This is a genomic window from Serratia sp. LTN-2 (assembly GCF_059740205.1).
The window spans coordinates 514,448-558,066 of record NZ_JCAXDO010000003.1 but is presented as its reverse complement, the minus strand read 5'-3'; the positions used below and the strand labels follow the sequence as shown (position 1 = coordinate 558,066).

Annotated in this window: 44 protein-coding genes and 4 tRNA genes (1 of these 48 cut by a window edge); 28 read left to right on the top strand and 20 right to left on the bottom strand. The window is 59.0% G+C overall.

What is annotated here, in order from left to right:
• Nucleotide 1: 1 nt before the first annotated feature.
• Nucleotides 2–77 (bottom strand) — tRNA-Val (locus tag AC6BYQ_RS09820).
• A 294-nt stretch (nt 78–371) separates the two neighbouring features.
• Here AC6BYQ_RS09820 and gltX point away from each other — a divergent pair.
• On the top strand, nt 372–1,787 hold the full coding sequence (gene gltX / locus AC6BYQ_RS09815) for a glutamate--tRNA ligase (RefSeq protein WP_015378659.1): 1,416 nt from the start codon (nt 372–374) through the stop codon (nt 1,785–1,787).
• 70 nt (nt 1,788–1,857) lie between these two features.
• On the opposite strand, the gene AC6BYQ_RS09810 is transcribed toward gltX, so the two are convergent.
• On the bottom strand, nt 1,858–2,643 hold the full coding sequence (locus AC6BYQ_RS09810; RefSeq protein WP_174135606.1) for a formate/nitrite transporter family protein: 786 nt from the start codon (nt 2,641–2,643) through the stop codon (nt 1,858–1,860).
• Nucleotides 2,644–2,951: 308 nt separating this feature from the next.
• Here AC6BYQ_RS09810 and AC6BYQ_RS09805 point away from each other — a divergent pair.
• Nucleotides 2,952–3,027, top strand: a tRNA-Ala gene (locus AC6BYQ_RS09805).
• Nucleotides 3,028–3,086: 59 nt separating this feature from the next.
• Nucleotides 3,087–3,162 (top strand) — tRNA-Ala (locus tag AC6BYQ_RS09800).
• A gap of 120 nt (nt 3,163–3,282) precedes the next feature.
• Here AC6BYQ_RS09800 and AC6BYQ_RS09795 read toward each other — a convergent pair.
• A complete protein-coding gene (locus tag AC6BYQ_RS09795) occupies nt 3,283–4,470 on the bottom strand; it encodes a NupC/NupG family nucleoside CNT transporter (RefSeq protein WP_004936373.1) in 1,188 nt (395 codons plus the stop codon).
• A gap of 377 nt (nt 4,471–4,847) precedes the next feature.
• Here AC6BYQ_RS09795 and AC6BYQ_RS09790 point away from each other — a divergent pair, with 377 nt between their 5' ends.
• Nucleotides 4,848–6,083: an Nramp family divalent metal transporter gene (locus tag AC6BYQ_RS09790; protein WP_498056793.1), complete on the top strand. Its 1,236-nt coding sequence runs from the start codon at nt 4,848–4,850 to the stop codon at nt 6,081–6,083.
• 40 nt (nt 6,084–6,123) lie between these two features.
• Here AC6BYQ_RS09790 and AC6BYQ_RS09785 read toward each other — a convergent pair whose 3' ends face one another.
• Together AC6BYQ_RS09785 and mgrA are read right to left on the bottom strand one after the other, a co-directional pair.
• Nucleotides 6,124–6,534, bottom strand: coding sequence for a DUF2502 domain-containing protein (locus tag AC6BYQ_RS09785; RefSeq protein ID WP_498056792.1), 411 nt, complete (start codon nt 6,532–6,534; stop codon nt 6,124–6,126).
• Between the two features lie 224 nt (nt 6,535–6,758).
• The gene (gene mgrA, locus AC6BYQ_RS09780) at nt 6,759–7,748 is read right to left on the bottom strand and encodes an L-glyceraldehyde 3-phosphate reductase (RefSeq protein ID WP_498056791.1); all 990 of its coding nucleotides are present in this window, start codon (nt 7,746–7,748) and stop codon (nt 6,759–6,761) included.
• 189 nt (nt 7,749–7,937) lie between these two features.
• On the opposite strand from mgrA, the gene AC6BYQ_RS09775 reads away from it, so the two are divergent.
• The gene (locus tag AC6BYQ_RS09775; RefSeq protein ID WP_498056790.1) at nt 7,938–9,599 is read left to right on the top strand and encodes an alpha-keto acid decarboxylase family protein; all 1,662 of its coding nucleotides are present in this window, start codon (nt 7,938–7,940) and stop codon (nt 9,597–9,599) included.
• Here AC6BYQ_RS09775 and AC6BYQ_RS09770 read toward each other — a convergent pair.
• Nucleotides 9,575–10,465, bottom strand: coding sequence for a LysR family transcriptional regulator (locus tag AC6BYQ_RS09770; protein ID WP_025160151.1), 891 nt, complete (start codon nt 10,463–10,465; stop codon nt 9,575–9,577). The genes AC6BYQ_RS09775 and AC6BYQ_RS09770 overlap by 25 nt on opposite strands.
• A gap of 98 nt (nt 10,466–10,563) precedes the next feature.
• On the opposite strand from AC6BYQ_RS09770, the gene AC6BYQ_RS09765 reads away from it, so the two are divergent.
• Together AC6BYQ_RS09765 and AC6BYQ_RS09760 are read left to right on the top strand one after the other, a co-directional pair.
• Complete coding sequence (locus AC6BYQ_RS09765) at nt 10,564–11,016, top strand: multidrug/biocide efflux PACE transporter (protein ID WP_019453822.1); 453 nt, start codon at nt 10,564–10,566, stop codon at nt 11,014–11,016.
• A gap of 67 nt (nt 11,017–11,083) precedes the next feature.
• Complete coding sequence (locus AC6BYQ_RS09760; protein WP_498056798.1) at nt 11,084–11,776, top strand: aspartate/glutamate racemase family protein; 693 nt, start codon at nt 11,084–11,086, stop codon at nt 11,774–11,776.
• Here the strand turns inward: AC6BYQ_RS09760 and AC6BYQ_RS09755 are convergent.
• Nucleotides 11,773–13,020 carry an ion channel protein gene (locus AC6BYQ_RS09755; RefSeq protein ID WP_154746588.1) on the bottom strand — a complete coding sequence of 416 codons (1,248 nt, stop codon included), beginning with the start codon at nt 13,018–13,020 and terminating at the stop codon, nt 11,773–11,775. The two genes, AC6BYQ_RS09760 and AC6BYQ_RS09755, sit on opposite strands and share 4 nt — an antisense overlap.
• Before the next feature lie 310 nt (nt 13,021–13,330).
• Here AC6BYQ_RS09755 and glk point away from each other — a divergent pair, with 310 nt between their 5' ends.
• Entirely contained in the window at nt 13,331–14,293 is a 963-nt protein-coding gene (glk, locus tag AC6BYQ_RS09750; protein ID WP_019453819.1) for a glucokinase, read from the top strand.
• Nucleotides 14,294–14,360: 67 nt separating this feature from the next.
• On the opposite strand, the gene AC6BYQ_RS09745 is transcribed toward glk, so the two are convergent.
• The gene (locus AC6BYQ_RS09745; protein ID WP_019453818.1) at nt 14,361–15,590 is read right to left on the bottom strand and encodes an L-lactate MFS transporter; all 1,230 of its coding nucleotides are present in this window, start codon (nt 15,588–15,590) and stop codon (nt 14,361–14,363) included.
• Nucleotides 15,591–15,987: 397 nt separating this feature from the next.
• Here AC6BYQ_RS09745 and AC6BYQ_RS09740 point away from each other — a divergent pair, with 397 nt between their 5' ends.
• A complete protein-coding gene (locus tag AC6BYQ_RS09740; RefSeq protein ID WP_019453817.1) occupies nt 15,988–16,320 on the top strand; it encodes a DUF2502 domain-containing protein in 333 nt (110 codons plus the stop codon).
• Between the two features lie 4 nt (nt 16,321–16,324).
• Here the strand turns inward: AC6BYQ_RS09740 and AC6BYQ_RS09735 are convergent, their stop codons facing one another.
• The 3 genes from AC6BYQ_RS09735 to AC6BYQ_RS09725 form a co-directional block, all read right to left on the bottom strand.
• Nucleotides 16,325–17,059 (bottom strand): LytR/AlgR family response regulator transcription factor, encoded by a 735-nt coding sequence (locus AC6BYQ_RS09735; RefSeq protein WP_019453816.1) that lies wholly within the window; start codon nt 17,057–17,059, stop codon nt 16,325–16,327.
• Nucleotides 17,056–18,747 (bottom strand): sensor histidine kinase, encoded by a 1,692-nt coding sequence (locus AC6BYQ_RS09730; RefSeq protein WP_063919813.1) that lies wholly within the window; start codon nt 18,745–18,747, stop codon nt 17,056–17,058. The genes AC6BYQ_RS09735 and AC6BYQ_RS09730 overlap by 4 nt, the downstream gene beginning before the upstream one ends.
• A gap of 92 nt (nt 18,748–18,839) precedes the next feature.
• Nucleotides 18,840–20,084 carry a DUF1479 domain-containing protein gene (locus AC6BYQ_RS09725; protein WP_197668096.1) on the bottom strand — a complete coding sequence of 415 codons (1,245 nt, stop codon included), beginning with the start codon at nt 20,082–20,084 and terminating at the stop codon, nt 18,840–18,842.
• Between the two features lie 168 nt (nt 20,085–20,252).
• On the opposite strand from AC6BYQ_RS09725, the gene AC6BYQ_RS09720 reads away from it, so the two are divergent.
• The 3 genes from AC6BYQ_RS09720 (at nt 20,253) to AC6BYQ_RS09710 (ending at nt 22,777) form a co-directional block, all read left to right on the top strand.
• Nucleotides 20,253–20,792 (top strand): GNAT family N-acetyltransferase, encoded by a 540-nt coding sequence (locus tag AC6BYQ_RS09720; protein ID WP_498056789.1) that lies wholly within the window; start codon nt 20,253–20,255, stop codon nt 20,790–20,792.
• 119 nt (nt 20,793–20,911) lie between these two features.
• Entirely contained in the window at nt 20,912–22,141 is a 1,230-nt protein-coding gene (alaC, locus tag AC6BYQ_RS09715) for an alanine transaminase (RefSeq protein ID WP_019453812.1), read from the top strand.
• A 111-nt stretch (nt 22,142–22,252) separates the two neighbouring features.
• A complete protein-coding gene (locus AC6BYQ_RS09710; RefSeq protein WP_019453811.1) occupies nt 22,253–22,777 on the top strand; it encodes a cytochrome b in 525 nt (174 codons plus the stop codon).
• A 55-nt stretch (nt 22,778–22,832) separates the two neighbouring features.
• Here AC6BYQ_RS09710 and ypdK read toward each other — a convergent pair whose 3' ends face one another.
• From ypdK to AC6BYQ_RS09695, 3 genes are all read right to left on the bottom strand, one after another.
• On the bottom strand, nt 22,833–22,907 hold the full coding sequence (gene ypdK / locus AC6BYQ_RS09705) for a membrane protein YpdK (RefSeq protein ID WP_099782600.1): 75 nt from the start codon (nt 22,905–22,907) through the stop codon (nt 22,833–22,835).
• Between the two features lie 557 nt (nt 22,908–23,464).
• The gene (locus AC6BYQ_RS09700; RefSeq protein ID WP_498056788.1) at nt 23,465–23,902 is read right to left on the bottom strand and encodes a type II toxin-antitoxin system HicB family antitoxin; all 438 of its coding nucleotides are present in this window, start codon (nt 23,900–23,902) and stop codon (nt 23,465–23,467) included.
• 75 nt (nt 23,903–23,977) lie between these two features.
• Nucleotides 23,978–24,430: a DUF805 domain-containing protein gene (locus tag AC6BYQ_RS09695; RefSeq protein WP_498056787.1), complete on the bottom strand. Its 453-nt coding sequence runs from the start codon at nt 24,428–24,430 to the stop codon at nt 23,978–23,980.
• A 292-nt stretch (nt 24,431–24,722) separates the two neighbouring features.
• Between AC6BYQ_RS09695 and mltB the strand changes: the two genes are divergently transcribed.
• A complete protein-coding gene (gene mltB, locus AC6BYQ_RS09690) occupies nt 24,723–25,811 on the top strand; it encodes a lytic murein transglycosylase B (protein ID WP_019453804.1) in 1,089 nt (362 codons plus the stop codon).
• A 57-nt stretch (nt 25,812–25,868) separates the two neighbouring features.
• Here the strand turns inward: mltB and AC6BYQ_RS09685 are convergent, their stop codons facing one another.
• Nucleotides 25,869–27,014, bottom strand: a complete 1,146-nt coding sequence (locus AC6BYQ_RS09685; protein WP_019453803.1) for a porin — start codon at nt 27,012–27,014, stop codon at nt 25,869–25,871.
• 404 nt (nt 27,015–27,418) lie between these two features.
• On the opposite strand from AC6BYQ_RS09685, the gene AC6BYQ_RS09680 reads away from it, so the two are divergent.
• From AC6BYQ_RS09680 to AC6BYQ_RS09670, 3 genes are read left to right on the top strand one after another with little or no spacing between them, the layout of a single operon-like run.
• Nucleotides 27,419–27,709 carry a hypothetical protein gene (locus AC6BYQ_RS09680; protein WP_074055769.1) on the top strand — a complete coding sequence of 97 codons (291 nt, stop codon included), beginning with the start codon at nt 27,419–27,421 and terminating at the stop codon, nt 27,707–27,709.
• A gap of 45 nt (nt 27,710–27,754) precedes the next feature.
• Nucleotides 27,755–28,678 carry a DMT family transporter gene (locus AC6BYQ_RS09675; protein WP_498056786.1) on the top strand — a complete coding sequence of 308 codons (924 nt, stop codon included), beginning with the start codon at nt 27,755–27,757 and terminating at the stop codon, nt 28,676–28,678.
• A 3-nt stretch (nt 28,679–28,681) separates the two neighbouring features.
• Nucleotides 28,682–28,984 carry a hypothetical protein gene (locus AC6BYQ_RS09670; protein ID WP_198636268.1) on the top strand — a complete coding sequence of 101 codons (303 nt, stop codon included), beginning with the start codon at nt 28,682–28,684 and terminating at the stop codon, nt 28,982–28,984.
• A gap of 11 nt (nt 28,985–28,995) precedes the next feature.
• Here AC6BYQ_RS09670 and dsdC read toward each other — a convergent pair whose 3' ends face one another.
• From dsdC to AC6BYQ_RS09655, 3 genes are all read right to left on the bottom strand, one after another.
• Nucleotides 28,996–29,925: a DNA-binding transcriptional regulator DsdC gene (gene dsdC, locus AC6BYQ_RS09665; protein WP_498056785.1), complete on the bottom strand. Its 930-nt coding sequence runs from the start codon at nt 29,923–29,925 to the stop codon at nt 28,996–28,998.
• Between the two features lie 377 nt (nt 29,926–30,302).
• Nucleotides 30,303–30,557 (bottom strand): CsbD family protein, encoded by a 255-nt coding sequence (locus AC6BYQ_RS09660; protein WP_498056784.1) that lies wholly within the window; start codon nt 30,555–30,557, stop codon nt 30,303–30,305.
• Nucleotides 30,558–30,688: 131 nt separating this feature from the next.
• Nucleotides 30,689–32,185, bottom strand: coding sequence for a helix-turn-helix transcriptional regulator (locus tag AC6BYQ_RS09655; protein WP_498056783.1), 1,497 nt, complete (start codon nt 32,183–32,185; stop codon nt 30,689–30,691).
• A gap of 227 nt (nt 32,186–32,412) precedes the next feature.
• Here AC6BYQ_RS09655 and AC6BYQ_RS09650 point away from each other — a divergent pair, with 227 nt between their 5' ends.
• The 4 genes from AC6BYQ_RS09650 (at nt 32,413) to AC6BYQ_RS09635 (ending at nt 36,409) form a co-directional block, all read left to right on the top strand.
• Entirely contained in the window at nt 32,413–33,384 is a 972-nt protein-coding gene (locus AC6BYQ_RS09650) for a hypothetical protein (RefSeq protein WP_498056782.1), read from the top strand.
• A gap of 1 nt (nt 33,385) precedes the next feature.
• Entirely contained in the window at nt 33,386–33,607 is a 222-nt protein-coding gene (locus tag AC6BYQ_RS09645; protein ID WP_019453795.1) for a hypothetical protein, read from the top strand.
• A gap of 706 nt (nt 33,608–34,313) precedes the next feature.
• The gene (locus AC6BYQ_RS09640) at nt 34,314–35,114 is read left to right on the top strand and encodes a helix-turn-helix domain-containing protein (protein WP_432524593.1); all 801 of its coding nucleotides are present in this window, start codon (nt 34,314–34,316) and stop codon (nt 35,112–35,114) included.
• Nucleotides 35,115–35,134: 20 nt separating this feature from the next.
• Nucleotides 35,135–36,409, top strand: coding sequence for a lactonase family protein (locus tag AC6BYQ_RS09635; RefSeq protein WP_498056781.1), 1,275 nt, complete (start codon nt 35,135–35,137; stop codon nt 36,407–36,409).
• A 93-nt stretch (nt 36,410–36,502) separates the two neighbouring features.
• Here AC6BYQ_RS09635 and AC6BYQ_RS09630 read toward each other — a convergent pair.
• A tRNA-Arg gene (locus AC6BYQ_RS09630) sits at nt 36,503–36,577 on the bottom strand.
• A 129-nt stretch (nt 36,578–36,706) separates the two neighbouring features.
• Nucleotides 36,707–37,633: a formate/nitrite transporter family protein gene (locus AC6BYQ_RS09625; RefSeq protein WP_019453792.1), complete on the bottom strand. Its 927-nt coding sequence runs from the start codon at nt 37,631–37,633 to the stop codon at nt 36,707–36,709.
• 229 nt (nt 37,634–37,862) lie between these two features.
• Here AC6BYQ_RS09625 and ccmA point away from each other — a divergent pair, with 229 nt between their 5' ends.
• The 8 genes from ccmA to AC6BYQ_RS09585 form a co-directional block, all read left to right on the top strand.
• Nucleotides 37,863–38,495: a cytochrome c biogenesis heme-transporting ATPase CcmA gene (gene ccmA, locus AC6BYQ_RS09620; protein WP_019453791.1), complete on the top strand. Its 633-nt coding sequence runs from the start codon at nt 37,863–37,865 to the stop codon at nt 38,493–38,495.
• A complete protein-coding gene (gene ccmB, locus AC6BYQ_RS09615) occupies nt 38,495–39,154 on the top strand; it encodes a heme exporter protein CcmB (RefSeq protein WP_019453790.1) in 660 nt (219 codons plus the stop codon). The genes ccmA and ccmB overlap by 1 nt, the downstream gene beginning before the upstream one ends.
• A 120-nt stretch (nt 39,155–39,274) precedes the next feature.
• Nucleotides 39,275–40,012, top strand: a complete 738-nt coding sequence (locus AC6BYQ_RS09610) for a heme ABC transporter permease (RefSeq protein ID WP_063919801.1) — start codon at nt 39,275–39,277, stop codon at nt 40,010–40,012.
• Nucleotides 40,009–40,245 (top strand): heme exporter protein CcmD, encoded by a 237-nt coding sequence (gene ccmD / locus AC6BYQ_RS09605; RefSeq protein ID WP_004936267.1) that lies wholly within the window; start codon nt 40,009–40,011, stop codon nt 40,243–40,245. Before AC6BYQ_RS09610 ends, ccmD begins: the two co-directional genes overlap by 4 nt.
• Nucleotides 40,242–40,736 carry a cytochrome c maturation protein CcmE gene (gene ccmE, locus AC6BYQ_RS09600; protein WP_211129962.1) on the top strand — a complete coding sequence of 165 codons (495 nt, stop codon included), beginning with the start codon at nt 40,242–40,244 and terminating at the stop codon, nt 40,734–40,736. Before ccmD ends, ccmE begins: the two co-directional genes overlap by 4 nt.
• The gene (locus AC6BYQ_RS09595; RefSeq protein WP_498056780.1) at nt 40,733–42,703 is read left to right on the top strand and encodes a heme lyase CcmF/NrfE family subunit; all 1,971 of its coding nucleotides are present in this window, start codon (nt 40,733–40,735) and stop codon (nt 42,701–42,703) included. Before ccmE ends, AC6BYQ_RS09595 begins: the two co-directional genes overlap by 4 nt.
• Complete coding sequence (locus tag AC6BYQ_RS09590; RefSeq protein ID WP_015378623.1) at nt 42,700–43,251, top strand: DsbE family thiol:disulfide interchange protein; 552 nt, start codon at nt 42,700–42,702, stop codon at nt 43,249–43,251. The genes AC6BYQ_RS09595 and AC6BYQ_RS09590 overlap by 4 nt, the downstream gene beginning before the upstream one ends.
• On the top strand, nt 43,248–43,619 hold the 5' portion of the coding sequence (locus AC6BYQ_RS09585) for a cytochrome c-type biogenesis protein (protein ID WP_019453785.1). It continues 96 nt past the right edge of the window; 372 of the gene's 468 nt are visible here — the first part of the coding sequence; its start codon is at nt 43,248–43,250; the stop codon falls past the right edge of the window. The genes AC6BYQ_RS09590 and AC6BYQ_RS09585 overlap by 4 nt, the downstream gene beginning before the upstream one ends.

Below are 43,619 nucleotides of genomic sequence, written 5' to 3'. Positions count from 1 at the left end.
ATGGTGGGCGATGACGGGCTCGAACCGCCGACCCCCTCCGTGTAAAGGAGATGCTCTACCAACTGAGCTAATCGCCCCGTCTTGTTGGAGTCGCATTATAGGGATAGTTCAAAGTGAGTCAACGGTTTTTAAAATGATTTCAATCGTTCGCCGCAAATTTAGGCAGGGCGCGATAATTATCGCCAGAGACGCCGATTCTTTGCGCAATGTTATGCGGAACTGGCCGCAAATCGCGTGAAATCGACCGGTGCAATATCGTGTCGGCGTTGAGGAATTAGCGCGTGGTGATACAATGTCGTCCACTCTTTTTTCAATTCCGAGCAATCGTCGGCAACCGCCGACACGCGTTGCGTAATAAGGCAGTGAACCCAATGAAAATCAAAACCCGTTTTGCACCGAGCCCGACCGGCTATCTTCACGTCGGCGGCGCGCGTACCGCACTTTATTCCTGGTTGTTCAGCCGCCATGCGGGCGGTGAGTTCGTTCTGCGTATCGAAGATACCGATCTGGAACGCTCCACCCAGGACGCGATCGACGCAATTATGGATGGCATGAACTGGTTGAACCTGGATTGGGATGAAGGCCCGTATTTCCAGACCAAGCGTTTCGATCGCTATAACGCGGTCATCGACGAGATGCTGGAGCAGGGCACCGCCTATAAATGCTATTGCTCCAAGGAACGCCTGGAAGCGCTGCGCGAGAAGCAGATGGAAAACGGCGAGAAGCCGCGTTATGACGGCCACTGCCGCGACAGCCAGTGCAGCCACACCGACGACGAGCCGCACGTGGTGCGTTTCCGCAACCCGCAGGAAGGTTCGGTGATTTTCGACGACAAAATTCGCGGCCCGATCGAATTCAGCAACCAGGAGCTGGACGATCTGATCATCCGCCGCACCGACGGTTCGCCAACCTATAACTTCTGCGTCGTCGTCGATGACTGGGACATGGAAATCACCCATGTGATCCGCGGTGAAGACCACATCAACAACACCCCGCGTCAGATTAACATTCTCAAAGCGCTGGGCGCGCCGGTGCCGGAATACGCGCACGTGTCGATGATCCTCGGCGACGACGGTAAAAAGCTGTCCAAGCGCCACGGCGCGGTGGGCGTGATGCAGTATCGCGATGACGGCTACCTGCCGCAGGCGCTGCTGAATTACCTGGTGCGTCTGGGCTGGTCCCACGGCGATCAGGAGATCTTCTCCATCGATGAGATGAAAGAGTTCTTCACGCTGGAAGCGATCAACAAATCTGCCAGTGCGTTCAACACCGAGAAGCTGCAATGGCTGAACCACCACTACATCAACCATATGCCGGCGGAAGAAGTGGCGGTGCATCTGGCGTGGCACGTTGAGCAACTGGGTCTTGAAACCCGCAACGGCCCGGAACTGAAGGACATCGTCAAGCTTCTGGGCGAGCGTTGCAAGACGCTGAAGGAAATGGCGGAGTCTTGCCGTTACTTCTACGAAGACTTCAGCGAGTTCGACGCCGACGCCGCCAAGAAACACCTGCGCCCGGTTGCACGTCAGCCGCTGGAAGCGGTGCGCGCCAAGCTGGCCGCCATCACCGTCTGGACGCCGGAAAACGTGCATGATGCCATTCAGGGTACGGCGGACGAGCTGGGCGTCGGCATGGGCAAGGTTGGCATGCCGCTGCGCGTGGCGGTGACCGGCGCCGGTCAGTCGCCGGGCATGGACGTGACCGTGCATGCGATCGGCCAGAAGCGTTCGCTGCAGCGCATCGATATGGCGCTGGCTTACATCGCCGAGCGTGAAGCGCAGGCCTGATTAGGCTGATACGCCATCCATAAAGAAAAAGCCCCGAGGAGCGATCCCGGGGCTTTTTTATTGTCGTTTATCAGGCTTGTTCGCCGGCCGGCAATCCCGGGCGATAGGCGAGGAAATACATCAACCCGACAAAGCCGGCCCCGCCCAGCGCGTTGCCGAGGAATACCGCAGCAAAGTTAGGCAGGTATTGCTCCCAACCCATGCCGCCGGCAAAGATGGCCGCCGGTATGATGAACATATTCGCCACCACGTGCTGGAAGCCGATGGCGACAAAAGCCATGACCGGGAACCACATGCCGATGACTTTACCCGGTACATCCCTGCTGGCGAAGGCTAACCATACCGCCAGGCACACCAGCCAGTTGCAGCCGACGCCGGAAATAAAGGCGTGCAGGAAGTCCGCATCCACTTTGGCCTGCGCGATGGCCAGCGTTTTATGCAAAAACGCGCCCTCGGTCAGGCCCAGCAGATGGCCGAAGAAGTAGGCGACGGCCACGCTGCCGGCGAAGTTGGCCAGGGTGACCCAAAACCAGTTGCGCAGCACGGCGATAGCGGGGATTTCGCGGGCGAACCAGGCCATCGGCAAGGTCATCATGTTGCCGGTCAGCAGTTCGCCGCCGGCCAGAATGGTCAGGATCAGGCCGATAGGGAACACCGCCGCACCTAATAGGGCGCCGAAAGAGCCCCATTCGGCCGGCAGGGTGCCGATGACGTGAATATCCAGCAGAAAGCCGGTAGCGATAAAGGCGCCGGCGAGAAAGCCCAGAATCAACAGATTAGCGAGAGGGGCGCGGCTTTTGTTCACCCCGGCCTGAACGGCGAGGGCGGCGATTTCTTTTGGTGAATGCAAAGACATGACGGACTCGGTTTATAGTAATGAAGTTTAAGGCGCGGGCAGTCTATGCCGCGCAGGAGTCCGACTCAAGCGCATTTCGCTAACATTCCGTTAATTAAAAATCAACGTGATATGCAGGGTCTTTCGCCATTTTGAGATGTAACGCTCAAAATGGCTGAACTCTGCGCAAAGTGATGATTTTTTGGTGCCAAACATGCTGATTTGGCGGCTTTTTCAACGCTTGATTCAGTAATTCAATTTAGCCGTTGACAGCTTTGAGCGGGTTTCATATTATGCGCCCCGTTCACAGCACAAAGTGATTGTGGAACGGGGCTATAGCTCAGCTGGGAGAGCGCTTGCATGGCATGCAAGAGGTCGACGGTTCGATCCCGTCTAGCTCCACCAACCTTCTTCTCAGCAAGGTTGGGGATACCGTAACGCCGGTCAATGCGTACCACTTTTGTGGGGCTATAGCTCAGCTGGGAGAGCGCTTGCATGGCATGCAAGAGGTCGACGGTTCGATCCCGTCTAGCTCCACCACAATTTAAAAAGCCGACCTCAGGGTCGGCTTTTTGCTTTGCGTCATTTCACCTTCGCCGAATGCAGGTCAACAAAAAAGGCGCCCGCAGGCGCCTTGTTATCGCAGTAGGTTCGAGAGGCTTAGCCCAGCACCAGGCCCGCGATGGAAGCGGACAGGATGCTGACCAGCGTAGAGCCGTACACCAGCTTCAGGCCAAAGCGCGACACCACGTTGCCCTGGTGTTCGTTCAGGCCCTTGATCGCACCGGCCACGATACCGATGGAAGAGAAGTTGGCGAAGGACACCAGGAACACCGACAGGATCCCCAGGCTGCGCGGCGACAGTTCGGCAGACACTTTCTGCAGCTCCATCATGGCCACGAACTCGTTGGAAACCAGCTTGGTGGCCATGATGCTGCCAACCTGCAGGGCTTCGTGCTTAGGAATGCCCATGATCCAGGCGAACGGGTAGAAGAAGTAGCCGAGGATTTCCTGGAAGCTCAGGCCGAAGATGGCGCTGAACACACCGTTAAGCGCGGCGATCAGGGCGATGAAGCCGATCAGCATCGCGGCCACGATAATCGCTACTTTAAAGCCGGCCAGGATGTACTCGCCCAACATTTCGAAGAAGCTCTGGCCTTCGTGCAGGTTGCCGAGGTGCAGCTCTTCTTCTTTATTGGTGTCGTACGGGTTGACCAGCGACAGCACGATAAAGGTGCTGAACATGTTCAATACCAGCGCCGCCACCACGAACTTGGCGTCCAGCATGGTCATGTAGGCGCCGACGATGGACATGGATACCGTAGACATCGCGGTCGCCGCCATGGTGTACATGCGCTTTTCCGACATCTTGCCCAGGATATCCTTGTAGGCGATGAAGTTTTCGGACTGCCCCAGGATCAGCGAGCTGACGGCGTTGAACGACTCCAGCTTGCCCATGCCGTTCACTTTCGACAGCACGGTGCCGATAATGCGGATGATGAACGGCAGCACTTTGATGTACTGCAGAATACCGATCAGCGCAGAAATGAACACGATCGGGCACAGCACCTTCAGGAAGAAGAACGCCAGGCCTTTGTCGCCCATGCCGCCGAATACGAAATCAGTCCCTTGTCCCGCAAACCCGAGCAGTTTGTCAAACAGCGCGGCGAATCCTTTTACGAAGCCCAAACCCGCTTCCGAATGCAGGAAAAAGTAGGCCAGCAGTACTTCGATAACCAGTAATTGAATAACATAACGAATGCGGATGCTCTTGCGATCGCGGCACACCAACAGGGCCAGGATCGCCACCACCACTATCGCCAACGCAAAGTGCGCAATATGGGACATGTTTGCTCCAAATTTGAGGCAGGCTGAATTTCGGCTGTCATTTTATGTAACGCTACGTTTAAAAACGAGACTTCTATTGCAAATATGGAAAATCATAGTGGGGGTTCTCCTAAAGTGTTGCGTAAAAGCATAAAAAATCAAGATGTTAAAGCAGGAATAGGAAATTCGTATTCTTGTGCTAACCTGTCTTTCAGGGGTATTGCAGCCAAAATCCCATCAGAAAAGCACGGAAATCGGCCAGCTCCGCACTGAACCCTACGATAAAACCGTTAATGTTGGCTATTACAGAGATAAGTTTTACCGCTATAAATGCGCTTGATAATTATTATCATTTATATAGAGTGGAGATAAACGTAATTTCAGTAAGGGTTCAACATATGCTGAACAGTCGCGTGGTTGAAACCACCTCCGGTCGCTCCGCCAGAAAAATCAAACTCTCGCTCATGGGGCCCGCCTTTATCGCCGCTATCGGCTATATCGATCCCGGCAACTTCGCCACCAACATTCAGGCCGGCGCTTCGTTCGGCTACAGCCTGCTGTGGGTAGTGGTCTGGGCCAACGTGATGGCGATGCTGATCCAGCTGTTGTCCGCCAAGCTGGGGATCGCCACCGGAAAAAACCTGGCCGAGCATATTCGCGATCGCTTTCCGCGGCCGGCGGTATGGGCTTATTGGGTACAGGCGGAGATCATCGCCATGGCGACCGATCTGGCTGAGTTTATCGGCGCGGCGATCGGCTTCAAGCTTCTGCTTGGCGTCTCCCTGCTGCAGGGGGCGGTACTGACCGGCATCGCCACCTTTTTAATTCTGATGCTGCAAAAGCGTGGGCAAAAGCCGCTGGAACTGGTGATTGGTGGCCTGTTGCTGTTCGTCGCTGCTGCCTACATCGTCGAACTGGCGTTCTCACAACCGCAGCTGGCGCCGCTGTTGCAGGGCATGGCGCTGCCCGATTTGCCTAACGGCGATGCGGTATTCCTGGCCGCCGGGGTATTGGGCGCCACGATTATGCCGCACGTGATCTATCTGCATTCATCGCTCACCCAAATCGGCGGCGAGCACGACAAGGCGGAGCGCTATGCCGCCACCAAAGTCGACGTCGCCGTGGCCATGACCATCGCCGGTTTCGTTAATCTGGCGATGATGGCCACCGCCGCCGCCGCGTTTCATTTCAGCGGCCACAGCGGCATCGCCGATCTCGACGTGGCCTACCTGATGCTGCAACCGCTGCTCGGGCACGCCGCCGCGACCGTGTTCGGCCTGAGCCTGGTGGCTGCCGGCCTCTCTTCTACCGTGGTGGGCACGTTGGCGGGGCAGGTGGTGATGCAGGGGTTCGTGCATTTTCATATCCCGCTGTGGCTGCGCCGTGCGGTGACCATGCTGCCGTCGTTTATCGTCATCATGCTGGGGATGGACGCGACGCGCATTCTGGTGCTGAGCCAGGTGTTGCTGAGCTTCGGCATTGCGCTGGCGTTGGTGCCGCTGCTGGCTTTCACCGGCAATCGGGCGCTGATGGGCGAGATGGTCAACGGTCCGGTGGTGCAAAACCTGGGTAAACTGATCGTAGTGGTGGTGGTTGGGTTGAACGGCTATCTGCTGATCGGCAGCGTGCTGTAAGCGAAACAGCGCGGGCCGGCGTTGCGCCGGCTCGTCGTGGTTAATCGCGGTCGTCGTCGCCGTGACGGCGCCAGCGATCGCGGTCATGATCGTGGTGGTGTTTTTTCTCTTTCTTCCAGTAATGCTTGTCGCAATGATGGTCGCATTTGTAATAGCGCCCGTCGCGAGAGTAGTAATATTTGCGCCAGTAGTCGCGGTCGCGCCAGCGATAGCCATCCCAGTAATAGCCGCGCGGGCTGCGGTCACCGAGATAACGCCCCTGATGTGAGCGCCACCAATCGCGATCGCGCCAGTCGTAACCGTCCCAGTAACGGCCGCGATTGTCCTGATCGCCGATGCGTAATGAAACGCCCGGCATCAGATCGATGCTGAGGCCTTCGGCATGCGCCTGCTGTGCGGCGGGCAGCACCGTCGCCGCCAGGATGGCGGCCAAGAGCAGAGGTTTAAACATGACTTCTCCTTCCCGCTTGCGCGGCTTGGCCGTTGATCACTTTATGAAGCGCGTTCATCAGTTTAAAAAGCGGCCTTATCGTTATTTTTACTGCAATATCGGCATCATAGCGCCGGCAATATAGGGTTGAATCTGAGAACAACTCTGAAAAGGACGCCGCAGGCCGAGATTTGAGATTTTTCTGGAGTATGGCCGCTCGATTGAGCGGCGTTATTTGTAAGCGATTACAATAAGATTTGCTCGATCTGCGCGAGCTCTTCTTCACTGAAGCGACGGTTGGCCAGCATGCCCACCGCGTCTTCTATCTGCGCATTCTTGCTGGCGCCGATCAGCACCGAGGTGACGCGATCGCCGCGCAGCACCCAGGCCAGGGCCATCTGCGACAGCTTCTGCCCGCGTTGCCGCGCCAGCGCATCGAGGCGGCGCACCTTGTCCAGTCGGTCGGCGGTCAGCTGTTCCGGCTGCAGGAAGCGGCTGCCGCTGGCAGCGCGGGAATCTTGCGGAACGCCGTGCAGGTAGCGGTCGGTCAGCAGGCCGCCCGCCAGCGGCGAGAAGGCGATGGCACCGACGCCATGTTCCGCCAATGTATCCAGCAATCCCGCCTCCGGTCCGCGTTCCAACATCGAATACTTGGGCTGGTGGATCACGCACGGCGTGCCGAGGCGCTGCAGAATGTCGAACGCCTGCCGCGCGCGCTCGGCCGGGTAGTTGGACAGGCCGACATACAGCGCTTTGCCCTGACGCACCAGCAGATCCAGCGCCGCCATGGTTTCTTCCAGCGGCGTTTCCGGGTCCGGACGATGGTGATAAAAGATATCCACATATTCCAACCCCATGCGCTTGAGGCTCTGATCGAGACTGGCGACCAGGTACTTTTTCGAGCCCCAGTCGCCATAGGGGCCGGGCCACATGGTGTAACCGGCTTTGGATGAAACGATCAGCTCGTCGCGCCAGGCCCGCAGATCGGCGTTGAGAATGCGGCCAAAATTCTCCTCGGCGGCGCCGGGCGGCGGGCCGTAGTTGTTAGCCAGATCGAAATGGGTAATGCCGCGATCGAAGGCGCAGCGGATCAGGCCGCGGGCGTTGTCATACAGCGTGGCGTCACCAAAGTTGTGCCACAGCCCGAGCGAGACCGCGGGCAGCTTCAGCCCGCTGCGGCCGCAGCGCCGGTATTCCATCTCTTGATAACGGGAGGGAGAGGCTTGGTAGGACATGGGTATCCTTGTCGACGAGAGGTGAAGTGCTTTAAGTGTATGCGTTTTCACTCCGCGCTGCCGGGGGAAGGATCACAAGGCCGGCATGTAACGCCAGGTTGCCGATTGAGGCGAGAGCCATCGTTCGAAATTTGAACAACATCTTCGATACTTAAAGATAATCGCTCCAGCTGCAGACAGGTGATGATCATGACTCAGATCTATACGGTGGCCGATTATCTGCTCGATCGTCTGGCTCAGATTGGCATCCGCCACGTCTTTGGCGTGCCGGGGGATTACAACCTGCAATTCCTTGATCACGTCATTGCGCATCCGCAGGTCAGCTGGGTAGGTTGCGCCAACGAGTTGAACGCCGCCTATGCGGCTGACGGCTATGCGCGCTGCAAACCGGCGGCGGCGCTGCTGACCACGTTTGGCGTCGGTGAGTTGAGCGCGCTGAACGGCGTAGCCGGCAGCTATGCCGAATATCTGCCGGTGATCCACGTCGTCGGCACCCCGGCGCTGCGCGCCCAGCGCGCCGGCGATTTGCTGCACCATTCGCTGGGGGATGGCGACTTCACCCACTTCGCCCGGATCGCCAAAGAGGTCAGCGTTGCCCAGGCTAATCTGACCGCCGACAACGCCGCCGTGGAGATCGATCGCCTGATCGGTGCTGCCTTGCTGGAACATCGCCCGGTTTACCTGATGTTGCCCAGCGACGTCGCGCAAGCGCTGCTGCCGGCCAAACCGGCGCCGCTGATGCTGCGTCAGGCCGGGTTGTCGCAAAACGCATTGCGGGCGTTTATCGCGGCGGCGCGTGAAAAGCTGCTGGGGGCGCGGCGGGTGTCGCTGCTGGCGGATTTTTTGGCCGATCGCTTCGGCGTTGAAACGGCGCTGGATAGCTGGATGCAGGAAGTGGCGATCCCACACGCCAGCCTGCTGCTCGGCAAGGGCGTGCTGGATGAGAACCGCGCCGGTTTTGTCGGCACCTACTGCGGCGGCGCCAGCGATCCGGCGGTGCAACAGTCGATCGAAAACGCCGACGTGGTGATCAACGTTGGCGTGCGCTTCACCGACACCATCACCGGGGGATTCACTCATCATCTGCCGATGGAAAAGTGCATCGATATCCAGCCGTTCGAAGCCTGGGTAGGGCGGCGGCGGTTCAACCGCATTCCGATGCGAGATGCCGTGCTGGCGCTGCATCGCCTGAGCCTGTCGCTGGCGGCGCGCTGGCCGTTGCCGACGATCGCCCGCCCTGCGTTGCCGGAAGCGGCGGGCGAAGGGCTGGATCAACACGCTTTCTGGCGACAGATGCAGGATTTTCTGCGGCCGGACGATATCGTGCTGGCCGATCAAGGCACGGCCTGTTTTGGTGCGGCCACGTTAACGCTGCCGCGCGGCAGCCGGATGATCGTGCAGGCGCTGTGGGGATCGATCGGCTATACCTTACCGGCGGCGTTCGGCGTGCAGACCGCCGAACCGCAGCGACGGGTCGTGCTGCTGGTCGGCGACGGTGCCGCGCAGCTCACCGTGCAGGAACTGGGATCGATGCTGCGCGACGGGCTTAAACCGGTGATCTTCGTGCTGAATAATCAGGGGTACGCCATCGAGCGCGCCATCCACGGGCCGGAGCAGAGTTACAATGACATTGCGCCTTGGAATTGGACACAGCTGCCGGCGGCGCTGGCAGGCGATCGGCCGGTGAAGGCGTTGCGCGTCAGCGATGCTGAGGGGTTGAGCCAGGCGCTGCGTGAGGTAGCGGACGGCGATCGGCTGGCTTTCATCGAAGTGATGCTGCCGAAGAGGGACATCCCCGAACTGCTCGATACCCTCTCGCGCGTGATTCATTCGCGCAACGCCGCCGCTTGAGCCGCGTCGTCTTCCAACAGCCGCTCCAGCATCCAGTACCCCGCCGGGCCCGGCGGGGTCAGTTTCGACCACACCGCATCCACCGAAATCAGTTTGGGCCAGCCGCGCGGGCGCAGCTGGGTGAGCCTGCCGTGGCCGTATTGCTGCACCAGCCAGTGCGGCAACACCGCCCAACCGAATCCCTGTTCCGCCATCTCCAGCAGCAGCAGATAGCTGGGCGCCGACCACACCAATCCTCCTTGCCTGGCCGCCTCGGCGCCGGTGTAGGTGTTCAGGATCAGCTGACGGGTGCTGGATAACTGTTCCGGCGTCGGCGCAGCGACCTGCGCCAGCGGGTGCTGATGGGCGACGAACAGCCCCATTTCGGTCTGTTCAGGCAGCCGGGAAAAGGCAATATCCGGCGGATAGGTTTTTTGCACTTCCACCATGCCCAGGTGCGCGCGGCCGCTCTGCAGCAGATCGATGACGTCGCCTTCTTCGGCGATCATCCATTCCAGTTCAATCTCCGGATAACGCTGTTCGAACCGCTGCATCAGGCTGTCGTGGTGCTTGGGCTGGTAAGTGTCGGAAAACACCATGCTCAGGCGCGGTTCGACGTTGCCCGCCAGCTGAATGCTCAATGCATCGAGCCGCTCGCTGGCGGCCAGGATCTCCTGTACGTGCCCCAACACTTTGCGGCCGGCGGCGGTGAGCACCGGCTGGCGCGCGCTGCGATCGAACAGCGTCAAGGCCAGGTCTGCTTCCAGATTGGCGATGGCGGTGCTGACGGTGGATTGGCTTTTACGCAGCTTGCGCGCGGCGGCGGAAAATGAGCCCAGGGCGGCGGCTTCCACAAAGGCTTGTAACGCTTCCGGTGAGTAGTGCATATGTATCTACTTTATCGATGGAACCTATTTTTAATCTACCCAAAAAAGCGATGATAATCACCTGGCTTTCGCAACAACTGTCGAATAAAAGGTGATGTATGCAACTGCAAAACAAGTCTCTCATTGAACGTATCGTCCACGCCGTCGGTTTCGAGGCCATCGCCGTGATGGTTTGCGCCCCGCTGGGCGCGTGGCTGCTCAACCGCTCAATGGTGCAGGTCGGTGCGTTGGCGGTGATGCTCTCCACCGTCGCGATGCTGTGGAACATGGTTTACAACACGGTGTTCGACCGTCTGTGGCCGGTCAGCCGGGTGGTGCGTAACCTGAAAGTGCGTGCGCTGCACGCCGTCGGCTTTGAGGCCGGTTTTATCCTGATCGGGGTGCCGATCGCCGCCTGGATGCTGAGCATTTCCTGGGGGCAGGCGTTTATGCTGGAAATCGGTTTCTTCCTGTTCTTCCTGCCGTACACCATGGCCTACAACTGGCTGTACGACACGCTGCGCCAGCGCTGGTTTGAAGCGCGCCAGCCGATCAATTCCGGCGCCAAATAAGGCGTCGTCAGCCCGGCGATTCTCAGGTAAGGTCAGAGGATCGTCGGAAAATGCTGAGGAACGAATGATGAAAGTGTTGGGCTTGCTGGGCGGCATGAGCTGGGAATCCACCATTCCTTATTACCGCACTATCAACGAGCAGGTAAAGGCGCGCCTCGGCGGGCTGCATTCGGCCAAAATCGTGCTCTACAGCGTCGATTTTCAGGAGGTTGAACGCTTGCAGCACCAGGGCGATTGGGACGGTGCCGGCCGGCTGCTGGCCGCCGCTGCAGTGGCTTTGCGCGCCGCCGGTGCCGAAGCGATCGTGATCTGCACCAACACCATGCACAAGGTGGCGGAGGCGGTCGAGCAGGCCAGCGGCCTGCCGCTGATTCATATCGCCGATGCCACGGCGCTGCAGGTGCGGGAAAAAAATATTCGCCGCGTCGGGCTGCTGGGCACGCGCTTTACCATGGAGCAGACCTTCTACCGCGGCCGCCTGCAGGAGTTGCACGGCATCGACGTGGTGACGCCGGTCAGAGCCGATCGCGACATCGTACACCGCATCATCTATGACGAACTGTGCCTGGGTAAAATTCGCGACGCCTCGCGCGACGAGTATCGCCGGATCATCAGCGATCTGGAGCAGCAGGGCGCACAGGGGATTATTTTCGGCTGCACCGAAATAGGCTTGCTGGTGAGCGAGCGGGATGCGTCGGTGCCGGTGTTCGACACCACCGCGATCCACGCCCGTGCCGCCGCGGCGTTCGCGCTGGCCTAATCGTCGTGCGGCGGCTGCCGGCGATTCACCAGCATCAGCGGTTTGCCCGCCAGCGCCAGCCAGGCGGGCAGCATCACGATGCACAGCACCGGCAGCAGATGCAGGTCCGGCACCACCGCCACCGCCATGAACAGGCTGAGCCAGCCGTCGCGCGTCACCACCAGCACCAGCCCCATGATGGCGCAGGAGACGGTGATCGCCGCCGGCACTGCGGGAACGTGTTGATGCAGCATCAGCCCCAGCGCCACGCCGACGAACACCGCCGGGAAGATGCGCCCGCCGCGAAAGCCACAGGCGGCGGCGATCACCAGCGCCGCCAGCTTGGTCAGGGTAATGGTCAACAGCGCCGGCACCGAATAGCCATCGTCTTGCGCGAGGCGCTTCATTTCATCCAGCCCTTTGAACAGGGTAATCTCTCCGCCCACCAGCGCCAGCAGGCCCAGCACAAAGCCCCCCAGCCCTAACATCAACACCGGGTTCTTCATCGAATGGAACAGGCGGTGAACGTGCGGGAAGCACCACAGCGCCACCATGCCGAGCGCGATGGCGATCAGCGCCACGATGGCGCCGCTGAAGATGTCCGGCAGCCGCGTCACGTCGTAGGCGTCGAGCTGCAGGGCGAAGTTGGGCACGAAGAACATCTGGGTGGTCACCGCGCCGGCGGCGGCGGCGACCAGCGGGGCAAACAGCCGATCCCACAGCGGCGTTTCGTTATTGCCCGCCAGGGTTTGCGAGAAGATCAGCGCGGCGGCGACCGGTGTGCCGAACATCGCGCCGATGGTGCCCGCAGCCGCCAGGATGATCCAGTCCATGCGCGGCACCTTCGGCAGCAGGCGCGCCCCAGCCGCCGCGACCAGCGCGATATTGATGGCGGTGATCGGGTTCTCCGGCCCCAGGCTGACGCCGCCGGCCAGGCCGACGATCAGCGCCAACCCCAGCCCCGGCAGGGCGGAAAGCGGCAGCGGCATGCCGATCAGTGATTCCGTCGCCGGATCCGGCCCGGCGTGGCCCGGCATATAGCGCACGATCAGGCCCACCGCCACGCCGGTCAGCGTCAGCATCGCGACCGGCCACCAGGGCGACTGGGCGTCCAGGCTCAGCATATCGGGCAGCGTCACCCACAGCCATTGCTGCAGTGTGGCGGCGACGTTCATCACCAACAGCAGCACCAGACTGGATGCGGAACCGATAATCAGCGCAGGCAAAGCAAAGGCCAACATGGCATTGGCGCGCGGATGCAGCATGGGTATTCCCTTGTCGATGCCTCCATGCCGGGCAAGGAGAGCGGGTGATTGGACAGTGGCCACAGCTTGCCAGACTATCGGCGTGCAGGCACGCACTGATATTGCCCGGCGTCGATGACGGTTAACAGTCGCCGGGGGGCGTTTTTTGCCGCAATTTGTTTCAAAACGCGGCGTGGCGGGCAAGCTGAAACGTTTTTTGTGATCCGGATCGCTATTGGGGCGCAGATCCGAGGCGGGTGATTGTTGTTTTTGCGGCAGGATTTTACAGTGTGGGCAGCTGTTTATTTTTCATTTTACGGAGACGAAATCAATGACCTATGCCCTCGTAGGTGATGTTGGCGGCACCAATGCCCGCCTGGCGTTGTGCACTGTTGCGACGGGTGAGATTACCCAGGCGAAAACCTATTCCGGCCTGGAGTTCGACAGCCTGGAGGCGGTGATCCGCCACTACCTGAAAGAGTGCGATATCGAGGTGCAGGACGCCTGTATCGCCATCGCCTGCCCGGTGACCGAAGACTGGGTGGCGATGACCAACCACAGCTGGGCGTTCTCGATCAAAGCGATGAAGGCCAGCCTGGGGCTGAGTCATCTGGAGGTGATCAATGATTTCACCGCCGTCTCGATGGCGATCCCGATGCTCTCGCCGGACGACGTGCTGCAGTTTGGCGGCGGCGAGGCTCAGCCGGGCAAACCGATCGCAGTGTACGGCGCCGGCACCGGGCTGGGCGTTGCCCATTTGGTGCATGTCGATCGCCGCTGGGTCAGCTTGCCGGGCGAGGGCGGCCATGTCGATTTCGCGCCGAACAGTGAAGAAGAGGACATCATTCTGGAGGTGCTGCGCGCGGAAGTGGGGCACGTTTCCGCCGAGCGCGTGTTGTCCGGGCCGGGCCTGGTCAACCTTTATCGCGCCATCGTCAAGGCGGACAACCGCCTGCCGGAAAAGCTGGAGCCGAAGGACATCACCGAGCGGGCGTTGGCCGACAGCTGCATCGACAGCCGCCGTGCGCTGTCGCTGTTTTGCGTGATCATGGGGCGCTTCGGCGGCAACCTGGCGCTGACTCTGGGCACCTTTGGCGGCGTGTACATCGCCGGCGGCATCGTGCCGCGCTTTATGGAATTCTTCAAGGCTTCGGGCTTCCGCGCCGCCTTTGAAGACAAGGGGCGCTTCCGCGACTATGTGCGCGACATCCCGGTGTTCATGATCACGCATGGCCAACCGGGCCTGCTGGGAGCCGGCGCGCATCTGCGCCAGACGCTGGGCATGCAGCTGTAAGCTCTGCGGCAGAACAATAAAAAGGGGCGCAACCCACAGGTTGCGCCCCTTGTCGTTTTCGCGGGGATCAGGCTTTGGCCAGCTCCGCCGCCTGTGCGGTTTCTTCGGTTTCCACTTCCACTGCTTTCGGCGCTTTGATGAACAGCGTAATCAGCAGGGAGGCGGCGGACAGGACGCCAATCACCATGAAGGTGGCGTGGAAGCCGCCGAAGTATTTGGCGACGAACGAACCGGCCAGCGCGCCCAGGCCGAAGCCCTGGTAGATGATGCCGTAGTTCTTGCTGTGGTTTTTCAGGCCGAAGAAGTCGCCGACAATCGCCGGGAACACGGTGATGTTGCCGCCGAAGCAGAAGGCTACTGCACCGACGCAGATGAAGAACAGCGTGTGGTTCAGCGTCATGAAGCTCAGTGCGACAATCGCCAGCACGGTAACCAGCATGGTGAAGCTGATGACGCGCATACGGCCCACTTTATCGGACAGCGTGCCCAGGATGATGCGGCCGGCGGTGTTGAAGATAGCGACGGCGGATACGGTGTTGGCGGCGGTAGCCAAGTCCATCCCGGCCAGCTGAACGCCCATGTCTTTCACGATGCCGATCAGGTACAGACCGCTCATGCAGGCAGCGAAGAAGATGGTGAACAGCAGGTAGGCTTCTTTGGTGGCCAGCATCTGGCGCACGCTGAAGTCGTTGCCCAGGCCGTTGGCGCCTTGCTGTGCGGTGCGGGTCGCCAGCACCGGCTCTTTCAGCAGCAGCGAACCGACGACGATCAGGCCCATCACGATGACACCCCAGTAGAAGAAGGCGCCGGAAACGCCGACGTCGGCGATCAGGGCGGCGTTGACGTATTTGAACAGCAGGCTGCCGCTGCCGAAGGCACCGACGGAGATGCCGGAAATCAGGCCTTTGTTGGCCGGGAACCACTTAATCAGGTTGGACAGGGTGGAGATGTAGGCGATACCGACCGCAAAGCCCACCACTACGCCGGCCAGCAGGTAGATCATGTCGAGCGAGCTGACGTGGGCGCTGGCGATAAGGCCCAGGCCGACCAGAATGCCGGCACACAGCGTCAGGTTGCGGATGCCGAAACGCTCTTGCAGTTTGCCGGCGAACAGCGTGGCGAAGGCCAGGAAGAAGCTGGTGATGGAGAAGGTGGTGGCGACGTCCGCCAGCCCCCAATGGAACTTGTCGACCAGCGGCTGGTTGAACAGGCTCCAGGTGTAGATGGTGCCCAGACCCATCTGACAGATGATGGTGCCGAGAACGATTAAGCTGCGATTTGCCGGTTTGGTGTTCATGGCCGGTCTCCTTCCTGTGTGTGCGTTGCCGGGCGTGAGCCGCTGGCTGAAATTTGCGGGGTGAATCAACGTTCCCGCGGTATGGGCTTATTATATGGCCGGCTCTCCCGGTGGACGGCGGATCGGGAATGAGTTGCACGACGGAAGGAATGAAATGCATTTTATGCGGCGTGAGTTGCCGTTTTTGCGCCGAAAAGCGTGTGAAATGCCGCAGGTGACACGTGATCTACATCAAAGATATCAACGATTTATTGTTAATCGCCGGTGAACGATTGTGGTGAAATTGTGAAGGATGCGTCTGAAAGGCGTAAATCGGCATTGCGCCTATAGAGCGGCGGTGAGCGCGGGACTATGTTATCTGCGATCGGACAAGGTCCGCTCTGCAGGAGTCCATGAAATGAAAAAAACGCTGTTGTTACTGGCTGCGCTGTTGGCGCTGCCGCTGGCGAGCCAGGCCGATGTGTCCATCGGCGTGAACGTGCCGGGCCTGTCGTTGCATATCGGCGATCGCGACAATCGCGGCCACTACTGGGACGGCTATCGCTGGCGCGATCCGCGCTGGTGGGCCGATCACCACCGGTATGAACGCCCGCGCGGTTACTACTATGGCCCTCCGCCACGGGTGATCTACTACGGGCCGCCGCCGCGCGACTGGCGCGATCGGCCGCATTACCGCATGCCGCCACCGCCGCCGCCGGGCTATTACTACCGTCCGGGCCCGCGCTGGTAAGCGCTTACAGGCGCATCAGCTTGCGGAACTCTTTCACCTTGCTGCGGCTGACCGGCACTTCAAACTCGAGATCGCTCAGCCGCAGAATGTAGGTATTGTTGAACCAGGGGACGATCTCGCGGATCTTCGCCAGGTTAACGCAGTAAGAGCGGTGGCAGCGGAAGAAATGCTCTTCCGGCAGCCGGCCGTAAAACTCGGTGATGTTCATCGGCATCACGAACTCTTCCCGGCGGGTATAGACCCGCGTCACCTTTTCATCGGCGGCGGCGTAATAGATATCGTTGATGTCGGTAACGATGATCCGCTCGTCTTTGATCAGGTTGATGCTGTGGCTGCCGCGGCTCGGCGCGCTGGCCGGCTCGGCCGCGCCGGCGGGGCGTTGATGCAATGCCTCCAGCTTTTGCAGCATGGTGACGATGCGCGCTTCGTGATAAGGCTTGAGGATATAGTCGAACGCCTCTATCTCGAAGGCTTCCACCGCGTGCTCTTTATAGGCGGTGATGAACACGATCGACGGCCGATGGGCGAACTTGCTGATGTTTTGCGCCAGCAGCACGCCGTCCAGGGACGGGATGTTGATGTCGAGAAAAATGGCGTCGACCTGGTGCGTCTGCAGGTATTTGAGGACATCGAGGCCATCCTCAAAGGTGGCGACGATATCGATGTTGCTGTGTTTCTTGATCAGGTAGCTGAGTTCTTCCTGCGCGAGGAATTCGTCTTCCACGATAATGGCTTTCATGAGGCCTCCCCGATCGGCGGCGCGCTCGGTTCCTGATGCAGTTTGCCGCCGTTTTTGCTGATGTAAAACGCGATTTCGGTGCCCGGTTCCAGGCGGCGAATATGCAAGCCTTCACCGTACAGCAACGACACGCGATGATGCACGTTGAGCAGGCCGATATTGTGGCCCGGCATCTCGTTGCGCGCCACCCGGTCGATGGTGTCCTGGTTGATGCCGTGGCCGGTGTCCTTCACCGAAATTTTCACCCGGTCGCCCTGATCTTTCACCGCGATCACCACCACCCCTTTCCCCTTGCAGGGCTGGATGCCGTGCACGATGGCGTTCTCCACCAGCGGCTGGATCAACAGGCTTGGAATGCGCACCGAGACGTCGTCGTCGATGTCGTAAATCACCGTCAGCTTGGCGCCGAAGCGCGCCTGTTCGATGGCGATATAGTCCTGAATCTGGTGCAGTTCCTTGCGGATATCGATCAGCTCGTCGTTCAGCTCCAGGTTGTAGCGCAGGTAGCGCGACAGGTTGATGATCAGCTGGCGCGCGGTGTCCGGATTCAGCCGGATAGAGGAAGAGATGGCGTTCAGCGCGTTGAACAGGAAGTGCGGGTTAATTTTGCTCTGCAGCGCGCGCATTTCGGCCTTGTCCGCCATCTGGCGCAGGTGCTCGATGCGGGAAACCTCCATCTGCGTGGAGATGATTTGCGACAGCCCGACCGCCATCACCTTCAGCGTGTTGGTGATCTGGTGGGCGTGGCAGTAGTAAATCTTCAGCGCGCCGGTCACTTCGCCTTTTTCCCACAGCGGCACCACCAGCTGCGAATGGATCTGCGGCGCGGCCGGGTTTTCCAGGTTGTTCTTGATGATGATTTTGCCGTGGCGAATGCTTTCGCGGGTGACGCGGCTCAGCCCTTCGCGGCCGATCGGGTAGGCTTCGCGCCCCACGCCAACGTAGGCCAGCACCTGATGGGTATCGGTGATCGCCACCGCATCGGCGCGGATGTCCTGGCGGATGATATCGCAGATGGTGGCCAGCGATTCGCTGTTGATATTGCGGAAATAGGGCAGCGTCTTGTGGGCGATATCCAGCGCCAGCTTGGCCTGACGCGCGGCGATCACCTCTTTTTCATCCTCGACGCTCTGCACCAGCAGCACGATCAGGCCGATGCACACCGTGCCGAGGATCATCGGCAGGGCAATCTGCGACACGATATCCAGCCCGAGCTCGGTCGGTTTGGCCCACAGCACGATCAGCAGCATGGTGAGGGATTCGCACAGCATGCCGCCGACGATGCCGGCGCGCCAGCGCTGCTCTTTTTTCACCTTGAGATTGATGTAGCCGGCGCTGATGCCGGCGATGATGCTGGTGATAAGGCAGGGCACCGAGGTGATGCCGCCGATGTCGATCAGGTAGCGGTGCACGCCGGCGATGATGCCGGTGACGATCCCCACCCAGGGGCCGAACAGGATGCCGCCGGCCATGATGGCGATGACGCGCACGTTGACCAGCGATCCCTCAACGTTGATGCCGGAGTAGGTGCTGAACAGCGCAAACAGCGAGAAGATCGCCGTGACGATGCCGAGTTCGAGCGGCGTATGATCTTCTTTTTGCAGCAGTTGGCGGAACAGCCGGGTGCGGGTCAGGAAAAACAGACAGATCAACATCAGCGCGGCGCGATCAAACACCGCCAACAGCATTTCAAAAAAAGGGTGCACGACGGGTTCTCGCTGCGGCCTACGGATGGCGGCAGTATACCACAGCGAGAAAGGCCCGTGGCTCAGGCCGGCGGTCAGCGCATGCCGAGCTGCGTTTTGCCCAGCGGCGTCAGCAGATCGGCGGTGGCGCGGCCGTCAAAATCCACTTCGAAGTCGTCGGGAGCGAAGTCCGGCGGCGTTCTGCCGTCGATAAAGCTCGGCAGTTGGCGCTGCAGGTAGGCGTCGTTTTTCGCGCAGCCCGGCGCGGCGGCGATGTACATCACGTTGCTGTCGAACTCGCCGTTATGCTCGTTCTCCACCGCGTGGATCACGTCGCAATGCCAAAATACCGTGTCGCCCGGCTCCAGGTCGGGAATAGGGGAAATCCCACTTAATAAAAGGGGATGCCATTTTTCCGAGATCGACAGCGCGCGGCCCGGCGCCGCATCGCACAGATCGTCGTCGGCGACGTCGTCCTGCAGCGCGCGCAGCAGCACATAGGCCATGGCGTTGGCGATCGGCACCAGGTTCAGCGTGCCGGCGTTGGTGCGCTGCGGCGTCAGCGCCGTCCAGCCCTGGAAGGTGCGGAACATCGAGCAGACCGCCGGGGAGGCTATCTCGCGCACCTCGGTGCGGCCGTCGGCGGCGAAGGGGTCGTACTGCTGCCAGTCGCCGGAGAACACGTGGCGATACACATAGCGGAAGTTTTCGTCCAGCCAGCGCTCGATGGTGCCGCTGTCGACGTGCGGCGACAGGCCCAGCGACGAGGAGTTCGGCGGGCGGCGGCGGGTGCGATCGGCGTAGGTGGCGACGCGGGTCGGATCGAAATGCTGTTTGCCGTTGCTCTCGGTGGCCCACAGGCTGTTGAGGAACACCTGCACTGCGTGCATGCGCGCATCCTGCCGCGCTTCAACCTGCGGTTTCGACCAATAGATGCCGTAAATTTGCGGCTTGCTGGCGGCCAGCTTGCCGAAATAGTTGTCTTCGGCGGCGTTTTTCAACCGCTCGACGAAGTTGTTGCGCTCGAGGTAGTCGCCGATTTCGCGATTCCAGCCCTCGGCTTTGGCGCGCGGAAACACGCCGCGAATGGCGCAGGCGCCGCGCTGCTTGATCAGCGCTATCTGCTGCTCGCTGACGCGTTGCTGCAGGATATCTTCCGCGTCGATCTGCGGCACCGGATTGTGGCCGGCGGCCAGCTCGCGTCGGATCTGTTCGACTTGGCCGCGGATGTTCTCTTCCAGCGCCTGAAAGACTTCGCGGTAGTTCGGCAATGCCTGGCGCAGCTGGCGCTTGACGTTAACAATCGCCTGCGGAATATCGTCGATGACTAAAGAGGCCATGGTGTTCTCCTGGTGCCGCGTGAGTGACTGCGGCGGGCAGTTGTAGGGAATCGGGCAAGACGTTATGGTTTTGTGGTTTTAACGTGAATGATTATCGGCAACCAATCGGGGAAAATAAAGAGATATCTTTCATTCGTAAGTTCCTCTTTTTCGTTTTTCGGAGATTTTATGAAGCTGGTCACTGAACGTCTGCACTTACAGTCGATAACCGCCGAGGATTGGCCGCTGTTTCTGCGCCTTTACCAGGATCCTGAGGTGATCCGCTATATCGCCGATCCGCTCAGCGAAGTGGCGATCCGCGAGCGTTTCGATGCACGGCTGCCGGCCTGGGACAAACACGGCGATCAGTGGCTGTGCCTGGTGATGCGTGAGAAGCACAGCGGGGAGGCGGTGGGCATTACCGGCTTTCGCCCGCAGTGGCTGCCGTATCGGCAAGCGGAGGTGGGATACGGCAGTTTGCCTGCCGGGCAGGGCAAGGGCTATGGCAAGGAGTCGCTGCGGGCGGTGCTGGATTTTGCGGTGAACGCCTGCGGTTTTCACAAGCTGACCGCTACCGTGACCTCCGGCAACCTCGCCTCGCGCGGTCTGCTGGAGTCGTGCGGTTTTCAGTTGGAAGGCACGCTGCGCGATAACTTCCGCCTGGCGGGAGAGTGGCGCGACGACTGGCTGTTCGGGCTGCTGGCGGCGGAGTTTCAGGGCGGCAAATAAAAATATCGCGCCGGGTATCGACAAGCTCGTCGGCGCTGCGCTATGTTCGATATTCGGTCAGTTCGCTGGCCAGCGTCGCTCGGACGGTCCGGGCGCTAACGTTTATCGAGGAATCCCCTATGGCTGATAACAGTCCACAGCGCCGTTTCACGCGCATTGAACGCCTTCCCCCTTACGTATTCAACATCACCGCCGAACTGAAGATGGCCGCACGCCGTCGCGGCGAGGATATTATCGACTTCAGCATGGGTAACCCCGACGGCCCGACGCCGCCGCACATCGTGGAAAAACTGTGCGCCGTCGCCCAGCGCGACGACACCCACGGTTACTCCACCTCGCGTGGCATTCCGCGCCTGCGCCGCGCCATCTCGCGCTGGTATGCCGATCGTTATCAGGTGGATATCGATCCGGAAAGCGAAGCCATCGTCACCATCGGCTCGAAAGAGGGGCTGGCGCACCTGATGCTGGCGACCCTCGATCACGGCGATACCGTGCTGGTGCCGAACCCCAGCTACCCGATCCACATTTACGGCGCGGTGATCGCCGGCGCACAGGTGCGTTCGGTGCCGCTGGTGGACGGCGTGGATTTCTTCGGTGAGCTGGAGCGCGCCATTCGGGAAACCATTCCGCGTCCGAAAATGATGATCCTCGGCTTCCCGTCCAACCCGACCGCGCAGTGCGTGGAGCTGGATTTCTTCGAACGGGTGGTGGCGCTGGCCAAGCAGTACAACGTGCTGGTGATCCACGATCTGGCCTATGCCGACATCGTCTATGACGGCTGGAAAGCGCCGTCGATCATGCAGGTGCCGGGGGCGAAAGACATTGCGGTGGAGTTCTTCACCCTGTCGAAAAGCTACAACATGGCCGGCTGGCGCATCGGTTTTATGGTCGGTAACCCCGAGCTGGTCAGCGCGTTGGCGCGCATCAAAAGTTATCACGACTACGGCACCTTCACGCCGCTGCAGGTGGCGGCCATCGCCGCGCTGGAAGGCGATCAGCAGTGCGTGCGCGATATCGCCGAACAGTATCGGCAGCGCCGCAACGTGCTGGTGAAGGGGCTGCATGAGGCTGGCTGGATGGTGGAAAATCCGAAGGCGTCGATGTACGTGTGGGCGAAAATTCCCGAACCTTATGCCCACCTCGGCTCGCTGGAGTTCGCCAAGCGCCTGCTGGCGGAAGCCAAGGTTTGCGTCTCGCCGGGCATCGGCTTCGGCGATTACGGCGATACGCATGTGCGTTTCGCGCTGATCGAGAATCAGGACCGCATTCGCCAGGCGGTGCGCGGCATCAAGGCGATGTTCCGCGCAGACGGGCTGCTGAAGCCGGGCAAAGGCGGCGGCGCCAAATAATCCCGTCAGGCCGGGCGCTCGCCCGGCCTTATTTTTTTCCGTCCCAAGGTTTTCTTCATTATTTCCCCATTATGCTCGACTACGCTGAGTTTTATTTTTTGGACAGAGTGTATGAGCAACCGCTACGCGCGATCGCAAATCGTTTTACATTGGCTGACGTTGCTGATGGTGATCCTCACCTATGCGGCGATGTTGCTGAAGGATTCGGTGCCGGACGAGTGGGCGCCGATGGTCAAAAATCTGCACTTTAACTTTGGGGTGTCGGTCTTTGCCCTGATGCTGATTCGATTGGCGGTGCGCACCTTTCACGCGGCGCCGCCGACCACGCCGCCGTTGGCCGAATGGCAGGAAGTGGGTGCCAAGATCTTCCATTGGCTGCTGTACGTGGTGTTCCTGATGTTGCCGCTGCTGGGGATGTTAACCCTGGCCTACGGCGGAAAATCGTGGACGTTGCTGGGATGGCCGGTACCGCAATGGGTGACGCCGGATCCGGTGATGCGCAAGTTGGTCAAAACGGTGCATGAGACGTTGGCCAACATCGGCTACTTTATCATTGGCGCGCATGCGCTGGCGGCGCTGTATCACCACTACCTGCGTAAGGACGACACCCTGCGCCGCATGATGCCGGGAAAATAATCGTAGACTGAAACGACAAAGGGACGCTTGCGCGTCCCTTTGGCTGTATTCCTGGTCAGGCAACCATCAACATGAAGGTGCCAACCCAGGCAACCAGCATGAATGACACGCCCATCAAAAAATATTTCACTGAACAACTCCTGTCTGGAGTCCTCGCCAGCAATGATCCCGATTGTTGTGCTGAGTATTTTATGGGCAACCAGCTTGTCGGGCGGGTTCTTCCAAGCGAAAGAACAACGTCCTCGAGCGCGAGTTGTCCGGTTGTCGCGCCTCATGCTCCGTGAGGTAAAATCTGAACCGCGACAGGATCGGCGCTAATGTACTCTCAATACTGGTCTGATTTCAATACTGTGTTTTTGATCACAATTTTTGGCTGTTTTTTGACCTGCTTGTGCTGTTTTATAACGCTTTTCATCGGCAAGCGACAGGAAGTAGCCCGCCGTGGCGGGCTGCAAAATCGGGGGGTGGCAATGCGGTGGCAGGCGCTCAGGCGAGGGCGTTGATGCCGGTCACCAAAATGGCCCAAAAAACGAGACAAGACAGCAGAATAACGGCCCAAATATGACGGCGACTCCACTCCATTTTTAGCCTTCGTTGTTGCGACAAGTGATTAGGTAACGATCACATCGGCGCCAACTGGGGAAAATTTAGCCCTTGCGGATAATATTTTGCTTACCTGCAGCTAACTTATTGGCAAACTTCGCTTATTGTCACGCGCACTTCATAGCCCAACAGATACAGCGCCTGTTCCAGCGCTTCAACCTTCGAGGCGTAGCCGATATCCAGCAACCGCTCCATTTGCCCGCTATTGAAGCCCAGCTGGCGCGCTAGCGCCGCTTTGCCGATGTTTTTGCGCAACATGGCGTTGTGCAGTTCGATCTTCAGCGCCACCAGCGCCGGCAGGTGTACCCTCAAGTCATCGGTTTGCAGAGGGGAAGGGGCGGGCAGGGGCAGCCCTTCGTCCATCGCGGCGGCGATGGCGGCCAGCAGGCTTTCCTGCGCTTCCAGCTCGACGTCTTCGCGTTTATAGCAGGCCGATTGCCACTCGGGGAAGTCGTGGAAACCGATCTGCCAGGCGTCGCTGTCGCTATCGAAGGTGTAATGGGCGGGGTAGTGGCTGTACATGGCAATCCCTGATTGAAACCTGAATGAGGCGCTATTGTGACGATATGGCCGGCGGATGACCAGCGTTCTGGGCGCTCAATCGGTCTCTTCTCCCGGCTTGCGGCGCAACCCGTCGGGCGGCAACAGCAGGGCGCAGATCATCCCCGCCAGACTGAACAGCGGCAGCCAGCGGGCCAGCGGGCCGGGAGAGTAATTGTTCAGCACCGAACACACATAGCACGCCACGGCCAGCGCCCAACCGGGCAGACCGATATCGTTGAACCGGAACGCGGTTTTGGCCATGAACCACGTCACCAGACCGAAGCAGAACAGCGCCCACACCATAATGCACAGCAGATACAGCAGCACCGCGACGAATTCGGCGGTATCGCTGTGTGCATGGGCGCGAAAATGATTTTTGTCCAGATAGGTCGACAGAAACGACAGCAGCGCGATGCCGATGGCGAAGATGGCCAGCGAAAAAATAAAGGTTTTGCGCGAGACGCGCCCGCGATAGAGGTCTTTAGCGAGTTGTCCGAGAGATTCCATAACAGTCCGTTGTCGCGATAATGGCGATGAATCGCCGTCTGGCGGTAAGCAGGGCAAACAGCGGGGCATTTTATCCGGGTAACCGGGAGCGTCAAGGTGATAATTATTATCATTTAGTCGCGGTTGAGATTCAGCGTGACCGCCTCGGGCGTCCTTTCACCGCGCAAAACGTCACAATTTGGCACGTTTGGCTACCTGAGGCGGTAATTGGCGACATAATCCTGTTTGTTCGCACCGAACAATGCATTAACATAACTCTCACTTATCTCTTGCATGGCTATATGGATATCCGATGCGTCACCTGGTTGCGCTTTTACCGCTGATTACCTTGCTTGCTGCCTGTAGCAGCACGCCGAAACCCAGTACCACCGCTACGCCGCAGAACGCCCCGGTAAAAGGCGGCTTTTTGCTGAGCCCGGCGCACAGCGGCGCGCCGCTGGGTGGGGATTTCGCCAATAACCCGAATACCGCACGCTTTATCGATAAGATGGTGCAGGAACACGGCTTTGATCGGCAGCAGCTGCACGATGTGCTGGCGCAGGCCCGACGATTGGATTCGGTGCTGCGGCTGATGGACAGGCAAGCGCCGACGCCGTCTACCCAGGGGCCAACCGGGCCGAATGGCTCCTGGCTGCGCTATCGCAACAAATTTATTACGCCGGATAACGTGCAGAACGGCGTGGTGTTCTGGAACCAATATCAGGATGCGCTGCAGCGTGCCTGGCAGGTGTACGGCGTGCCGCCGGAGATCATCGTGGGGATTATCGGCGTGGAGACCCGCTGGGGCCGCGTAATGGGTAAAACCCGCATTATCGATGCGTTGGCGACGCTGGCCTTTGACTATCCGCGCCGCGCCGATTACTTCGCCGGTGAGCTGGAAACCTTCCTGCTGATGTCGCGCACCGAAGGCGACGATCCGCTCGAGCTGCGTGGCTCCTTCGCCGGCGCGATGGGCTACGGGCAGTTCATGCCTTCCTCCTTCAAAAGCTATGCGGTCGACTTTAACGGCGATGGTCATATCAACCTGTGGGATCCGGTCGATGCCATCGGCAGCGTGGCCAATTACTTCAAGGCGCACGGGTGGTCCAAAGGCGAACCGGTCGCCATCCAGGCCAACGGCCAGGCGCCGGGGCTGGAAAACGGCTTCAAGACTCGCTATTCGGTTGCCGCGCTGGCGGAAGCCGGCCTAAGCCCACAGGGTTCGCTCGGCGATAATCAGGAGGCCAGCCTGCTGCGGCTGGACGTTGGCACCGGCTACCAGTATTGGTACGGCTTGCCGAACTTCTACGTCATCACCCGCTATAACCACAGCACCCACTACGCCATGGCGGTGTGGCAGTTGGGCGAAGCGGTTGGGCGCTCGGCGCGCGGCGGTTTCTGACGCTGCTTCAATCAACGAAAAAGGCCGCTTGCGCGGCCTTTTTTACGTTCTGAGCAATCAGAAGTCGTAGCGCAGACGCACCACGGTCATATCGCCGAGGTTGTCGGTGCTCGATGTCAGCACATGCTCTACGTCAACGCGGAAGCCGTAGTCAAACTGCACGGTAACCCCGAGGCCGTTGTCGATGCGCTGGTAGTTGCGGCCGGTGACGTATTCCAGGCGATCGCCCATGAAGTACGGCATCACCGATTTCACCGCGTACTGACCAACCGGCACGGTATAACCGGCCAGGTACTCGATGCCCCACGCGTCGCCGGCGAAGTAATTGTTGATGTCGGCTTTCTTGGTGGTCAGGAAGTCGTGGTAGTAACCGCCGCCGAAGGTCAGCGTCCAGTTGTCCGGTTTCCAGCTGATGGCGGTGCCGACGATGTTCTGGTCGTAGCTTTTGCTGCCGCTGGTGGACGGGTTGCGCATTTCGGCGCGGGTGTAGTTCCAGGCGGTGCCCCAGGTCAGATCCTGAGTAATGTGGTAATCCACGCCTAGTGAGCCGCCGCCTTTGCGCTTATAGCGCAGGCCGTTGCCCGGCAGGTAGTCGCTGTCGCTGAACAGGTACGAAGCGTAAACGTCCGCATCGCCGAAGCTATTTTTGTACTTCAGCATTTTGCGTGAACGGTAAGAGCCGTCGTAGTCGCCGTTGATGCCGTTGCCCGGCGCCTGAGCCAGCATGTCGTAGTCCCAGATGTCGGTTTTGGCACCGACGACATCATAGTAAACGCTGTTCTGCTGGCCGAAGGTCATCTGTCCCCAGGTTTTGCTCTTCAGGCCGGTATACAGCATGCGGCGGCTGGTGTTTCGCGCGCCGTCGGCATAGTGATGATCCCAGTCAAACAGCGCCGGAATGTTCACACCCAGCTCGTAGTAGCTGATCCAGCTGATATCGTCGAACAGGTAGTAGTCCGCCGCGAAACGGAAACGGGTGCCGCCGTCGAAGCCGTTACGCTTGTAGGAGCCCTTGTCACCGTCGCCCGTCATGTTGTTGAACTGCGGACGGATGCTGCCGCCAACGGTGAAGTTCAGGCGGCTGAGCGGATCGCCGGCCTGCGGATCTTGCTTCAGCAGGGTGATTTCCGCCTGAGCGGCGAACGACGCACTGCCGATCGCCAGACCCAGCGCCACTGCCTGAGTCACTACGCGCAATTTCATTGCCATGTGTTATCCCTGTTTTATGTATGACCGCCCCCATCAGCGCCGCCATGCCGATGTTTTGCGCAAAAAGCTGCGTTTTTGCGCATTTTGACGGTGTTTTTTAGTGTTTTCGCGGCGGGCGGCATTTGTAACATAAACGACGAGATAAATAATTACTTTTCTTGCTAATTATTGGCCGGTTTTTGACCATTTCGTGCGGCGAAAACGGGCGCTATGCATGCCTCTCCGCTTGGATGAATTCATTTAACGCCAAGGTTTATATTTTTCATTTGTCAGCCACCGGCGCCTGCCTGTAATTTCAACCGTGCAAGAGATAATTGATTTTAGCCTGTCACCGCCGTATTAACGTTGGCCTTTGGCTGCGTAATCGGTCGGGATAAATAAGCGATTGGGAGGTCGCCATGAGAAACCTGTTAATGTTGTTAGTGGGGTTGTTTTCATTACCGGCGATGGCGGCGGAGTCGCACGTTTGCCATTCTCAAGCTTATGATTATGCTGAGGTTAGCAAACTCAGGCTGTCCGACGATACCCTGTTTACCTGCCGCGGCGTGGGGCGCCTGACGATCCCTGAACTGGCGCGTAAAGGATGGAAAGTGATTCATTTGGCGCAGCAAACCGAATATACCGACGCCGTAGACAGCGATGGTGAGGTTATTAAACTTTATCAGGAAATCGTGGTTTATAAAGAATAAGACGACGGCAGCCTGTTATTATTCCAACGGCGGCGAGAACTTATTATGAATGCAAGAATTGGTATCGACGGCAGAGCTGCCGCCGCCATGGTGATGCTATGCGCCATCTGGGGGATGCAGCAGGTGGCGATCAAGGCGGCAGAGTCGGACATGTCGGCGGTGCTGCAGATTGCCATTCGCTCGGGTCTCGCCGCGCTGGGGGTTTATCTGCTGGCGCGCTGCCGCGGCGAACGCTTCACCTGGGATCGCGCTACGCTGTGCGCCGGTTTGAGCGTGGGGGGATTGTTTGCGCTGGAGTTCTTTTTTGTCTCCGAGGGGCTGCGTTACACCAGTGCTTCACATATGGCGGTGTTTTTGTACACCGCGCCGCTGTTTTCCGCGCTTGGCCTGCATTTTCTTATTCATCAGGAGCGCCTGTCGCCGATGCAGTGGTTTGGCATGCTCATCGCCTTTGGCGGCGTGGTGCTGGCCATGTCGGGCATGGCCGGGGAAAGCGGCGGTGCCGAGCGGCTGAAAGGCGATCTCTACGGCCTGCTGGCGGGGATCGCCTGGGGCGGTTCTACTCTGGTGATTCGCACCACCCGTCTGGCGGAGTGCCCCGCCAAACAGACGCTGCTGTTTCAGTTGACGGGCGCCTGCGTGCTGCTGTCGCTGCTGGCGATAGCGACGGGCAATTTGCACGCCGTCATGAGCACGGTGGTCTGGAGCAGTTTGCTGTTCCAAACGGTGATCGTGTCGTTTTTCAGCTACCTGATCTGGTTTTCACTGTTGCGCCGCTATCAGGCTTCTTCGCTGGGCATTCTTACCTTTATGACCCCGGTATTCGGTATCCTGGCGGGTGTCGTCATTCTCGGCGAACCGCTGCAAATTGAGTTTGTATTGGGTGCTGTGCTGATCGTGCTGGGGCTAGTCGTGGTGAGTTGCTCATATCTTATTTATGTTGACCGAAGGGTGGCACCAAAAATATAAATTATGGATGTTGATGTACAGAACTACCAAATAAGCTGCGAAAGCCAATTCATTATTCAACTGCAAATATCTCGCTATGCCTGGGGCGTGCCGCTGATTACGCTCAGCGATAACGGCGATTTGACCGTAATAAGAAGCCGAGGCTGGTCAAAGTTGGCTAACGGGATGGCGTTGGAAGTTTATTACTTTGCCAATAATTCCCTGCTTGCCTGGGATAAAAATCGGAAATATATCTCCTATTCAAAAGACGGGCGCATTTATGCCTGTGCGCTGCACTTCTCTTATTCCCCCAACATATGGAAATAAGCCTCTGGCCGTCAGGTCAGAGGAAAGGTCTTCATGATCCACTGTTTAAAGGCGAGGATTTTCGGCCACTGCCGTTCGGAGATGGTCGAGGTAAAATAGCAGTGCTCACAGGGCACGGTCATATTGCTGAACGGGATGATCAGCTCACCGCTTTTGATCCAATCCTGCACCAGATTGAGCCGCCCCATGGCGACGCCAAGGTGCCGCGTGGCGGCCAGCACCGCAAGATCGGAGCGGTCGAACTCCATGCTTTTGCTGTCGGTATCCAACCCCAGCGCAAAGTGTTGCGACCAGGTCTGCCATTCATCTTCGCCGGAATTGTAGCGATCGTGCAGCAATGTGCAGTGGGCCAGGTTTTCCGGCGCGTCGTACAGATTATGCGCGGCGGCGTACTGCGGGGTGCAGATCGGCACCATTGATTCCTGCATAAAGGCTTCGTCCAGATGCCGCCCAGAGGGCAGTTTGCCGAAGTACATCGCCAGGTCCACGCCACGGTTGGCCAGGTTGATGATCTCTTGCCCGGTCAGAATATTGAGGTGAATGGTGGGGTGTTGGGCGATAAAGTCGCCGATGCGCGGCAGCAGCAGACATTGCACCAGGGATGGGTGCGAGTAGAGCGTCAATGTCCCCGTCAACTCGCGATTTTTGATATCCAGAATTTCCTGATTCAAAGTGTTGAAGGAACTGTCCAGCGCCCATTGCATGCGCTCACCTTCCGGCGTCAGGGTAATTCTGCGATGAAAACGCTGGAATAGCAGAAAGCCCAACTCCTTTTCGAGCAAATTAATGCGATGGCTCACGGCGCTGGGGGTGATCGACAATTCTTGCGCCGCCAGCGCAAAAGATAAATGACGGGCGACGCATTCGAAAGTATGCAGCCGGGAAAATTGATAGCTGGTCAGCGGGGTGGCCCGTTGTGAATATTTTCTACTGGGGAACATGTTATTTCTCCGTGCGCGCAATGCAGCGATACTAACATTTAATGGAGAAAGGGATAAACCCAGGTTGGTGAATATATTCGGATGTTAAACTGACGATTTCAGTGATGCTGAGGGTAAGCTGATTTATTGCCTCAGGACCGTAAATAACGGGCGGATGGCTTGGGGTGAGAAGACGATGAGCGTCGGGAATCGGTGAGTAAAATAACATGGCTGCGGTTAAGCGGCGACTAAATACGCCTATCTATGAGGGATATAGCGGCTTCACTATGATAATTCGGCGCACCCGCTGTGTTTGCTCTGTGGCCGAGAGGACCGGGCCTGATGGCTACCCACCGGGCCCGGCATTCAGTGAAAAGCGGTTTGCTCGTCGGCGCGCATCAACGGCGGCGCAGCAGCAGGCCGGTCAATAGGCCTGCGCCGGCAATCAAAGCCAACGCGACGATCGGGTTTTTCTTCATTATGCTGCCGGCACAGCTCAGGGCTTCGCCGTATTTTTCTTGCAGCGCGCCCGCTGCATAGCGCGTGGCGCCTTCGGCTTGCAAACGTTCGTTTCCGGTAACGTCGCCCGCCATTTCCTGCGCTTTGCCCGCCACTTTCTCTATCATGCCATCGGCTTTTTCGCTGTTCATCATGATGCGCTCCTAAGGTTCGATCCGTTTGGCTTCCGCACAGGGCGAAAGCTTGCATTTGCATTTCCATGTTATGCACTACATCGGGTGCCTATAAGGGGCGTTTGCATCGGTGCGGATAGTGCATTTGCAGGCTACTTGCTGTTCCTGGCGCTCGGCCCACCGGTAAACAGCCCGCGTTCTCTGGCCCAGACGATGGCTTCGCTGCGGCTATGCACACCCAGTTTGGAATAGACCGTCGCGACATGGTTGCGAATGGTGTTGAGCGCCAGATTGAGACGCGCCGCGATTTTCTTGTCCGGCAGCCCCTCGCAAATCAATTCCAGCACATCGCGCTCGCGCGGCGTGAGATCGCTGGCGTTAAATCTGGCCTGGTCGGGCCGGTTGATGCTTTTCACGTTAGCCAGTTTTTCGATCAGGGTTTGGCTGAACCAGGAAGCGTCCTGCATCACTTCTTCGATGGCGCTCACCAGCTCCAGCTCCGAGCGTTTGCGTTCGGTAATGTCCATCAAGACCAACAGATAACAGGGCGCATTGTGGATGCTGATGGCGTCCGCCGAGGCCACGCAGTCGATCAGCTCACTCCCTTTCTTGCGCACCTGGATGTCCAGCCCTTCGACGTTACCGCCTTTTTCCAGGGCGGCAAACAGCCGGCGGCTTGCCTCGGGATCGTCAATAAACTGGATCTCATCGACCGTCTTGCCGATCAAGGCTTCGGCCTCGTACTCGGTGGTGCGGGTGAAGGCTTCGTTGACATCCAGCATGCGCCGCTCGTCTGCGGTGCACAGTAGCGTTGGCACCGGGCTCAGGCGAAATGCCTTGGCGAATCGCTCTTCGCTTTCTCGCAGCGCCGATTCAGCCTGGCGTCGGGGTTCGAGATCGGTGAATGTGAATAGCATGCAATCGTCTTCATTGAAGTCCAATGGTTGGCCGGCAACCACCACCAGCTTGCTTCCGCCACCGGGCAGTTTCAGCTCGGCCTCCATCTGCGGAATGGTGGCGCCTTCTCCCAGGCGCTGTACCGCCAGCTCTTTGTGCTCCGCTTGTTCCAGGACATCCACTTCATAAACCGAACGGCCCATGACCTGTTCGCGTTGATAACCGGTCATATCCAGAAACCCTTGATTGACCTTGACGTAGCGCAGGTCGCTTAGCCGACAGATGACCGCCGGCGCCGGGTTGGCGTTGAAGGTTTTTTCAAAACGCTGCTCCGCGCTGGCCCACTCGGTAGCATCGCTCAGGATCAGCGCCAGCAGCTCCGGCTGCCCCTGCGGATCGGTGACGATCAGGCTCCGCAGGCGGTGCACCCAGAAGCTGTCCGGATCGTCTAACCGCCGAACTTCCACCACCACATCGGTAAAGGTCTCGCCATCGGCAACCCGGCTCAGCGGGTACTGTTCCAGCGCCAGCGGATGATTGTTGCGATAGCGCAGGGCAAAACGCGCCGCGTACTCGCCGGCATTGGCCCCCAGGGCTTTCTGATGACCCACGCCATGCATGGCGAGCGCGGCCTCGTTGGCCCAGAGAAGGGTTTGCTCGGTATCCGTCAGGATCACGCCGTCGGACAAGCCGGAGATGATTTGCTGCAGGTGGCCGCGCTGGGTTTCGCTGGCGAGGACGGATTGGCTCATGGATTCTCCGCTAGACAGAAGGGGGCGGCCTCTGGCGGGGGCCGCAGATTACGCTACTCGCTGAGCAGCTTAGTGCATAACGTGCGAATTCGCAGGGTGTGAATGCACTAGTCATTCTGGCGCAAATGAACCGGGACGGCCGACGACGCCGCGCGGCAGACTGAATTTGTCTGCGCGGTTATCCGCCGTGCGTGCAATCACTTGTCCAGAAAATATAAGGAACAACGATGACCACTGTCTATGAATCAAATCGCTTTGCGTTTCAGGTGTCATGGGGCTCGATATTGGCCGGGAGTGCCGTGGCGCTGGTGACTTATCTGATATTCAGCGTGCTGGGTACGGCTATTGGCGCCCAGGCCGTGGATATGATGCAACAGGGCAATCCGCTGAGCGGCTTTGGCACCGGCACCGGCATCTGGCTGCTGGTTTCAACGCTGGCGGCGCTGGCCGCTGGCGCGTTCGTCGCCGGGCGCACCGCGCCGAACCGCGGCGGCTTGCATGGCCTGCTGAGCTGGTCTATCACCACCTTGCTGACCACCTGGCTGATGGTTTCATTGGCAAGTGGCGTGGTTGGACTGGCGGGCAGCGCGGTGGGCAAGGGGCTTTCGCTGGCGGGCAGCGGCCTGGCGGCGGCGGCGCCAAACGTGGGCGAAGGCCTCAAGCAACAGCTGGATAAAAACGGCATCAGCCTGGACTGGGGAAGTCTGGAAAACCAGTTGAACGCCACGCTTAAGCAGACCGGCAAGCCGGAGTTGGATCCTGCGCGGTTGGAACAGAAGGCCGATCGGGTGGCCGCTGACGGCAAACAATCAGCCATGGATGCCGCTGCCGATCCTGCGCAGGCCGCCACCGAGCTTAAGCAGTGGTTCGAACGCGTCAAACAGTCCGGTGAGCCGACGCTGAGCGCCGTCGATAAGAACGCGCTGGTGAATATCGTTGCCGCGCGCACCGGGAAGAGCCGCGACGAAGCGAGCCAAATCGTCGATAACTACGCTCAGGCTTACCAGCAGGCGGTGCAAAAAGTGGAAAAACTCAAGGCGCAGGCCGAACAAAAGGCGCGCGAAGCGGCCGATGAAGCGGCCAAACAGCTGTCTCGCGCCGCATGGGGCTCCCTGTTGGTGCTGCTGTTGGGCGCCGCGCTGAGCGCGGGCGTGGGGCGGATTGCTGAATCCACCCGTCGTACCGTCGCGGTAAGTTGAGATGAAGAAAAACCTGTCGTGCATCTCGCTGAATTATCGAAAAGTGGCGGGGGCGTCAGCCCCCGTGCTCGTCATCGATTTTTGCAACGAGAACAACGAGCGCTACACCTTGCGCTACAACCTGCCACCGGATACCCCGGAACGCACCGAACGACGAGTATCTTTGCTGCTGTATCTGTTGCGTAAACACCGATCGGCAGAGATCGATAACCTGACTGATTAATCCATTTGTTGAATGAAAAGCCCAGCCTCACGTGCTGGGCTTTTTGTTTGGGGCCGTAGGCCGTTCTGGCGACAAGGCACGGGGCGAGTCGGCTCGGTATTTTACCGGGGGAGAGGTGTGTGGTTCACGGGAGTGGACGTGGCTCCCTATGGGCGTGGTTTGTAAAACAGGGCATCGAGCAAGGTTGGTTAAAACATCCGTTTTCTCTGCGCTGGAACGATAAAAAAGAAATGTGCTATTGCGACGCGAGATTATTGAGAACAACGTTCAATTCCTGAGCTTACCTCTCTCGTTTTCTTTGACTGACGATCATCCTTTTACATATCGGTCGCAGTAATATTTATCGGCGGGCCAAACTATAAAATGCGTTTTCATTTGTGATGATGAAATTCCTATTCGGCCATGCAGTCCGGCTGTAAAAAAACACTTTAAGGTAAAACAATTAACAAAAAGTGTGATTCCACCAGGTGTGGCAAGTGCATCTTTGATGAGTGCATTTTACATGGCTTGATTTTGTTTTATGGGTTTCCCATGGCGGGATTTATATAACATGATCATTTTCAGGTATTTATGCGATAGTTTTTCCTATGCCGTAAAAAATGAATTGGCAGGGTGATTTTTTTTAGGATTAATCTTAATGACTTGGTTTGTTTGGTTAACGATTTTAATAAAAAGGACGCAAATCTTATAAAGGCAAGGAGCACATATGGATTACAGAAAAGATATTCTTGTACAGGTGTTGGAGTATATGGAGAAGAATATTGTCGAGGGGCTGTCAGTTGAAAAGGTTTCCATTATTTCAGGCTACTCTAAATGGCATTTGCAACGGCTGTTTAAGCATTATTTTGGCATAACGCTCGGGACTTATATAAGGAATAGAAAACTGAGTCGCTCTGCTATTCTGCTCAAACAGCACCAAGGAAATATATTGGATGTTGCCCTGGCATCCGGGTTTGCCTCTCAGCAATGTTACACGCGGGCATTCAAACGTTTCTTCGGCGAAACGCCCAACAGCTTCAGGAACAGCCGGGGGTGGGATTTTTCCATGCAGATCCCGCCATATGGCAACGACAAGAAACCCTATTTCTACCACGCGGTCATGCCGGATGACATTGAGATGTTAAAGCATTACAAGGCACTAATTTTTCATTCTATAAGAAAATACAGAGATGCCAGTGACATTGCACAGACCAATGAGAAATGGTTAAGCAAGCAGCGAGGGGTGTGTAATGTCGAAAAGAACAGGAGCCATAAATGGCATTCCAGCAGCAAGGAACCAGAGGTTTTTCATTCCATTTTTAATTTTTATATTCCTATGGGTAGATATATTGTCATCCCCTTTATGGGGGAGTTGTCAGAGTACGTTAAATTTTTCGAAGGAATATACGACATCTATCTGCCGGCTATCAATGTCAAAATGCGGGAGAGCTTTTTTATCGAGTTATATAGACAAGATAATTTAAATGGTAATGTTATCAATGTCGATATACTTATTCCTGTAACCTAGTGATAAGGCAAGAAGACATCATGAATAAAGAAAAAAGCCTCGACCCGATTAATAAACGCCAACAGGTTCACTTTATGCTACCTTTTACATTACCTGCGCCTGGCCGAACAAGGGTTGCCGGTTTAGGCCAGCAGGCCATTAAATTTACGGTGGTGTTAATTTTTTTCATGTTTTCAGGAAATGCGATGGCAAATAAGCAGGAACATCAGAAAATAGCGTTGGTCGGAACCTGGACCCATATTCCAGATGCGCCGGCGGTGCAGAAACCGGCGCATCCCAGTGAAGGGCTCTATCGCCTGGCGGTGAATGGCGACGGCACGTTAACGCCGCTCGATGTGATTAAGATGAAAAGCCCGTCGTGGATCGTAAAATCTCGCGATGGCCGTTTTGCCTATGTCACCAATGAAGAGGACGCGGGAACGGTGACCGCGTTGGCGATAGGCCAAGACGGCGCCGTCCGGGTACTGAATACGGTGAACAGTGCAGGCCGGCAGCCGACGCATGCCACACTCAGCCCGGATGGCCGGTATCTGTTTGTCGCCAACTACTCCGTCACTCAAGGTGGCGCGGGCGTGACGGCATTGCCGATTGGCGGCGACGGCAAGCTGGGTGAGTCCGTGCAGCATTATCCGTTTACATCAGGTTCCGGCGCCGTGCAGGGGCGTCAGGAAGGGGGCCATGCGCACTCCACCACCTTCAGCCGCGATGGCAACTATCTGTATGCGGCGGATCTTGGCGGGGACAAGCTGCACGCCTATCGCTACCGTTCGGATAGCGCGCAGCCGTTGCAGGCGGATGCCTCGCGCGATGTCAGCTTTGCACCCGGCGCCGGTCCACGGCACATGGTGTTCTCGCCGCAAGGCGAATATGCCTATGTCATCACCGAAATGGCGGGCGACATCGAGGCGTTTGCCGTCAACGACCATCGATTGACGCCGCTGGGGAAAGTGAAGCTGAACGGTGGGCAGGACTCGGCGGAATTTAAAAGCGGCGGAGCCATTATCCTTAGCCCGAGCGGAAAATATCTTATTGCCACCAATCGTGGCAGCGATAATCAACTGCTGGTATTAAGCATTGCCGAGAATGGTCTGCCAGGCGCGCCGGCGCGCTATCAAGCCGGCGGCATTGAACCGCGTGCGCTCGCGTTCGATGCCGGAGGCGGCTACCTCTATGCCACGAATGTATTCACCAATACCGTGACCCTGTTCGATTTCGATGATGAGACGGGCAGGTTGCAGGCCAGGGGGGAGGCGGCGACGATCTCAACGCCGACGGATATCAAGTTTTTTAATTAACGCCAATCATAACGCTCGGGGAAATCGAGTCTGAACAGGGGAAAAGGGCGGATTGCGGGTGCAGATGATGGAGAATGGCTTGATTAGAAAGGATGGTGTCCCCGACTGGAATCGAACCAGTAACTAGCCCTTAGGAGGGGCTTGTTATATCCGTTTAACTACGGGGACGCTGCGGGTCGGCAACCGAAGCTGCCGGGGCATTATACCTTTTTTTACCCGCAGAATAAGCGCTTAGCGGCGCGTTTGCTCAATACCTCGCCAGTTCGCGCCGAAATTTCCTCGGCTAACCGACGGCGATCACGGTTTTTCCCCGCCGTGGCGCCGTTTTTCCTCTTGCAGGCGCGCCGCCTTATTTTTGGCGCTCAAATCGTTGCGGATTTGCGCATGGCTTATCAGCGCAAAGATAAAGGTGCCGCCGATGATATTGCCCGCCAGCGTCGGCAAGGCGAACGGATAAACGAATTCTCGCCAGCCAATCGCGCCGTTGAACACCAGATAGAGGATCTCTACCGAACCGACCACGATATGGGTCAAATCGCAAATCGCCACCAGATAGGTCATCAGCACGATCACCCAGATTTTCGCCGCGCCGGCGGCCGGGAACATCCATACCATGGTAGCGATGATCCAGCCGGCCAGAATGCCGTTGGCGAACATTTCTCCCGGCGTATGGCGTATCACCTCTTCGCCCAGGCTGATGAAGGCGCCGCGTGTTTCGGTGTCGAACAGCGGCATATGGGTAAACGCCAGCGCCGCCAGCCCGGTGCCGATCAGGTTGCCGAGTAGCACCACGCCCCACAGGCGCAGCAGGATCAGCAGGTTACGCGGCGTGGGTTTATGCATGACTGGCAACACAGCCGTGACGGTGTTTTCGGTAAACAGCTGCTGGCGCGCCATGATGACGATGATAAAACCGAAGGTGTAGCCGAGGTTCTCGATGAAAAAACGGCTGGGATCGTCCGGCAGACGGGCGTGGAAAATGCCTTTCGCCGCCAGCGAGGCGCCCATCGACAGCCCGGCGGCGACTGCCGACCACAGTAACGCCAGCCCGTCGCGCTCCAGCTCTTTTTCGCCCTCCATCCGGATCTGTTCATGTACCGCCGCCGCGCGCGACGGCAGATTCTCTTCCCTGACTTCGATTTCGCGCTTGCCCTGTTCCTGCTCTTCGCTCTCTACCTGCATCGTCTCATCCTGCTCGTGCTCCTGGCGCTGCTGTTCGTTCATGCTGTCGCTCCTGCTCAATAAGGGTGAGTTCACGTCATTAAGCGTAGCTGCCCGGCCTAAATGCGGCGAAATACAGAAAAAGGTAACAAGAGTTAAAATCCGCCGGTTTTTTCCACGCATTCTTGATCCTGCTCGCCATATTGTCCCGTTGGCGCGCCCGCCGCGGGCTGCGTGCGGGGAAAGGCTTATGCTATGATTCGCTATCCCAAAGAAAAATATGAGTTCCCCGATGCTGGAAGCCAAAAGTCTGAGTTGCGTGCGCGATGAGCGCATCCTGTTTAGCGAGCTAAGCTTTTCAGTTCAGCCGGGCGATATCATTCAGGTAGAAGGGCCGAACGGCGCGGGCAAGACCAGCCTGCTGCGCATTCTCGCCGGTCTGGCGCGGCCGGACGGCGGCGAGGTGTGCTGGCGCGGGCGCAGCACGTTGCGCGATCGTGCAGCCTACCAGCAAGACTTGTTGTTTATCGGCCATCAGCCCGGCATCAAGGCCGTATTGACGCCCTTCGAAAATCTGCAGTTTTATCAAGCGGTGCGCGGCGCCGCCGATCATCAGGCCATCTGGCGCGCGCTGGAGCAGGTGGGGCTGGTGGGTTACGAAGATCTGCCGGTGGCGCAGCTGTCGGCGGGGCAGCAGCGGCGCGTGGCGCTGGCGCGCCTGTGGCTGAGCGCGGCGCCGCTGTGGATCCTCGATGAGCCGCTAACGGCGATCGACAAACAGGGCGTGGCCGAGTTGATTAGCCTTTTTGAACAACATGCGCAGCGGGGCGGCATGGTATTGTTGACCACGCACCAGGATTTGGCCGGCGTCAGCCAAACGGTGGGCAGAATCCGGTTGGCGGAACACGACGCGGGGAGTTTGTGATGTTTTTGACCCTGCTGCGTCGCGAATTGAAAATCGCCTGCCGTAAAGGTTCGGAGATCGTCAACCCGCTGTGGTTTTTCCTGATCGTCATCACGCTGTTCCCGTTGGGGATTGGCCCTGAGCCTCAGTTGCTGGCGCGCATTGCGCCGGGCATCGTGTGGGTGGCGGCGCTGCTGGCCTCGCTGCTCTCGTTGGAGCGGCTGTTTCGCGACGATTTTCTCGACGGTTCGCTGGAGCAGCTGTTGCTGCTGCCGACGCCGCTGCCGATGACGGTGCTGGGCAAAGTGTGTGCTCACTGGGTGGTGACGGGATTACCGTTGCTGATCCTGTCGCCGCTGGTGGCGCTGCTGCTGTCGCTCGACATGCAGACCTGGCTGGCGGTGGCGGGGACGCTGCTGCTCGGCACGCCGACGCTGAGCCTGATAGGCGCTATCGGCGTGGGGTTGACCGTCGGTCTGCGCAAAGGGGGCGTGCTGCTCAGCCTGCTGGTGCTGCCGCTGTATATCCCGGTGCTGATCTTCGCCACCGGCGCGATCGACGCCGCCTCGATGGGCATGCCGATCGACGGTTATCTGGCGATACTCGGCGCGATGCTGGCGGGCAGCGTGACATTGGCACCGTTTGCCACCGCGGCGGCGCTGCGAGTGAGCGTGCACTAGCTAACTGATTGAATGAACAGACGGGGCAAGGCCGACAAGAGCGTACCCCGCAGAAGATTTTCGCCGTTTCGATCGCTCGGGGCGGCCGACGCACAAAAATTACCGTGAGCACTGACGACAATGTGGAAATGGTTACATCAACTGGCGCGGCCCGAGCGGCTGTATCACGTCTGCGGCCGCTTCATCCCCTGGCTGGGGCTGGCGGCGGCGGTTTGCCTGCTGTTCGGCTGGGCCTGGGGCTTTGGTTTCGCGCCGAAAGACTATCAACAGGGCGACAGCTTCCGCATCATTTATATTCACGTGCCGGCGGCCATGTGGTCGATGGGCATCTACGCCTCGATGGCGGTGGCGGCGTTTATCGGCCTGGTGTGGCAGATGAAAATGTCCGATACCGTGGTGGCGGCGATGGCGCCGATCGGCGCGGTGTTCACCTTTATTGCGTTGGTGACCGGCTCCGCCTGGGGCAAGCCGATGTGGGGCACCTGGTGGGTGTGGGACGCGCGTCTGACCTCCGAACTGGTGCTGCTGTTTCTCTATATGGGCGTCATCGCGCTGTATAACGCCTTCGAAGACCGCCGCCTGGCGGGCCGCGCCGCCGGCATTCTGGTGCTGGTGGGGGTGGTGAATATTCCGATCATCCATTTCTCCGTCGAATGGTGGAATACGCTGCATCAGGGCTCGACCAATATGCAGCAGTCCATCGCGCCGAGCATGCGCACCCCGCTGCGCTGGGCGATCCTCGGCTACCTGTTGCTGTTCGTCACGCTGACGCTGATGCGCCTGCGCAATCTGATCCTGTTCCAGGAGCGCCAGCGCCCGTGGGTCGCCGGGCTGGTGAATAAGGAGCGTCAGTCATGAATGCCGCGTTCGATTCCTGGTCGGCGTTTTTCGCCATGGGCGGCTACGCCTTCTATGTCTGGCTGGCGGTCGCCGCCACGCTGATTTCGCTGTTGGGGCTGGTGGCGCACACCGTCTGGCAGCGGCGGCAACTGCTCGCCGAGATCGGCCGGCGTCAGGCGCGCGAGCGGCGCATTCGCCATGCGCAACAATCAAAACAAAAATCCGCCGCACCGCGGGAGAAATCATTGTGAATCCACGTCGTAAAAGCCGCCTTTATCTGGCGATCGTTGTGCTGATCGGCATCGCGCTGACCGCGACCCTGATGCTGTACGCGCTGCGCTCCAACATCGATCTGTTCTACACCCCGGGGGAAATCCTGCAGGGCAAGGGCGAAAACCATGAGAAGCCCGAAGTCGGCCAGCGGCTGCGCATCGGCGGCATGGTGATGCCCGGCTCGGTGAAGCGCGATCCCAATACGCTGCAGGTCAGCTTCAAGATTTACGACGCGCGCGGCGCGATCGGCGTGACCTATACCGGCATTCTGCCGGACCTGTTCCGCGAAGGGCAGGGCGTGGTAGCGCAGGGCGTGCTGGGTGAGGGCAACGTGGTCAACGCGCGCGAAGTGTTGGCCAAACACGATGAGAAATACACCCCGCCGGAAGTGGCCGACGCGATGAAAGAGAACCACCAAGGGCCGACGCAGGCGTATAGCGCGCCGCAGGCGGAGGGCACCAAGTCATGATGCCGGAACTGGGCAGTTTTCTGCTGTGCCTGGCGCTGGCGATTGCGCTGCTGCTGAGCATTTACCCGCAGTGGGGCGCGGCGCGGCAGGACAGCCGCATGATGGCGGTGGCGCGGCCGCTGACCTACGGCATGTTCGCCGCGATTGCGCTGGCGTTCCTGTGCCTGGTGCACGCCTTCGTGGTCAACGATTTTACCGTCGCCTACGTGGCCACCAACTCCAATACTCAACTGCCGGTGTATTACCGCATCGCCGCCACCTGGGGGGCGCATGAAGGTTCGCTGCTGCTGTGGGTGCTGCTGCTGAGCTGTTGGTCGCTGGCGGTGGCGCTGTGCAGCCGGGCGATGCCGCAGGATGCGGTGGCGCGGGTGCTGTCGGTGATGGGGATGATCACCGCCGGTTTCCTGCTGTTCATCATCATGACCTCCAACCCGTTCACCCGTACGCTGCCGAATTTTCCGATCGACGGCAGCGATCTCAACCCGCTGCTGCAGGATATCGGCCTGATCTTCCACCCGCCGCTGCTGTATATGGGCTATGTCGGCTTCTCGGTCGCCTTTGCGTTCGCTATCGCTTCGCTGATGGCAGGCCGGCTCGATACCGCCTGGGCGCGCTGGTCGCGCCCGTGGACCACCGCCGCCTGGGTGTTCCTCACGCTGGGCATCGTGCTCGGATCGGCCTGGGCCTACTATGAGCTGGGTTGGGGCGGCTGGTGGTTCTGGGATCCGGTGGAAAACGCCTCCTTTATGCCGTGGCTGGCCGGCACCGCGCTGATGCATTCGCTGGCGGTGACCGAAAAACGCGGCACGTTCAAAGCCTGGACGGTGTTGCTGGCGATCACTGCCTTCTCGCTGTGCCTGCTGGGCACCTTCCTGGTGCGCTCAGGCGTGCTGGTCTCGGTGCACTCCTTCGCCTCCGATCCGGCGCGCGGCATGTTTATTCTCGCTTATCTGGTGATCGTGATCGGCGGCTCGCTGCTGTTGTACGCGGTCAAAGGCGGCCAGGTGCGCAGCCGGGTGCAGCACGAAACCTTCTCGCGCGAGACCTTTCTGCTGGGCAACAACGTGCTGCTGATCGCCGCCATGCTGGTGGTGCTGCTGGGCACGTTGCTGCCGCTGGTGCACAAACAGCTGGGGCTGGGCAGCATCTCGATCGGTGAGCCGTTCTTCAACACCATGTTCACCTGGCTGATGGCGCCGTTGGCGCTGCTGTTGGGCATCGGCCCGCTGGTGCGCTGGCGCCGCGATGAGCCGAGCAAGCTGTGGCGCCGCCTCGGCGTGGCGCTGTTGGCGACGCTGGTGCTGTCAATCCTGCTGCCGTGGCTGTTGCAGGACAGCATCGCCGGCATGACGGTGGTGGGCCTGATCATGGCGCTGTGGGTGATCATCCTGACGCTGATGGAGCTGCATGAGCGCGCTACCCATCGTCACGGTTTCTGGCGCGGCCTGCGCCAGCTGTCCCGCAGCCACTGGGGCATGGTGCTCGGCCACCTCGGCGTGGCGGTGACGGTGATCGGCATCGCCTTCAGCCAGAATTACAGCGTGGAGCGCGACGTGCGGATGAAGGCCGGCGACAGCGTGGATATCCACAACTATCACTTTGTGTTCCGCGATGTGCACGACATCCGCGGCCCGAACTACAGCGGCGGCGTCGGCATCATCGACGTCACGCGCAACGGCATGCCAGAGGCGACGCTGCGCGCAGAGAAACGCTACTACAGCGTGGCGCGCAGCATGATGACCGAGGCGGCGATCGACGGCGGTTTCAGCCGCGATCTGTACGCGGCGCTGGGCGAGGAGCTGGAAGACGGCTCCTGGGCGGTGCGTCTGTATTACAAACCTTTCGTGCGCTGGATCTGGTTCGGCGGCGTCTTTATGGCGATCGGCGGCCTGCTGTGCATTCTCGATCCGCGTTACCGCATGAGTAAAAAGCTCAAACGCGAAGGCAAGCTGGAGGCGCAACCATGAAGCGTAAGCTGCTGTTTATCCCCCTGGTGCTGTTTCTGCTGCTGGTGGCGGCGCTGATGGTGCAGCTGACGCGCAACGCCGGCGGCGAAGATCCGACCATGCTGGAATCGGCGCTGATCGGCAAGCCGGTGCCGACCTTCAGGCTGGAATCGCTGGATCAGCCGGGCAAAACCTACGATCAGGCGGTGCTGCGCGACGGTAAGCCGATATTGCTCAACGTCTGGGCCACCTGGTGCCCGACCTGCCGTGCGGAGCACCAGTACCTCAATACGCTGGCGGCGCGCGGTGTGCGGGTGGTCGGCTTGAATTACAAAGACGATCGCGCCAAGGCGGTGACCTGGCTCAATTCTCTCGGCAATCCCTATGCCCTCAGCCTGTATGACGGCGACGGCATGCTGGGCTTGGATCTCGGGGTGTACGGCGCGCCTGAGACCTTCCTTATCGACGGCCAGGGGATTATTCGCTATCGCCACGCCGGCGACATGAACGAGCGCGTCTGGCAGCAGGAAGTGTTGCCGCTGTATAAAAAATACGGGGGTGAAGCATGAGGCTGATTGTCCTGCTGTGCGCCGCGTTGCTGAGCTGGAGCGCCGCTGCGGCGATCGATACCTATCGCTTTAACTCCGTCGAGCAGGAGCAGCAGTATCGCGAATTGACCGAACAGCTGCGCTGCCCGAAATGCCAAAACAACAGCATTGCCGATTCCAACGCCATCATCGCCGCCGACATGCGCACCAAGGTGTATGAGCTGATGATGCAGGGGCAAAGCAAGCAGCAGATCATCGATTACATGGTGGCGCGTTACGGCAACTTCGTCACCTACGAACCGCCGGTAACGCCGGCGACGCTGATCTTGTGGATCGGCCCGCTGCTGTTTGTGTTGATCGGCGGGGCGGTGGTGATCCTGCGCACCCGT

Excerpts from the sequence above, each read along its gene's own strand:
- gltX (WP_015378659.1), top strand. The coding sequence starts at position 372 with ATGAAAATCAAAACCCGTTTTGCACCGAGCCCGACCGGCTATCTTCAC.
- AC6BYQ_RS09810 (WP_174135606.1), bottom strand. The coding sequence starts at position 2,643 with ATGTCTTTGCATTCACCAAAAGAAATCGCCGCCCTCGCCGTTCAGGCC.
- AC6BYQ_RS09795 (WP_004936373.1), bottom strand. The coding sequence starts at position 4,470 with ATGTCCCATATTGCGCACTTTGCGTTGGCGATAGTGGTGGTGGCGATC.
- AC6BYQ_RS09790 (WP_498056793.1), top strand. The coding sequence starts at position 4,848 with ATGCTGAACAGTCGCGTGGTTGAAACCACCTCCGGTCGCTCCGCCAGA.
- AC6BYQ_RS09785 (WP_498056792.1), bottom strand. The coding sequence starts at position 6,534 with ATGTTTAAACCTCTGCTCTTGGCCGCCATCCTGGCGGCGACGGTGCTG.
- mgrA (WP_498056791.1), bottom strand. The coding sequence starts at position 7,748 with ATGTCCTACCAAGCCTCTCCCTCCCGTTATCAAGAGATGGAATACCGG.
- AC6BYQ_RS09775 (WP_498056790.1), top strand. The coding sequence starts at position 7,938 with ATGACTCAGATCTATACGGTGGCCGATTATCTGCTCGATCGTCTGGCT.
- AC6BYQ_RS09770 (WP_025160151.1), bottom strand. The coding sequence starts at position 10,465 with ATGCACTACTCACCGGAAGCGTTACAAGCCTTTGTGGAAGCCGCCGCC.
- AC6BYQ_RS09765 (WP_019453822.1), top strand. The coding sequence starts at position 10,564 with ATGCAACTGCAAAACAAGTCTCTCATTGAACGTATCGTCCACGCCGTC.
- AC6BYQ_RS09760 (WP_498056798.1), top strand. The coding sequence starts at position 11,084 with ATGAAAGTGTTGGGCTTGCTGGGCGGCATGAGCTGGGAATCCACCATT.
- AC6BYQ_RS09755 (WP_154746588.1), bottom strand. The coding sequence starts at position 13,020 with ATGCTGCATCCGCGCGCCAATGCCATGTTGGCCTTTGCTTTGCCTGCG.
- glk (WP_019453819.1), top strand. The coding sequence starts at position 13,331 with ATGACCTATGCCCTCGTAGGTGATGTTGGCGGCACCAATGCCCGCCTG.
- AC6BYQ_RS09745 (WP_019453818.1), bottom strand. The coding sequence starts at position 15,590 with ATGAACACCAAACCGGCAAATCGCAGCTTAATCGTTCTCGGCACCATC.
- AC6BYQ_RS09740 (WP_019453817.1), top strand. The coding sequence starts at position 15,988 with ATGAAAAAAACGCTGTTGTTACTGGCTGCGCTGTTGGCGCTGCCGCTG.
- AC6BYQ_RS09735 (WP_019453816.1), bottom strand. The coding sequence starts at position 17,059 with ATGAAAGCCATTATCGTGGAAGACGAATTCCTCGCGCAGGAAGAACTC.
- AC6BYQ_RS09730 (WP_063919813.1), bottom strand. The coding sequence starts at position 18,747 with ATGCTGTTGGCGGTGTTTGATCGCGCCGCGCTGATGTTGATCTGTCTG.
- AC6BYQ_RS09725 (WP_197668096.1), bottom strand. The coding sequence starts at position 20,084 with ATGGCCTCTTTAGTCATCGACGATATTCCGCAGGCGATTGTTAACGTC.
- AC6BYQ_RS09720 (WP_498056789.1), top strand. The coding sequence starts at position 20,253 with ATGAAGCTGGTCACTGAACGTCTGCACTTACAGTCGATAACCGCCGAG.
- alaC (WP_019453812.1), top strand. The coding sequence starts at position 20,912 with ATGGCTGATAACAGTCCACAGCGCCGTTTCACGCGCATTGAACGCCTT.
- AC6BYQ_RS09710 (WP_019453811.1), top strand. The coding sequence starts at position 22,253 with ATGAGCAACCGCTACGCGCGATCGCAAATCGTTTTACATTGGCTGACG.
- AC6BYQ_RS09700 (WP_498056788.1), bottom strand. The coding sequence starts at position 23,902 with ATGTACAGCCACTACCCCGCCCATTACACCTTCGATAGCGACAGCGAC.
- AC6BYQ_RS09695 (WP_498056787.1), bottom strand. The coding sequence starts at position 24,430 with ATGGAATCTCTCGGACAACTCGCTAAAGACCTCTATCGCGGGCGCGTC.
- mltB (WP_019453804.1), top strand. The coding sequence starts at position 24,723 with ATGCGTCACCTGGTTGCGCTTTTACCGCTGATTACCTTGCTTGCTGCC.
- AC6BYQ_RS09685 (WP_019453803.1), bottom strand. The coding sequence starts at position 27,014 with ATGAAATTGCGCGTAGTGACTCAGGCAGTGGCGCTGGGTCTGGCGATC.
- AC6BYQ_RS09680 (WP_074055769.1), top strand. The coding sequence starts at position 27,419 with ATGAGAAACCTGTTAATGTTGTTAGTGGGGTTGTTTTCATTACCGGCG.
- AC6BYQ_RS09675 (WP_498056786.1), top strand. The coding sequence starts at position 27,755 with ATGAATGCAAGAATTGGTATCGACGGCAGAGCTGCCGCCGCCATGGTG.
- AC6BYQ_RS09670 (WP_198636268.1), top strand. The coding sequence starts at position 28,682 with ATGGATGTTGATGTACAGAACTACCAAATAAGCTGCGAAAGCCAATTC.
- dsdC (WP_498056785.1), bottom strand. The coding sequence starts at position 29,925 with ATGTTCCCCAGTAGAAAATATTCACAACGGGCCACCCCGCTGACCAGC.
- AC6BYQ_RS09660 (WP_498056784.1), bottom strand. The coding sequence starts at position 30,557 with ATGATGAACAGCGAAAAAGCCGATGGCATGATAGAGAAAGTGGCGGGC.
- AC6BYQ_RS09655 (WP_498056783.1), bottom strand. The coding sequence starts at position 32,185 with ATGAGCCAATCCGTCCTCGCCAGCGAAACCCAGCGCGGCCACCTGCAG.
- AC6BYQ_RS09650 (WP_498056782.1), top strand. The coding sequence starts at position 32,413 with ATGACCACTGTCTATGAATCAAATCGCTTTGCGTTTCAGGTGTCATGG.
- AC6BYQ_RS09645 (WP_019453795.1), top strand. The coding sequence starts at position 33,386 with ATGAAGAAAAACCTGTCGTGCATCTCGCTGAATTATCGAAAAGTGGCG.
- AC6BYQ_RS09640 (WP_432524593.1), top strand. The coding sequence starts at position 34,314 with ATGGATTACAGAAAAGATATTCTTGTACAGGTGTTGGAGTATATGGAG.
- AC6BYQ_RS09635 (WP_498056781.1), top strand. The coding sequence starts at position 35,135 with ATGAATAAAGAAAAAAGCCTCGACCCGATTAATAAACGCCAACAGGTT.
- AC6BYQ_RS09625 (WP_019453792.1), bottom strand. The coding sequence starts at position 37,633 with ATGAACGAACAGCAGCGCCAGGAGCACGAGCAGGATGAGACGATGCAG.
- ccmA (WP_019453791.1), top strand. The coding sequence starts at position 37,863 with ATGCTGGAAGCCAAAAGTCTGAGTTGCGTGCGCGATGAGCGCATCCTG.
- ccmB (WP_019453790.1), top strand. The coding sequence starts at position 38,495 with ATGTTTTTGACCCTGCTGCGTCGCGAATTGAAAATCGCCTGCCGTAAA.
- AC6BYQ_RS09610 (WP_063919801.1), top strand. The coding sequence starts at position 39,275 with ATGTGGAAATGGTTACATCAACTGGCGCGGCCCGAGCGGCTGTATCAC.
- ccmD (WP_004936267.1), top strand. The coding sequence starts at position 40,009 with ATGAATGCCGCGTTCGATTCCTGGTCGGCGTTTTTCGCCATGGGCGGC.
- AC6BYQ_RS09595 (WP_498056780.1), top strand. The coding sequence starts at position 40,733 with ATGATGCCGGAACTGGGCAGTTTTCTGCTGTGCCTGGCGCTGGCGATT.
- AC6BYQ_RS09590 (WP_015378623.1), top strand. The coding sequence starts at position 42,700 with ATGAAGCGTAAGCTGCTGTTTATCCCCCTGGTGCTGTTTCTGCTGCTG.